Source organism: Acidobacteriota bacterium, assembly GCA_019347945.1.
Lineage (GTDB): Bacteria > Acidobacteriota > Thermoanaerobaculia > Gp7-AA8 > JAHWKK01 > JAHWKK01.
Map to the genome: position 1 here is coordinate 1 of JAHWKK010000018.1, position 57,671 is coordinate 57,671.

Consider the following 57,671-nt stretch of genomic DNA (forward strand, 5'->3'; position numbering starts at 1 on the left):
CTCCCCGCCGCGGACACCTTTCCCGCTCTGTTTTTCCCCCCCCCGCCCCCCCGACCCCCCGGGGGTGTTTTAGGGCGGGGGGGGGGTGACTAAACTTGAAATAACCCGCGGGGGGGGGGGGGGGCCCCCCCGCTTGGGGGCCTTTTTATGTACATGTTCACCCCCCGACCCCCGCAGGATTCAGGATTCAGGATTCAGGTTGGGTTTCGCGCGAGCAAACATTCGTCCATGATCGTCGCTTCGCGCCAACACAACACTCGTCATTCTGAGCCCGGCGCAGCGCGGGCGAAGAATCCGGGCGGGGGAACGAGAAGAGTGAAGAGTGAAAGAAGAGACGCTCGTCCTAAATGAACAGTGCGGTCGGCCTCACATCGCTGCATCCTGGATCCTGGATCCTGAATCCTGAATCCTGATCCCTAACCCCTAATCCCTAACCCCTTCCCCTATACAACACCGCCAGCTCCTGCGGGTCCGCACCGAGATGCCACGCAGTGATGATCCTCCAGTTGATGAACGCCGTACCGAGAACTCCCTTTTCGAGAAACCTCCGTCCTGAGGTGAGGACCCTCGCATCGAGGACCTTCGTTCTGCCCCGTTTCTTCATCCGGAGGGCGAGCTCGTAGTCCTCCATGATCGGGATTTCCCGGAATCGCCCGACCTCCTCGAACACGTCACGCCGAATGAACTGCGCCTGGTCTCCCCAGGGACACTTCGTGAGCGATGTCCGGAGGTTGATCATCGCCGCGGCGATCGAGAGGCGCGCCGAGCGTTCGACGAATCCGATGCGGAAGCCGCCGAACTCGACCCCCTCCTCCATCGCCTCGCCGATTGCAGCACCGGCGTCGCGAGGAAGCGTCGTGTCCGCGTGCACGAACGCGAGGACGTCCCCCTCGGCTCTGGCCGCTCCTTCGTTGAGCTGCCGGCCTCTCGGGCCCGGAACGCTGACGACGATCGCACCTCTCTCCCGGGCCACCGACACGGTCGCGTCGGAGCTCCCTCCATCGGAAACGATGACCTCCGACGCACCGGCCTCGATCGCGGAGCTGACGGCAACGCCGATTCGATTTTCCTCGTTCAGCGCGGGGATCACGATCGAGAGCCTGCCGGACATTTCGGGCGATGGTAACATCGGCGCGATGCGCTGCTACGTCCTCACAGGGGGCGAATCGAGAAGAATGGGGACGCCGAAACAGCACCTCATGCTCGACGGACGGTCGTTCCTCCGGCGCACGGTCGACGCGGCACGCGAAGCATTCGACGAGGTCGTCATCGTCAACCGGTCCGGCGATGAGGAAATCGCCGGGGTCCGCACGATCCGCGACGATCACGACGGAGCTGCCGCTGCGATCTTCGGCATCCGCGAAGCACTTCGCGACTCGGACGAGCTCCGCACCTGGATACTTGCGGTCGACTACCCTCTGATGTCCTCGGAAGTTCTCGAGGATCAGCGACGGCGGTTCGAATCATCCTTCGCCGAGCTTTGGGTTCCGGCGGTCGACGGCCGCCCGCACATGCTCTGCGCCGGATGGACCCGGACGCTCATCAGAAGTATCGATCAGGCGATCCGCTCAGAACAGTACACGCTTCGCGCATTTCTCGATCAGGGGCGGACCGAGATCTGCGAGATCACCGATCCACACTGGAGGAAAGCATTCATGAACGTCAACACACGGGACGATCTCGAGAACCTGTCCGACGAGCGCGGCGGCAATGGCGACGACGCGCCGAAGCTTTCGCATCTCGACGAATCCGGCAGCGTCCGAATGGTCGACGTCGGCGCGAAGGCCGTGACGCGACGCGAGGCGGAAGCCGAGGCCATCGTCCGCCTCGGAGAACGCGCGTTCGAAGCCGTTCGGACGAATGCTCTGCCGAAAGGCGACGCGATCGCCACCGCCCGCATCGCGGCCATCATGGCGGCGAAAAAAACTTCCGAGCTCATTCCGATGACGCATCCCCTCGCCATCGATGGTGTCGACATCTCGATCGAGCCGGACGAGGAATCGAGCTCGTTCGTCATCCGGGCGACCGTCCGATGCGAGGGGAAGACGGGGGTGGAGATGGAGGCTCTCACCGCGTGCGCCGTCGCAGCGCTGACCCTCGTCGACATGTGCAAGAGCGCCGACAAGGGAATCGAGATCGAACGGATCCGTCTGACCCGGAAGAGCGGCGGAAAGAGCGGCGAGTGGGTGAGAAGCAGGGATCAGGGGAACGAGAAGAGTGAAGAGTGAAGAGTGAAAGAAGAGACGCCGCGAAGGTAACTTCTCGATCCTCTCACCCTTTTCACAAGCCCCCGCCCAGATCCTTCGCCGTCCTTCGGCGGCTCAGGATGACGCATGTCTGAATGTGGCGAGAGCAAACATTCGTCCCATGATCGTCGCTTCGCGCAAACACCACTCGTCATTCTGAGCCCGGCGAAGCGCGGCGAAGAATCTGGGTGGGGGATCGTGAGTCACCGTTGCCGCTCACTCGTCAACTTCTTTCACTCTTCACTCTTCACTCTTCACTCTTCTCATTCCCCCTAATCCCTACTTCAACCGCAGACCGACTCGATCATGATCGCGCAGACTTCGTACGGATCCATGTTCGCGGCTGGCCGGCGATCTTCGAAATAGCCCTTCCCCGCCTTGTTGACGGCCTGGGGGATCCGGATCGACGCGCCACGATCGCTCACACCTGCACGGAACTCGTTGATGTTGCAGGTCTCGTGAAGTCCGGTGAGCCGTTCCTCGTTGTGCGCCCCGTAGACGGCGATGTGCTCCTTGTGCCGCTTTTCGAGCCTGCGCGCGGCTTCGTGGATCTTTTCGATTCCGCCGTCCTCGCGCATCGCGCGCGTCGAGAAGTTCGTGTGCGCGCCCGCGCCGTTCCAGTCGCCCTTGACCGGCTTCGGGTAGAGCGTTGCGCTGACGTCGAATTCTTCTCCGATCCGGTAGAGCAGCCAGCGGCCGAGCCAGATCTGATCGGCGACCTCGAGCGGAGGGAGCGGGCCGATCTGAAACTCCCACTGCGCCGGCATCACCTCCGAATTGATTCCGGCGATTGCGAGCCCGGCGTCGATGCACGCGTCCATGTGAGCTTCGACGACCTCGCGACCGTAGACTTCGTCGTTGCCGACACCGCAGTAGTAGCCACCCTGCGGAGCGGGAAAGCCCTTCTCCGGCCACCCGAGGGGCTGGTTGCCGTGAAAGAGCGTGTACTCCTGCTCGATGCCGAAAAGGGGCTCCTCGTCGGCGAACTTCTCCGCGACTTCACGCAGCCGTGCCCGTCGGTTGCTCTCGTGCGGAGTGCCGTCGGGATTGAAGACCTCGCATAGCGCGAGCACGTTGTCACCTCCGTGAATCGGGTCGCGGATCAGGGCGACCGGAGTCAGCGTGAGATCGCTGAGCCTCCCCTCTGCCTGATACGTGCTCGACCCGTCGTATCCCCACTCCGGAAGATCTTCGAGCTTGCTGATCTTTCCATCGAGAATCTTCGTCTTGGACCGCAGTTTCGCGGTCGGTTTCTGTCCATCGATCCATATGTATTCGGCTTTGATTTTTCCCAACTTCCTGAGCTCCTCCGGAGGGTGATTTCGAGCGTGGGTAGACGTCGGACCCGGGTTTGATGCGGGTCGCTCTACTCTAAGCCGGAACACCGTTTTTGTCGAGAGATTCGCGGTCCGGAGAGGCCGCTTCCCGGCGGGAAACCTAGGCGCGCCTCAGCCCTTCTCCGTCGTGGATCCAGGCCTGCGCCCTTCCGGCCTCCTTGGCGGCATACATCGCGCTGTCCGCCCGGCGGAGGAGGTCGTTCTTGATCGTGCCGATCTTCCCGTCCAGCCCGTTGTTCGGATCGATCGATGCGATCCCGATCGATGCCGACAGCGCATTTCGGAGATGCAACGCAGGTACACCGAAGCCGTGGTCTTCGGTGACGTACACGTGATCCTCGATCGCTTTCCGGATCGCACCCGCCATCTCCACTCCCTCTTCGAGGGTCGAGCCCGGAGCGATCAAAACGAACTCGTCGCCTCCGTACCGGGAGATGATCACGTCGCCGGAGTCGACCGCCCGGGTGAGGAGGAACGCGACTTCACGCAGCACCTGACTTCCCGCGAGATGCCCCCAGTTGTCGTTGATCTCCTTGAAACGGTCGAGGTCGATGAACAGCGCCGTCAGCTCGCTCTGGTTGTTCAGCGCCCACTCGAGCGAGGTCTCGAGCTTCTGATGAAGGTACCGGTCGTTGTAGAGACCGGTCAGGTCATCGCGGCGCGCCAGCTCGTGCGCGCGTCGTGCGTCGAGCGCATTCTGCAGCGTGAACGAGGTGTAGCCGGCGAAGATCTCGAGCAGTTCGCGATCCGACTCGTGAAAGCGCTGGTCCCCCTTCCGGTTGATCAGCTCGAGCACGCCGCAGACCTCCTTCCCGATGTAGACCGGGACGGCGACGATCGACTTCGCGATGAAACCCATCTCTTTGTCGATGTCGGCCTTGAAGAGCGCATCTTTCAGTACATCCTTCGAAAGGTAGGGCTCGCCCGTGAGGTAGACGTGTCCGGCGATGCCCTCCTGAGCCTCGATCACGCGATCGAGGAGTTTTTCGCTGCCGGGGCCGAACGTGGAGATGAACCGCAGCTCGTTCAGCGCGCGATCGCGCCGCTTGCGTCGAGGGTCGTCCAGAAGGATCGACCCGGCCTCGCTCGGTACGAACTCGCTCGCCTTTCGCAGAATCTCGACCAGGAGCGTGTCGAGTGGCGAAACCGTCCCGAGGTTCATCGCCACCCGGTAGCGTTCGAGAAAGGGACTCAGCTCCTCCGGTTGCAGAGAATGAAATGCGTGCATCGCTGCGCCGAGATTATATGAGCGGCTTGCCCCGTCGCGGCGGGTCGAGCGATCATGGAACCATGAGCAGCCACTCGCCGAGCTCGGCCTCGCCGGATCGCGGTTCATCGAAGCGCGTGCGGCTCGAGCGCCGCTCGCCGGCATCGACCGAGATTCGAAGCGATCTCGTCGCCGTGGAAGAGCCGCTCGAGATTCGGATCGGATGGCCGGGCGACGACGCGGGACATTCGATCGTCACGATGCGGACCCCGGGCGACGACGTCGATCTCTCCATCGGGTATCTCTATTCCGAGGGTCTGATCACCGGCGCCTCGGAGGTCGTGGGTGTCGAGCGTTGTCACGGCACCGCGAACGTCGTGAGGGTCGCGCTGCGGGAGCGCCCGGCAGGGCTCGACGAGGCGCGGCGCTCGGGGATCGCGACCTCCTCCTGCGGCGTCTGCGGCAAGAGCTCGCTCGCGGCCCTCGGAGTGGCGACGATCTGGCCGGTCCGGGAGTTCGCGCCATCGGTCGACGGTGCGGTGCTCGCGGCGCTTCCGGAAGCGCTGCGTGCGGCCCAGGAGGTGTTCGACCGTACGGGCGGACTCCACGCCGCCGCTCTCTTCACGCTCGACGGAGAGCTCGTTGGACTGCGCGAGGACGTCGGCCGGCACAACGCGCTCGACAAGCTGATCGGCTGGTGCGTCCGCCGGGAAGCGGTGCCGCTGGCCGGCAACATCGTCTGTCTGAGCGGCCGGATCAGCTACGAGCTCGTGCAGAAGGCGGCCCGCGCGGGCCTTCCGGTGATCGTCGCCATCTCCGCTCCGTCATCGCTTGCGGTCGAGCTCGCGCGCGAGACCGGCATCACGCTGGCGGGCTTCACGCGCAACGGCTCGTTCAATCTCTATCACGACGAGTCGCGCGTGAGATGAGGATGTAAGGATTTAAGGATTTGAGGATTCGAGCGTCAGTCGTCGCTCACCCACCTCCTCTCCTCGCATCCTCATATCCTTATCCTCATCATGGCTCTTCTCTCTTCAGGATCTCCCGTGCCTTGCGCTCCAGCGTGTCGATGCGTTTCACGATCGAGCTTGCGCGTGTCAGCCAGCACCGGGAGGGCGACGCGCCTGCCGAGCCGCACCGTATCGAGCTCGCGTGATGTCACCCAGCACCGGCGAGGGGCCGGCCTCCTGCCGAGGCGACGACCATTGGCGAATGTTGTCTGCGCGAAGCGACGGGCACGGACGAATGTTTGTTCTCGCGAAAACCCTCACCTCGTCATCCTGAGCGAGTGACCGGCGCCTTGCGACGGTGAATCGGAAATGACACCCGCTGAGTGCGGAAACAACCGAACTCGCGTACTCAAACCAACGTCATCCTGAGCGGGCGGTCGGCGGGCAGGCGAAGGACCTCGCAGGTTGGGACATCAGACCAAGCGAAGCGCTGCAGGAGGGCCGAAGTCCAACAATTTCGTGGTCGTTTCATTAGGAGCCGCCGAAGGACGGCGAAGGATCTGGGGGCGGATCGTGATTCGAAGTGGCGGGTTGATGCAAGGATGACTCACGAGCCCCCGCCAACCTAAAATCCTCATATCCTGTATCCCTTCTCTCTTCACTCTTCGGAAAGAGCCCTGCTGCCCGCTTCGCCTCGCGCGCCTCTTCCCACCGGCAATGCTCTTCATCGCCCCAATGCCCGATGAGGATCACATAGTCGTCCGGGTCTCTGAAGCACAGCTCGCCGCTCGGCATGTAGACGGGATGATTGATCGGACCGGGATCGACGCCGGCCGCCTGGAGTGGGTGCGGAGCGCGACGAGATCGGGGGTGTAGAGATACAGAAGGATCCGGTCGTTCGGTTTCTGCGCGGGTTCCTCGTCCTCGTCGGAGAGAAGAAACATGACCGCCCCTCCCTCGCAGTGGGCCCGCCCCAGACGATCGTGTCGCCATCGAGCTCGACGTCGATCGTCTCGAAACCGAGCAACGCGTAGAAGCGGAGCGAGCGCCAGACGTCGCCGACGTGCAGAAGCGGTGTGGACCATCCAGCCTTCACGGCCATGCCCGGGCGATCTTTACACTCGCCGCGATTACGCCAACCCCAATACCGCCAGCCGTTTGCCCGCCTCCGGGCCTTCTTTCTCCGACCAGCATTCAGAAAAAGCTTGCAATCTGATTTGGTGTTGTAGTTCACTACATCACTACGTCTGGCGGGGACACACTTCCTGCCCCCGCAAGAGCGACGGAACCGAGGATGGACAGCGATTGGAACGACAGCCAGCCGATTTACCGACAGATTCGCGGCCGTGTCGTCGCGCTCATCCTCGACGGCGTGCTCAACGAGGGGGACGCACTCCCCTCGGTGCGCAACGTCGCCGCCGAATACCGGGTCAATCCGCACACGGTGCTGAAGGGTTATCAGCAGCTGGCCGACGAGGGTTTGGTCGAGACGAAGCGAGGTCTCGGGATGTTCGTCAAGCCTGGCGCACGCACCGCTCTGCTCGAGGGGGAACGCCAGAAGTTCCTCGTCGAGGAATGGCCGAGGATCGCGGAAACGATCCGGCGGCTCGGGCTGACACCGGAAGAGCTGCTCGATGCCGCGCCCGAGCCGGTTTCGCCGAACGTCGCAGAGGAGGAAGACTGACGCCATGGCATGCATAGACGCACGCGGCCTCCGAAAGACCTATGGTGCGACCGTCGCGGTGGACGGAATCGATCTCCGCGTCGAGGAAGGCCGCATTCTCGGGCTGATCGGCCCGAACGGCGCGGGAAAGACCACCACGCTCAATGCGATTCTCGGCCTCACGCCTTTCGAGGGTGAGCTGACCGTACTCGGCCGTGATCCCTGGACTGAGCGCGATCAGCTCATGCGTGACGTCTCGTTCATCGCCGACGTCGCGGTGCTGCCGCGCTGGATCCGAGTTTCTCAGCTGCTCGATTACGCGGCCGGCGTCCATCCCCGCTTCGACCGGGCGAAGGCGGAAGCATTTCTCGCGAAGACGGACATCAGACGCACCAGCAAGGTCCGGGAGCTTTCCAAAGGGATGGTGGCGCAGCTTCACCTCGCTCTGGTGATGGCAATCGATGCGAAACTCCTCGTCCTCGACGAACCGACGCTCGGTCTCGACATCCTTTACTCCAGGGCTTTTTACGATTCGCTGCTCAACGATTATTTCGATCGGAGTCGCACCATTGTCGTGACGACTCATCAGGTCGCCGAGATCCAGGACATCCTGACCGACCTCGCATTCATCAGCCGCGGCCGCATCGTGCTCGAGTGCAGCATGGAGGACTTCGATTCACGCTACACCGAGGTGAGGGTGCATCCCGATAACGTCGACGCGGCACGGGCACTGGGGCCGATACACGAGCGCGAGGTGTTCGGCCGCAGCGTCCTTCTGTTCGATCGCGCCGACCGGGCTCAGCTCGCCGCGCTCGGGGAAGTTCGCACGCCGGGCATAGCCGATCTTTTCGTCGCGGTGGTTGGAAAACAGAACGGCGAGACGGAAGGAGCGACTCGATGAACGAGCAGTCGCACACCCCTGTCGAGACCATTCCCGTCGACGAGAGCGCCGCGGAGGGTTCCACCTTGACGCGACCGCTGTACTGGTCGATGCGGCGAGAATTGTGGGAGAACCGCTCCATCACCCTCGCTCCGCTGGCCGTGTCTGCTTTCGTCCTCCTCGGGTCGCTGATCAGCGTCGTCATGATGCGAGGGAAGATCGAGAGTCATCCCACGCAGGACCCGGCAGAGATGCTCGCGATGGTCGTTCGTCCGTTCAGCATGGCTCCTGCTCCGATCATGCTGGCCTCGTTCATCGTCGGCGTCTTCTACTGTCTCGACGCGCTCTACGGAGAACGTCGCGACCGGAGCATCCTCTTCTGGAAGTCGCTGCCGGTCTCGGACCGCACCACCGGAATCTCGAAGATTCTCGTTCCGCTCGTGGTCCTGCCGCTCATAGCCTTCGTCCTGAGCGTGATCACGCAGAGTGTCATGCTCGCCGTCAGCGTACCCGTTCTGCTGAACAGTGCGGTGAGCCCGTGGGCATTGTGGACCGAGCTTCGATTCTTTCAGGGACTGGTGATCATGTTGTACGGCCTGACCGTTCACGCGCTGTGGTTTGCGCCGATCTACGGCTGGTTGGTGCTGGTCTCCGCATGGGCGCGGCGCGCTCCGTTTCTATGGGCCGTCCTGCCGCTTTTCGCAATGTCCGCGGTCGAAAGGATCGCCTTCAGCAGCTCCTGGTTCTCGTCGATGCTGCGGTACCGGGTGCTGGGGGCGATGAAGACCGCTTTCACGTTCGAGCCCGGCTCCGAGGGTGACGTACACCGGCTCTCGCAACTGACGCCGGCGGAATTTCTGAGCTCCGCCGGACTGTGGGTCGGGCTCGCGTTCGCCGTGGCGTTTGTGGCCGCCGCAATCCGCCTGCGTCGGCATCGGGAGCCGATTTGATGATGAATTACCTACGACTCGAGGAGTTCGCCCAGGAGGGTTTTCGATGTCAGTTTCGACAATGCTGTTGATGATCCATATCTGCGGTGCAGTCGTCGGCCTGCTTTCCGGATTCCTGGCGATGGTTCTCCGCAAGGGCTCCGGCCTCCATCGCGTGGCTGGAACCTTCTTTTTCGTGTCGATGCTCGGCATGTCTGCGAGTGCGGCCTATCTCGCCGCGCTGGTAAGACCGAATATGCTCAACCTGACCGTCGGCCTTCTGACGTTCTATCTCGTCGCGACGGCGTGGTGGGCGGCCAGACGCAGAGAAGGCGGCACCGGACCCTTCGACCTCGGCGCCCTTCTGTTCGTATTGATGGTCGCCATGGCGGGGTTCTCTTTCGGGCTCGAGGCGGCAAACAGTCCAGGCGGCACAAAGAACGGAATGCCCGCTCCCATCTACTTCGTCTTCGGCAGCATCGCTTTCCTCTGTGCCATCTCGGACGTTCGCATGTTGATCCGTCGCGGTCTCGGAGGTGGACGACGAATCAGCCGACATCTGTGGCGGATGTGCCTCGCTTTGCTGATCGCCACCGTCTCGCTGTATCCCGGCCAGGGCCAGCTTTTCCCCGATTGGCTGCGTGAAACGAATCTCCTGTTCGTGCCTCACGTACTGCTAATCGGGTCGATGATTTTCTGGAGGTTGCGCGTGAGATCCGCCACACGCCTACGACACGATACAACACCCCCTTCCCCGCTCAATGCGGCGGCGCTCACAGAAGGAGCGCGCGCATGACGGAGACGAAACCCATTCATTGCAGGACCGAGTCACGAGAAACGTCACCCCTGTCCGTCATTCAAGAAAAGGATCAACTCGAATACCGGTAGCCACCTCTGACCACGACCCGCGTCCCATCTTGTCGTTGACACCAGTCAAGATCGTTCAAAAGGAGAATCAATGCGAACACTAGTACAAGCAATTCTGATCTGCTTTGTTGCACCGCCCCTCGTCGCATTTGCCCAGCAGCAGACTACTGTCGCCCCCGCGTCGCAGGTGAGCCCGCTGATCGAGGATAGTGCGGAGCGCTATGACGGAGTGAAAAAGATCCTGCGCCGCACCGCCGAGATCATGCCCGAGGAGAATTACGGCTTCAAGTCAGCCAACGACGTCCGCAGCTTCGGCCAGATCGTGGGACACGTCGCAGACGCACAATATGTGTTCTGTTCACGCGTTCTGGGAGAACAGAATCCATCCCCCGGAGTAGAAAAGAACATCACCTCGAAAGGCGAGTTGATCACAGCCCTCGACGCAGCGTTTGCCTACTGCGAGCGAGCTTATGACGGGATGACAGATGCGTCCGCGATCGAGACGGTCAGGTTCATGGGAGGCGACAACCCGAAGTTCGGCGTACTGTCGGTCAACCAGATTCACACGATCGAACACTATGGAAATCTCGTTACTTATCTGCGGATGAACGATCTCGTCCCGCCAACCAGTGACCCCGACTTCATGAAGCAGCTCCAGAAGAAGAAGTGAGGACGTGAGTACGGCATCCATGACCGAACTTTCCGGAGAGCGACCACTTCTCGAGGCGAGGCTCGCGGGTGTGTTCTACCTGACCACCATCGTCGCCGGCATCTTCGCGCTTTTCTTCGTCGGCGGTAGCCTGGTCGTACGAGGGGATGCTGCGGCAACGGCGAATAATGTTCTCGCAAACGAGTCATTGTTTCGGCTCGGTTTTGCTGCCGAGCTGATCTCGATCGCGGCCTATGTCGCCGTGGTGTCTTTTCTCTATCGGCTGCTCCGCCCCGTTAGCCGACATCTTTCGTTCACGGCGGCCCTTTTCGGGCTGATGGGCAACGCCGTTCTGGCCGTCAATTCTCTGAACCTGATCGTCCCGATGTTTCTCCTGCGTCGACCGGAGCACCTGAGCGGCTTCAGCACGGAACAGGTCCAGTCGCTGGCGCTCACGCTCATCCGGGTTCACGACAGCCTCGGATACAACATCAGCATTGTCTTTTTCGGATTTTATTGTTTGCTGATCGGCATCCTCATTTTCAGATCGACCTTCCTCCCCCGTTTCATTGGTCTGTTGATGCTGCTGGGAGGTCTCGGCTGGCTCATCCACAGCTTCGCAGGCTTTCTGAGCCCGGCGCTCTCGAGCGAGTTGTACCCGTACAGTCTGATTCCGGGCACTGTCGGAGAAGCCGCTCTGACTCTGTGGCTACTCGTGTTCGGTCTGAACCTCGATCGCTGGAGAGTGCAGTCCGGACTGGTGAATGACGCTTCGAATCGAGCGGGAGATAAAGAATGAAACCAGACAGGAGCAGCGCCGGCGCATTGCAGGACGTGAAGATTCACGTGAAGATTAAAATCTCGGCCCTCTGGGTAACCCTGATGCTCTGTTACATCTATGGAGATTACTTCGGTCTCTACAAGCCGAGAACGCTCGAAGCGATGCTCGAAGGAAGAATGGGACCGCTGGGGCCAGTGACGCAGGGGATGCTGCTGGGGACTTCCGTCATGATGGCAATCCCCGCTCTCATGGTTTTTCTGTCCCTGGTGCTGCCACCGGTCGTCAATCGATGGTCGAATATCGTGCTGGGCGTGATCTATACGATCATTATGTTGATCACCATGCCGGGTGCCTGGCTCTTCTATCTCTTTCTGGGAATCGTGGAGATCGTTCTTTCTCTACTCATCGTCTGGTACGCGTGGAACTGGCCCCGGCATGAAACGACGAGCGACGATAGCATCGAGGCGTAACTCGAGATTCTGATTGATATTGCACTCACAGGAACCAACGACATGAATGACGTCAGCACTCTTCGGCTTTATCTGCTGCGCGGAATGTACCTGCTCATTGCGGTCGGCCTTGCAGCAACCATCTGGCCGCACATCCTCTCACCCTCGAGCCTGGTGGCAGGCCCGAGCTCGGTCATACGAGCGCTGCTGGGAGCACTGGCCGTGATGTGCCTGCTCGGTCTTCGCTATCCCCTGCAGATGCTGCCGCTCCTTCTGTTCGAGCTCCTATGGAAGGTCATCTGGGTCACGGCATCGGCCATACCGATGTGGCTCGGGCCAGGCCTCGACGCATACGCTTCCGAGACGCTGTTTGCCTGTCTCATGGGTGTCGTCCTGGTCCCGATCGTCATTCCCTGGGGCTACGTGATCAGACGCTATGTGAGATCCCCGGGCGAGCCGTGGAGCAGCGCACCCGATCGCGCCCCGAGGAAGATGTGATCTAGCGCGCGATTGAAACAGGAAACCGCTGGCGAGCCGCGCTGCGTGCTTCACGCGCCATCATTAAGGTAGACATTACGCAAGCTCGTGGGCGCAGGGTGCGCCGCAGTCAATAAGAGCACCGCCACGCGATCCGCGAACCTCCAACCTCAAACCTCCAACGTTCCTCTTCTCTTTACACTCTTCACTCTTCACTCTTCACTCTTCACTCTTCACTCTTCAGAATCTCGCGTGCCTTGCGCTCCATCTCGGGCGTCAGTTCCGCTGAGCGCGGCGGCAGCTCCGTCGTTCCCCGCTCTCCGCTCTGCTCGATGTCCTCGATGAGGAGTTTCATCTCGGCGATCTCACGGACCTGCGCCTCGATGATCTTGTCCGCCAGTTCGCGAACCCGAGGATCGCTGATACTCGCCTTGCGCCCGTTGTTGATGGCGATCGAGTGGTGCGGGATCATCGACTCCATGAACCGGATGTCGTCGATCACGGCCTGTGACCGGTTCGCCCACAGCAGGATGACTGCGAGCACCCCGGCTACGACCACGACCGCGACCTTCGTCCCGATCCCTTTGTACATCGGCCACATGAACGCGAGCATCACGACGGCCATGATGCATCCCATGGCCAGCGACGCGATCAATCGATTCAGACTGAACGTCGCGTGATCGGCTGAATATACGAGCTGGTACATCAGAAAGAACATGATGACCGTCGAGGTGATGATCATCCCGGCGAATCGGCCCCAGCTCATTCCCGTCTTTTCATTCTTCTGATCCATGTCGGCTCCCTGATCTCTGGCGAATTGAATTTGAGAGGCACGGCAGCAAGAACATCGCCAGTGACGGGTCGCGGAGTCGTCCGAGACAGAATGTTCGTCGAGGGACATTCTGGTGGAATGCAACGGGGCGGCTCGGCAGGAGCCTCGCCCTCCCAGTGATAGTGGACATCGCGCAAGCGCGTGGCGGTGCGGCGCACGGATGCGGCGCTTTCACCCTGGTCACGTAAAGGCGGCGCAGGGGTGCGCCGCAGTCCATGGGGCCGTAACCTCAAACCTCCAACTTCCAACCTCCCACCCTCTTCTCTCACTCTTCACCCTTCCGTTCGCGACTCGGATCTACGTAAGACCCTCGAGGAGCTTCTGGAACCGCGGATCGTCCCGGAGCGGATCGAGATCGGAATCGTTGATCATCCACTCTTTCGAGACGAATCCCATGCTCGTCGCCTTTTCCAGGCACTGCATCGCTTCCTCGACCTTTCCGAGTCCCGCGTACGTGCACGCCGCGTTGTACTGGATCACCGGTTCATCGGAGTCGATTGCGAGAGCCCGGCCGATCCATTCTGCCGCCTTGTCCGGCTCTCCGAGGTCGGCGAGCGCGGCGGCGCCCATTGTCCAGGCTCGGGTTTCGTCCGGATGAGACGCGAGACGACGCTTGGCAGCTTCCACGGTCTCGAGCGTCGCCGTACGGACCTTGCCCGTCTCACCCAGTGAGCGATAACAGGACGCAAGGAAATACCAGGAATCGTAAGCCTCGGGTGAGATGTCACGTGCTTTTGCAAAGTGGCGCGCAGCATCCTCGTATCGCCCTTGCGCGAAGTACACCCTCGCTGCAATGTAGTGCGCCTCGAACAGCGAGGGGTTCAGCTCGATCGCCTTTTGAAGCTCTCGTTCCGCCTCTTCATATTCCTTCGTCAGCGACAGCGCGAATCCTCGAGACACCCGAGCCTCGGCGAGATCGGGGTCGAGCTCGAGAGCTTTCCGACTGGCGCTTTTCGCCTCCTCGACCGCCCCCTCACCCGCACCGAAGTAAAGCCGCAGGTAGGAGCTGCAGTCCGCGATCCCAGCGTATGCACGGGCGTACTCGGGGTCGATCTCGATCGCTCGCGAAAACATCTGGCGCGCGACCTCGAGAGGTTTTCGGCGCAACTGATGAAAGAGCTGTCGCCCCTGGAGATAGTAATCGTACGCCTCGACGTCCTTCGGTTTCGCCTTTTCGATCGGCGACTTCTCTTCGGTTCCGAGAGCAACTTCGAGTGCATGCGCAATGCTCTGTGCAATCTCGTCCTGGATCGCGAAGATATCCTTCATGTCGCGGTCGTACTGTTCGGCCCAGAGCCGGTATCCGTCAGAGACGTTCACGAGACGGGCGGTTACGCGAACGCGATCACCTGCTTTCCGGACACTCCCCTCGAGCACGGTTCCGACGTTCAGCTTTTCTCCGATGTCGCGCACGTCCATCGCTGTTCCCTTGAACTGGAACGCCGAGGTTCGTGAGGCGACATGCAACTCGCGGATCTGGCTCAGGGCACTCAGAAGCTCCTCCGCGATACCATCGCAGAAGTACTCCTGATCTTTCTGAGGACTCATGTCGACGAACGGCAGGACGGCGACGGAGCTTCGCTTCGGCTCTGCCGCTCGCTGAACCGTCACCTCACCTGAACCGACCCCGGAGCTCATCTCCTGAAGATCCGCGATGAGATCAGCCATCTTCTCGTAGCGACGCTTGGGATCTTTGGCGAGTGCCTTCTGAATGACGTTGTCGATCCTGGGCGGTAGCCCCGATCTGAGCGAGCTCGCGCGATACGGCTCCTCACTCAGAATCGAGTGAATCATCGACTCGGTGCGCTCCCCCTTGAACGGCAGCCGGCCAGTGAGCATCTCGAACAACACCACGCCCAGAGCCCAGATGTCGGTTCTGTGATCGACGTTGTCGCTTCGAATCTGCTCGGGAGACATGTAAGCTGGCGTACCCAGCGTCGAGTTCGGTCGCGTGAGACCGGAATGGCGCGCGAGCTTCGCAAGTCCGAAATCGAGAATCTTCACGGTGTCCTTCTCGGTCACCATGATGTTGCCCGGCTTGATGTCGCGGTGAATGATCAATTCGTCGTGTGCGGCGGCGAGCCCTCGGGCGACCTGCAGCGCAATCGTCATTGCCTTGTCTGCCGGGAGTGGTCCTTTCTGAATGATGCTGTTGAGAGTCTCCCCCGGATAAAACGCCATCGCGATGAACATTTCGCCATCGCCGGTCTCGTCGATCTCGAAGATCGTGCAGATATTCGGATGGTCGAGCGACGAGGCTGCTCGGGCTTCCTGCATGAAGCGCTGGCGGACCGACTCGTCATCTCCGAGAGCATCCGAGAGAAACTTCAGTGCAACGCGACGTCCCAGTCGCCGGTCGGTCGCCTGGTACACGACTCCCATACCCCCCACCCCGAGTTTCTCTCCGAGATCGTAATGCGAGATCTGTCTGGACATCTGGTCAGGAGACTATAAGGCGGGAGTTGCAACGACACAATGCTCACTCCAACATCCTCGAACGCCGCTTCGACGGATCGATCATATACTTTGGCGTCTCCTGATGTACGCTCCCGACCTCTCCGGGGCGAGCCTCTGGCGAGCCGCGAGCTGGCGGGACTGAACATCCCGGACCGGGAGGGCGAGGCTCCTGCCGAGCCGCACGGTCACGAGATGGCGCAATGTCCCCATCACCGCGACGGCGACCGCGGATCGCCACGTGCCGGTTGGAAACCGGCGGAACGGCCGGTTGAAAACCGGCGCTACAAAGGGCGATCTCTGGCGAGCCGGCGATCCTCCAACCTCCAACCTCCAACCTCCAACCCTCTTCTTCACTCTTCACTCTTCACTCTTCACTCTTCTCTTCTCCCGGCTATACTTCCGATCGACACTTCACGACGGAGGACAACCATGCGCCAGGTCATTTTCGGAGCTTTGCTGACGCTCACGAGCCTCATCGCAGGCGCGTGCGCGACCCACGACCCGATCCCCGCCGCGTCCACTCCAGCCCCGGCACCCGAACCGGTGCGCTACACCGCGGAACAATTCTTCGCAACGACCAGCTACGCGATGGCAGCGTCCGACGGGATCGCCTTTTCACGGGATGGAGAGAACATTCTCATCAGCAATGACGCGAGCGGAGTATTCAACGCCTACCTCCTGCCGGTGGACGGCGGCGAGCCGGTGCCTTTGACGCGATCGGACGACGACGCCACGTTCGGCGCCAGCTTCTTCCCCGCGGACGACCGGGTGCTCTTCACCGCCGACCAGGGTGGCAACGAGCTCCACCACGTCTATGTTCGTGAGGCAGACGGCTCCGTGCGCGATCTCACACCGGGTGAACGGCTGAAGGCGAGCTTCCTCGGGTGGAGCGCGGACGGCCGGACCTTCTGGGTTTCGACCAACGAGCGAAATCCCCAGATGTTCGATGTCTACGCGTACGACGCCGATGATTACGAGCGTCGGATGATCTTCGAAAATGAAGGCTACTCAATCGGCGACATCTCGAGCGACGGCCAGCAGATCGCTCTGGTCAAGCGACACAGCAGTGCCGACAGCGACATCTATCTCGCGCGGACGGGCGATGAGAGCGAGCCGCGACTGATCACCGAGCACGACGGGAACGTCGCCTACTCAGTGCACGGATTCACGCCGGACGGGCGGTCTCTGATCTACGCGACGAACGAGACCAGCGAGTTCTCGGAAGCCTGGGCCTACGATCTGGCGACGGGCGAGAAACGCCGCGCCATTGCGGCCGACTGGGACGTGATGTACGTCCTGCGCTCGTCGTCCGGCCGTTACCGGGTCCACGCGCTCAACGAAGACGCCTCGACCAGGCTCACCATCATCGATACGACGACGGGCCGGCCCGTGCAACTGCGGGGCGTCCCGGAGGGCAACCTCGGCACCGTCCGGTTCAACCGCGACGAATCCGCGATCGCCTTCACGGTCGCCTCCGACACCTCTCCGAGCGACATATTCGTCGCCGATCTCGCCAGCGGAGCGGCGCGGCGGCTGACCAACGCCCTGAACCCGGCGATCGACGAAGATCAGCTCGTCGAGGCCACAGTTGCCCGTTTCCGCAGCTACGACGGCCTCGAAATCCCCGGCATTCTCTACCGCCCGCGTAAAGCGAGCGCGGCGAATCCGGTACCGGGCATCGTCCTCGTTCACGGTGGACCGGGAGGGCAGAGCCGGCGCGGGTACTCGCCGATGATCCAGCACCTCGTCAACAACGGATACGCGGTGTATGCGATCAACAATCGCGGCTCGTCCGGATACGGCAAGACCTTCTATCATCTCGACGATCGCAGACATGGCGACGTCGATCTGAAGGATGTGGTCGCCTCGCGCGACTGGCTCGCCTCGAAGGACTGGATCTCCGACCGGATTGCCGTGATGGGCGGCTCCTACGGCGGGTACATGACCGCGGCGGCGCTGGCGTTCCACCCGGAAGTCTTCGACGCCGGCGTCAACATCTTCGGTGTCACCAACTGGGTGCGTACACTCGAGTCGATCCCGGCGTGGTGGGGTGCCAATCGCGACGCGCTGTTCGATGAGATGGGGGATCCCGCGGTCGACGCCGAGCGGCACCGGACGATCTCGCCGCTGTTCCACGCGACGAGAATCCGCCGGCCGATGCTGGTCGTCCAGGGAGCGAACGATCCGCGCGTGCTTCAGGTGGAGAGCGACGAGATCGTCGCGGCGGTGCGGGCGAACGACGTGCCGGTCGAGTACGTTCTGTTCCCGGACGAAGGGCACGGCTTCCAGAAAAAGCAGAACCGGATCGAGGCGTCCGAAGCGTACCTGAGATTCCTCGACCAGCACCTGCGACGCTGAAACGCGCCCGGATCGTACCGCAGGCTTCGCCGACGAACGCAGGCTTCCAGCCCGCGCATGTAGCGCCGGTGCTCGTCTCTCCGATCAGCCCGCGTCAGCGGGCGACAGATCTTAGCCCCGGCTTCAGCCGGGGGACAGGAGCTCGTTCCCAAAAATCAGTCTCGAGCCCGCGTCAGCGGGCGACAGAGCACCGTCACGAACTTGCGCAATTTTCCCTACCACCACGCCTCAAACCTCCAACCATCTTCCTTTCACTCTTCACTCTTCACTCTTCACTCTTCCCACTGAGCTCCGCGAGCTTGCGCAACCGAACCCCGGGGTTGCTCTCGAACGCGTATTGCAGCCATCCCAGATGCCCCGCACCGTAGATGACGAGCACGCGCTCGTTCGGAGAGTCGACGAGCTGCACGATATTGCTGTAGATACGCATGTTGCGTCTGAACCAGTCGGAAACCAGATCGGCGCCGGCCCAGTCCCATGGTTCCCCGAGCTCCGCGAGCCGGAAATACGGGCCCACGTCCTCGGCGACCCGCTCGTCTGAATTCATGTAGAGCAGGGTCTCGAGGACCGTATGGGAGGCGAGATACGCGCTGAATGCCTCGACTCTCCCGCCCGTCTCTTCCTGCAATGCGTCGAGCTCGTCTGTTCTGCCGGTCGCCTGTGCGAACTTGACGAGACGGGGGAATGGGAACTCGCCGTCGACATCCACCGGGTATATGGTCTCGTGCCCGAGCTCCTTCGCGAGGCGGAAACCGAGTTGCTCGACCTCGTTTCGCGTGAGCTCGCGCTCACCGGCAACGTAGTCGGCGTACGCCTCCTGGACGGTGCCCCGGCTGAAACGGGCCTCCACCGCGATCTTCGTCGGCCGGAACTTCTCGAGCACGTCAATGACCTCCCTGATCTCGGCCTGACGCCTGGGCGAAAGCACGTCATCGGCCTCGGTGTTGAAGACGTCGCGTCCGGGATTGTCCATGTGGTAGACACCGAGCACCAGCACCTCGGGTTTCTGTTCGGGTGCCGGTTGTGCGAAGAGAGAGAGTGAGACGAAAGCCGCCAGACCGATCGCGGCCATGGTGGCCGCAGGTCGCATTTCGAGGATTTTCTGCACCATGCACGCTCCTCCCTGGATCAGTATGGACAAAACTTTCATCCCTGCGCCGCATTCACCCCTTCACCTTCACTACGCCTGCCGCGCCGCCCAGTTACGACTTGCGCGCCTGCCGGGACGGCGAGCCTCTGGCGAGCCGCGGTCCTCGAACCTCAAACCTCCAACCTTTTACCATCACCGGGAGGGCGAGGCGCCTGCCGAGCCCGCGACCTCCAACCTCCAACCTCAAACCCTCTTCTTTCACTCTTCCCTCTTCACTCTTCACTCTTCTTTCGCCACCGTGCGCCCCTTCCCCTCCCGATCACCTCCAGCACTCCCTGGTCGCGAAGGCTCTGGAGCACGTTACGGATCGTCTCACGGCTGACGTCGGGGCACTCGGTCTCGATCTCGCTGATTCCGAACGGGATCATCTTTCGCTCGACTGCCTCACGGACCCGTTGCGACTTCGAGCCTTTGAATGATTCGACCGAGCCAACGCGCTCTTCGAAGATCGTGTACGCACGGTTCAGAACACCCCAGAAGTAATCATTCCACGGACGCCAGTCGTGTTTTCCCTCATGCCATGCCCGCGAGCTCATCTCCAGAGTCTCGTAGTACGACTCACGCGATTCCTCGAAAAGCCGCTCGAGGCTGACGTAGCGCCCCACGTCGTAGCCGGCGTGGTAGAGGAGAAGCAGCGTCAGAAGTCTGGCCACGCGACCGTTCCCGTCGCGGAACGGATGAATGCACAGAAAGTCGAGGACCGTCAGCGGAATCAGCACGAGAGGATCGTGAGCGCGAGCGAGCGCATCGCGATAGCGTCGAACCATCTCCTCCATCGTCTCGGGAGTCATCGCCGCGGCTACGGCTCGAAATCGAATCCGGGTAATCTCACCCCTCGGGTTCCGCTCGACGATCTCGTTGTCGACATTCTTCCATTTCCCCCCCTCCTCGGGAAGGTAGGAGTAAATCGTCTGGTGAAGCTGACGGATGATGTTCACGGAGAACGGCATGTCGCGCCGCGCCTGATGAATCAGCTCGAGCGCGTCGCGGTACCCCGCGATCTCCTGCTCGGAACGGTTGCGCGGCGTCGTGGAGTGCCCGACCAGCGCTTCGAGCCGCGCCTTCGGTGCCGTGATCCCCTCCAGGCGGTTGGATGAATCCGTCGACTCGACGATCGCAACAGTCCGCAGCGCCTCGAGCGTCTCCGGCCGCTGCTTCTCATACAGCTCCTGCTTTCCTCGGTATTCGCCGAGCGCACGAAGGGTCGACACCTGTGCCGGCGTGAAAGAGAGGTCCTGGAGATACCCGGGGCTGAGTGAGTGCATGGGGCTAAAAGTGGTATTTCTTTAGCCATAATACCACCTATCAGAAACGATTACCCTCTTTTCTGCTGCTGCGGCAAGTAGTTTCAGGAGAGAAAGTACCAACCTGTGAGGTCCCTTCGGTTTCCCCCACCCATCACCCCTCAGGGCAGGCTCCTCGCTTACCCGCCCGACCGCCCGCTCGGGATGACGTGGGAAAAGGAATAGCGAGTGTGAAAACTCTTCAGAGCACTCGAAACTCCATCCCGGCACTTGCATGAGCCGCCTGACCCGAAAGGTCCCGCAACCCGGGGTTGATCGATCGAACGAGAGCTTCCTTGCGTGAGCGCCGCCAGCCCTTGATTTGCTTTTCGCGTTCGATCGCCCGCCTGACGCTCGAATGGCACTCGAACCAGACGAGCTTCGAGACGCGATACCTTGCGGTGAACCCATCAGCCTCTCCGGCACGATGTTCAGCAAGCCGACGGCACAGATCGTTGGTGACGCCTGTATAGAGGGCCACCCCGCTTTCGCTCATCAGAATGTATACGATGAACATGCGTTGCATCCGACGACGATACCTCGGCGGTGTGTTGCTCTACAGTACGTAGAACGCACACTTCCGCCCTCGCATGCTCAAACCGACGTCATCCCGAGCGGGCGGGTGGTTGGGCAAGCGAGGGACGATACCGCGGCGGTGTGTTGCTCTACAGTACTCAGAACGCACACTTCCGCCCTCGCATACTCAAACCGACGTCATCCCGAGCGGGTGGGTGGTTGGGCAAGCGAGGAGCCTGCCCTGAGGGGTGATGGGTGGGGGAAACCGAAGGGACCTCGCAGGTTGGGACAGCCAGACCAGCGTAGCGCTGAGAAATTGCGACACTCGTCATCCTGCACGCCGGTTGAATGCAGAAATGACAACCGGAGCCCAGAACACTCCGGATCCGCATACTCAAACCGACGTCATCCCGAGCGGGTGGGTGGTTGGGCAAGCGAGGAGCCTGCCCTGAGGGGTGAGGGTGGGGGACACCGAAGGGACCTCGCAGGTTGGGACAGCCAGACCAGGCGTAGCCCTGAGAAATTGCGACAGTCGTCATCCTGCACGCCGGTTGAATGCAGAAAATGACAACCGGAGCCCAGAACACTCCAACCTCCAAGCTGCTAAAGTCTCGCAACGAACGCCATGTCCGACCCGAGAAACCCGGAAAAGCGCCCTCCTCGCGAAGAAGACCCTTACACCCCGGACGCGAAGGTCTCGCTCTCCCGGGTCGTCGGAGAGATGGGCGTGGTCAACGAACACATCACTCTCTATCTGAACCGCAGCACCGGCGAGACTTTCTTCGTCAGCGACGAAATCGACGTCGACGCGGAGGACTTCGATGACGACGAGCTTTCGTCACTGCCGGATTGGGAGCGGGAAACGATCGAGAAATCGAAAGAAGTTCTCGAAAGCGACGACTGGATCGAGCTCCCGAGTCAGTTCGATCTCGATGAGTATCGAGCGATGACGGAGTTCGCGCAAGGGCAGCACCCGGGCGTGAGCCGGACGCTCGGCGACGCCCTGCACGGCAGCGGCGCCTTCCGCCGTTTCAAGCGCGCGATCGACGAGTTCGGCGTGAGGGAGGAGTGGTTCGAGTTTCGGGAAGGATGGATCGCCGACGCGGTTCGCCGCGTTCTCGAGAGGCACCGAATCCCGTTCCGCCGCTAACGATGGTGAACCTCCGCTGCACAGCGAAGCTCGCGAAACGTCTGAAGCTCGGCAAGCTCGAAAAGGTTCCGTCGTCGGGCGAGCTCTTCGCCGAGTGGCACGCGAACGTGATCTGGGTGGATCGGAAGCCGCTCATTCTGGCGGTCGAGGATCGCACGAGGCTCCCGCTTCTCGTCAGGGCGCGCGATCTCGACCGGCTTCCTCAGCATCTGGCGGGCGCGCTGAGCGAGATCCTCGCAGAGATCGGAATCGAGCCTGAAGTCGCGGATGGCTATGCGTCGCAGCTGGCAAGCGGCGTCCGGTATAGCGCGTCGGTCGACAAGAGCGTGCTCGGGACGATCAATGACTGTGCGAACACGGTGAGCTATCACTACGCGGCTGGCAGCTCGCTGTTCGAGTGCATGAAACTTCTTTCCACCATGCCGATGGGCCCCCTCGGGTACAACTCCCCCGGCCCCGTCGTCCGAGCCGTGATCCGGTTCGATCCCACGGTGAACTGACAGGATCCCACCCAGGATCGCCACGCGCCGGCCGTAACGTGGGCTTCAGCCTGCCGTGTCACGGACGAAATGCGGGGCGCGGGACGCGGGACAAGCTTGCGCGATGAAACATTTCACCGGGAGGGCGAGGCTCCTGCCGAGCCGCACGGTCACGAGATGGCGCAATGTCTCCCATCACCGGGAGGGCGAGCCTCTGGCGAGCCGCGAGCTGGCGGAACCAAACATCCCCGACCGGGAGGGCGAAGCTCCTGCTGAGCCGCACCCTCGCCGGATGGCAGAAAGCTCGTTTTTAGTGCAAAGATCGAGAGTTTGACCGAAACAGAATGGTTTTAGGTGACATTCAGGTGGAACGCAACGGGGCGGCTCGGCAGGAGCCTCGCCCTCCCGGCAATCGCGGACATCGCGCAAGCTCGTGGCACTAGGCGGGCACGAGGCGGCCGTATCGCCGGCTTCCAGCCCGCACCAAACTTCACGCGCGACAGTGCGACCTCCCGGGTTCTCCACGCGACCCGGCCCGCCTTCGCCATCCCTTCACCCACGACCGGTTTAAACTTCCCTCATGCGCATCGCCTGGGCCACCGATGTCCATCTCGACTTTCTCGATCGCGATGGCCTGCGCCAGTTCGCGCATCGGCTGCTTGAGCCCGAGCCCGACGCGATCATCCTCTCGGGGGACATCAGCGTCGCACCTTCTCTCGTCGACCATCTCGAGATCGTTGCCGAAGCCATCAGACGCCCGGTCTACTTCGTTCTCGGCAATCACGACTTCTATCGCGATGGCATTTCAGAGGTCCGGAGCCGGATGCGCGAGCTCAGCGCTCGATCGAACTTACTCCGCTGGCTTCCCGCGGCTCAGGTCGTCCCCCTCGGGGATGGTGTCTGCCTGGCGGGAGTCGACGGCTGGGGGGATGGCCGGGCGGGACGTCCGTGGGACAGCGAGATCCTGCTGAATGATTTCTTTCTGATCCGGGAGTTGATTGGACTTTCGCGTGAAGATCTCGTCTCGCGGCTACGGGATCTCGGCGATCGCGAAGCCGGGCTCGCACGCGAGCTGCTGGGCGAGCTGCCCGGCGATGTCCGCGAAGTCGTGTTCGTGACGCACGTCCCTCCGTTCGTCGAAGCGTGCTGGCACGAGGGGGCGGTCAGCGGCGAGGATTGGCAGCCCTGGTTCACCTGTGTCGCGCTCGGCGGGGCACTGCTCGAGGTTTCCAGCCGCAACCCGGATCGCGAGTTCACGGTTTTGTGCGGCCACACGCACAGTTCCGGATTCGCACGGCTCGCGCCGAACCTTCGTGTCTACACCGGCGCCGCGGAATACGGCTCTCCGACGATTGCCGGGCTCATCGAAATTGAGCCGGACGGTGTAACGGTGACGACCCGAGCCTGAAGCCATACTGATTCGCAGGAAGCCTGCCGAGCATGTCGATGGAGCTGAGCAGCGGCTCGAGCTCATGCTCACGAAGGGCCGAGCTCAATAGCATCCGCATCGGGCGGCTGGAGATCTATCCCGGTTCTGAAATTACCCTTCCCTATCGCGCCGGTTGAAAATCCGATGCTTATCGTCATGCGGCCGCTTCAGAATATCCCATATCGGAGCATCAGTTCCTTCATCTTTCATCCTCTGAATTCGCCACGCTCCGAACGTACCGCAGGCTTCCAGCCTGCCGTGTCGCGGGCTTCCAGCCCCCGCTTCTCGACCACTCCCTGAAACCGGCACCCTTTCCAGACCGGCCGGGAGGGCGAGGCGCCTGCCGAGCCGCACCGTCACGAACCTTGCGCGATGTCCTCCGAGCGGCTTCGTGCTCTTTGGACTGCGGCGCACCCTGCGCCGCCTTCACCACGTCTCGAACTTGCGCGCCTGCCGTACCGCAGGCTTCCAGCCTGCCGTGTCGCGGGCTGCCAGCCCGCACAACCTCGGCCCTCCGCCGACATCCGTCGTCAGGCGGCGAAGGCGAGTTTCACCTGATCGACCTCGTGCTTCGCTCGGTCGGGCGAGACGATCGACTCGATGATGATCGGGGTGTCGGCGGGGATCAACTTTGCCACGCGCTCGAACGAGAGCCGCGTCAGATAGCCGATCGGCCTGTGCTCGCCAAACGTACCCACGTCGCTCACGTGCAACTGACGCAGTCTCGCCCCGAAGCGCCTCAACAACTCCAGACCGACGCCCATGGTGGGATCGATCTGGCGCGCATGCCCGGCGTCGAAGCAGAACCCGGCCTCGGGTAGCATCTCGAACAGACTCTCCATTTCGTCAGCCGTTCTGCCCGTGGTCTTGCGATATCCATGTTTTCCAGGCAGAGGCGCGAGCCGACCTCGACCCATCGCGATGGCTCTCGGATCAGGTCGGGATGGACCACGATCGGCCACTCGGCTGGGAACGAACGCAGCTTTTTGATCAGCCAGTCCTCGTCATGTTCGATCAGTTTGCTCGGTGCGTGGACCGATACGTACTGGTACCGTTCGATACGAAGCTGATCGAGGGCAGCGAGCAGCGGCTCGAGCTCGTGCTCTCGGAGAGCCGAAAGCTCCACGGCAGCGCAGGAGTCCGGCTGCAATTTGAGACCTTCACGGAAGTTCCCCTTCGCGAGGGCTCCCGTGGAAAATCCGATGTTTCTCGTCATGCGGCCGCCTCAGAATACCCCATATCGGAGCATCAGTTCCTTCAGCCTTTCATCTTCTGAATTCGCCACGCGCCCCCCGTACCTCCGGCTTCCAGTCTGCCGTGTCGCGGGCTTCCAGCCCGCCCGATCATTCACCCTGATCCCAACCCTCAGTGCTCCAGGCCCCACGGGCAGTCTTGCCGCTCGCGGCGGCGGCGAGTACCGGAGTCAGGAATGTCCTCAGCCGCGCGCCGACGGATTCAAAGTCCAATATCTCAACTGCACCGATCTTTTTCAGAAAGGCCACCCATTGCTGCCTCTTGCGAACATCCGAGAAGAATTCAGGCGACAGCCCGACTGGCTCGTCGAGAGGAAGATCGGTTCGTCGCCGCGCGAATGTTTTCTTTACCGCCTCCTGCAGGACGCCTAAGTCGAACTTCACGTCTGATGAGAGAGTGTAGAGATCGAAGAAATCCTTCATCCGGCTGTTCCCCATTCCCAGATGAACGATGGCGTGAAGCTTCTCCGCCACGATCGTCTCGGTCGGGTAGACCTGCAGCTGCGGAGATTCCATGTCCAGCAACGTCGGAAAACTCACTACCTCCGGCCCAGGCGTGATGACGTCGCCAACGCCGATGTCGACCTGGAGACGGATCAGCGCGCTGTCGAGATGCGCCGAGAAACGAGCCCTCACTCCCTTATATTCGTCCGCGCTGCGTATCACCTCTGCGCTGATCGAGCTCCTGTCGAATCGAAGGCCATCGTCTGGGACCTGAGCTTCACAGACCTCTCCGAGTATTCGGCTAACGTCCTCCGGTGCCAGTTCTCCATAGCCGAGAAAATCCAGATCGCGCGTCGTGCGATGGAGCTCCTCCACCCAGAGCGAGAGAACCATCGCACCCTTCAGTACAAGCCTCTCACGATAGGCCGATTTGCTCAGCCGAAACAGAAATCGCTCCCGCCCGTAGAGCGAGAGGACGTAGTCGTACGACTCATTTCGTTCGGCGGCGATCCTGGAAATGCGCTCACGTACCGAGGCTGCAACGTTCCGCAGAGGACGTTTCAATGAGTCAGTGCCTCCATGTAAGGCCGTATCACGGTTGCAACCCGGCAGATCCTGGCAAATCGCCAAATCTCATCCATGGTGAACCGCCGGTCGTTCCAGCCTTCCGACAGAGCGGCGATGGCTACGTCGAGCCCGACTCTGCTCCGAAATTTGAAGCAATCCGCGACCGTGCGGGCGGGAGAAGTGACCTGAATCGTCACACCCTCGTGCTCATGTCGCTCGACTCCGTCTCGAAGAAGATCAGGCGAAAGTCGAACGAGATTGATCGGCGGCTGACCCTGACGTGGAGCCCGATCCTTGAGACCGATCCCCAGCCACACTTCGTGCGGCATCTCCGTCGTGAGGCCGTGGTATGCCAGTGCGGAAAGGAGACAGATGACGCCTTGAGAAACCCGGCCTGACACAATCAGCAGATCGCGATGAGGGGACTTCGCCACTTCGTTGCTGATGTAAATCCCCCGGGCGACACGATGAAGCTTCTCCTGCCTTGCGAGCCGGTGAAGTGTCTCTCGAGCATATCCACGGTCCGTGAGCTCCTTGCTCGTGACGACGCCCCGCCGCGCGATGTACTGGCTCAGTTCAGGTTTTGACTTCATGTGACAATCCGTCGGACATTATCGCCAATGTCAGACGTTTTGTCACGTCCATCCCGGCCCTGTTCCTTAGACCGTTACCGAAAAGGAAGCTCCCTGGACTGCGGCGCACCCCTGCGCCGCTTTCGCATCAATAGACGTCCCGGCCAGTGAGCACATACTCCAGACGATCACACGACGTGGCGAGCGTCTCCACATACACCGACCACTCATCCTCCGTCAGCCCGGCTGCAGGGACGAAGGCTTCGCCGATGATTCTCCCGCGACGATCGACCGTGAACCCGATCAGCTCGCGAAACCGATTCGCCTCCCACAGACGCAGATCGAGGTCGTCAATCTCTCTCGCTACCCGAGGCGGCACCACGACAGACCAGATCCTCAGGTGGTCCTCTTCGCGCTCGACGTGAACGACCTGGTTCCGCTGATCACCTGTCTCGCACGAGATCTTCGATCCAGGCGGAAGACGAAATGGTGCATTACCGCTCAACGAACGCCTCCCTTCCGAGATCCTCGCGAAACGTCTCGAGCGTCTCGTCCCGATCGAGCAGAACATGCTCGAGCTCGTCCGCGGCACGGGCAACACTCGCGATCAGCCACCGCACCCTCTCCGCGTCACTCGCTGGATCCCCCAACAGCACGTCGCCCTCTGCCGTCAGATCGTACTTCCGGAATCTGTTGTCGAAGACCGCACCGATTCTCACGGGAGAGCGCGCAGCATGCTCCGTGATCGTGAGCGCCTCCTCCCGTCGATCCACCATTCCGATCGGACTGACGCAACGTACGTTCGGCCGGCCGTGAATCGAATGAAGGAGGAGCGTGAACGGCTGCTGCCTGTCGCCCAGCGGGAAGACACCCACCATCGCGTTCGTCCCTCCGCCCGGTTCCCACCGAATCTCCATGCCGCTCGAGGACTCCTGTAGCTTCGCAAATCGCTCCCGCAGCAGTCCGGCCATCCGCTCGTCCACAGCCGGCTTCTTTCTGGTTCCTCTCACGAAGTCGTCGCGTACGGGAAAGGCACTCTCCAGCGGCTCCGACTGCAGCCGTCTCGTCCTCGGTGCCCGATGAATCTCTCTCGCGATGTTGATTTGGCGCTCATCACGCTCCTCGTTCGATGCCAGGCTCTGATGCATCAGCTCGATGAAGCTCTCCATCCGCTCGAGCACCCGGTTCACTTGGAGCCGCTCGACCGAATCGAGCAGGTGAGGGAAGTAGACCTGAAGAAGCTCCTCCCCCTCCGGCTTCCTGTCGAGCACCGTCAGTCGCCTCTCCGTCTGAGAGCTCACCCGGTCGATGCGCCCGATCCGTTGTTCCATCGAAGACGGCATCCAGGAGATCCCATAGTGATAAACACTCGAGCAGAACGGATGCAGATCCTCTCCTTCCTGGAGCAGATCCGTCGATATCAGGACGAATGGGTAACCCGGTAATCTGAACTGCCGGACCATCGTCTGATTCACACTGCCGAACATCCCGCCAATCGGCTGCTGCTCTCTCAGGAGCCGGCCGAACTCCGTCCCCGCCTTCTGAAGCGCTGCCTCCCAGGCATCCGGAAGATTCACGTCCAGGATCAGATCGAAATTTGCGGCAGCTTCCGCGAGCTCCTGGTATGCCCTGAACCGCCCCTCACCCTTCTGCCGTTCGAGCAGGTCCAGAAACTCGACGATCAACGACTCTTCATCATCTTCGGAAGATGCTTCCCTCGTCCCCAGCTCGAGATTGCGCAATCGATTCGCGACGAGCACGTAGAGATCTATGAGCGGGTGTCCCAACCTCACCATCGACGCCAGCAGTTCCCGTCGCAGTTCCTCGCGTCGAAACGTCTTGACGAATGTGTCCCGCTTTTCTTCCGGCCAGAGATCCTGCCGAAGCGCCGTTCGTTCTCGCAGTTCGGTAAAGAAGGTTCTGGTCTCGAGCCACGAACCGAGCGAGGGCACCTCCTTCGTTCCTTCCAGGTCCCGCCCGGTCGAATACTGCTCGAGCAGAATTGTCGCGGCATCATCCCGCAGCTCATCGCTGTGAGCCAGAAGCTCGAGTGCAGCAGCCTGAAAGGCGTGGAACAGATTCGAGCGACTCTGCTTCTTCACGCTGGGGAGACGTCGCGCAGCAAATCGCCCGAGCGACGGCTCGAGATCCTCAGGATTGAGCCCCACCTCTCGGGTCAGCGCCTGCATCACATTTCCAGGACTGACCCCGAGCAGGCGGGCGACGTAGTTGTCCTCGAAGAAGGTCGAGTAGAAGCCGCCGGCCTGGCTCAGCCGTCGAGAGAGCGTGGCCCCGCTGAAAACCTCACCCGGTCCTCCTCCCCGGAAGAACCAGGCGAAGAAAGTGTCATGGCCTCCACGATCGACTTCCTTGCCCTCTGCAGGCGGAAGCTCATTCTCGAGCTCCAGTGGAATCTCTGCAGGACTGGTCAGTCGATCGTGCCTTCGCTGCTCGCGATAATTCTCAAACACGTGCCCAATGCGCTCCCGTAATTCCTTATCCAGCTCATCCATCAGCCGCTCGAAGAGCCACGAGTCGTAACGCTCTTCCAGCTTGCGCTCGAGCTCACTCACCGAAGCGGTTCGCCGGACGAAAACCAATGCTTTTCTTCCCGTGTCGAAGGAGCCTGCCAGCTCGTCCACGAGCGCATCCATCTTCGGATGCGGCAGCTCTTCTCCAAATTTTCTCCGGTAACTGGCAGCCATACGGTTCACGATGCCCACGTCGATCCCGGCACGCTCTTCCGGATTTTCAGTCTGTTCCGCATCATCGAACGTCGACTCGGCACCAGACTCGAGTGCGCGGCTGGCGGTCTGAAAGAAACTCTCGAACGATGCGAGCATCCCGATCTGAAAGGAGTTGTTGAATTTCTCGCTGCCGATCAGTTCGTTCACCTTCTTCTGCATCAGCGCGACGACCAGTCGCTGACGGTCGTCCGGGACTCCGAGTGGATCGTCGTGCGTCTCGACCCCACCCTGCTCCCACGAGCGCCGGTAGAGGTTCTTGGTGTATCGGTTGCCGCCGGTCTGGATACTCGTGACTCTCCGGACCAGAAACTCAGCGGTAGCACGCTTCTGCGCCTCGCTCGTCGCGTTCCTGTCGGCCAGTTCCGGCGCCAGACTTCCGAAGCCGAACAGATCGAGCTGATTCCACAGTTGGCGGTAGTCATCCTCGAGGGGAGTGGCGGAGAGAAACAGGACACGTCGAGCTCGTCTGCCATAGCCGGGGAAATCGCGCGGATCCGTTTCCTCATCGAGCCCCATCACCAGACGAAGCAATTCGTTTCGCTGCGACTTAGATGCTCGCCCATGCTTTAGGACGTGCGCCTCGTCGACGATTACCAGGTCGAATGGAGGAATCGCCCGGTTGATTGCACGGGCGTAATTTCTCCTGAAGGAATCATGACTCCGGAGATCGAGCAAATGCCGGTCGAGCGACGGCAGGAGCTTCAGGAGCTCGTCTCGTTTCCGCCGCCCGGTTTCCTCTCCGCCCCCGATTCCCATGCTGAAGCTGGTCATCCTCGTGAAAAAGTCGCGGTCGGGATCGAGCATCGTCTCGCGCGCCAGCTCGTAGAGATTTCTGCAGAAGACAGGCGGACGGGCAGGCGCGCCATGAATCGCCTTCACCCGAAGATCCGGATACGTCACGCGGCTCTTCACGAAGGTCTTCAACTCCCTGATCCACTTCTGCTGAATGTTCTCGCGCGGAGCGATGACGAGCATCCTGAACTCGGGATTGAAGTGGCGGAACAGGGCAAACGCCCCCAGGGCGACGTACGTCTTGCCCATCCCGACCTCGTCAGCGAGGTAAGCCACCCGCTGCTTCGCGAGCAGGTTGTGGATTGCGACGGCGCCACGCAACTGCTCCTCGGCGGCCGCGTCGCTGATACGCCCGCGGAAATCCAGCAACTGCCGCGCGCAATCGAGGCTGACGGTTGGGTCGCTCACGCGCCCACTCGGTCAAGAAACTGCCGCTCGAACCAGTCGATGAATGCTCTGCTCTCTGAAGCTTTACCGAGCGTGAGCGACGACCTCAACTTACGGACCCGCTTCAGGTCGTTCTCCAGTGCCACCACATTGCCGCGACGGCTTCGACAGAATTCGCGCTGCTCCTTTTTCAGCCGTTTGAGAAGCTGCATTGCGCAAAGCAGCATGACGTAGCGATTCACCGCGTCGCCCTCCTCCTCGGCGATCACCTTGCCCACGAGGTGAGCCAGCGAGTCGAATGAGCGGCCGAAAAGTCGTCCCACCGCTTCCTTCTCCCGCCCTTCCTCCAGAGCATCGAAGACCGCGCGCTCCAGATTGCCGAACGAGTGATAGATGCCCGCGAACTTGTCGAAGAACGTCTCGGTCTCCTGCGACTTCGTCTTCGAAGCGAGCCAGCGGATCGCTTCGGCGTCATCGACGTCGAACGCGCGTGCCTCCAGGAACTGCTTTCTCTGCTCGGAACTGAGGAGTGACCAGTACCGAAGGATCTCGGTGACCGTTAGCCTTGCCATCAGAGATGGCTTCTGCGTCATCTCCTCTTCCTCGACCAGAATCGTGGCCGGGCTTTCTCCCTCGATCTCGACTCGAAGAAAAGAGGTGCTCTGCAGTACAGCCTCCAGTTTCGCCGCCTGGTCGTCGTCCAGAGGACTCCACTCCCTTGACGGAAGCGGGGCAATGGTAAAGAGATCGACGCCGTTCGCCGATAGCTTCAGCTCGGGAGAACCGGAGGAAGCATCCCAGTAGACGGAGGCCGCACCGCGATTCCAGTCATAGCGAACCGACAGATTTCTCCCCCGCCCTACGTCCTCCTCATCGAGCTCGCTCTCGGGGAGGAAGACCTCCTCCTCCTGCTCGTCGGGTTGCAGCCACCAGTCCGGGCGCCTCTTCACCTCCGGCTCGAGCAGGAAGCCGGTCTCGAAATTACTTTCGCCTGTGAATGCCGCGTTCGTCAGATTTGCCGAACCGATGAACAACGCCTCGTAGCGTCCCCGGGGATCGAAAAACCGATAAACCTTCGCGTGCAGCCGTCGCGGAGGTGCTCCCGGAGATTGCTTCATCACCTCGTCCGGCAGGGAGCTCCAGACGAGCCCAAGCTCCCGGATCCGTTCGTAATAGACCGGCCCGCACAGTGCCTCACCGGCGATCCCGCGTGGCAGGGCGATCTTCGTCTCGACTGGATCGAATGCGTCGACGAGCTCCTCGACAGGCCCCGCGGACTCCTGCTCGTCGAAATACGGAGAGATGATCTCCAGGCGACAACCCTCGAGCTGCCGTCGGGTGTGAGCCTTCAGAAAATCGACGAGCCGTTCGCCGCCGCGATACAGCCTCGTCTGCAGAGGCTGACTCGGCCGTTGCCGCGCCTGCGAAAGACCGAGCACGAAACTTCGTATTGCGTCCAGTCCCTGGTGCTCCGTTTGCTGTCGCGCATCGCGCTTGACGCGGCGGATCAGGTCGAGGAGGTCATCTCTGAAACTGCATTCTTCTCGCTCGGCAACTTCCTCGAAATGTGCTACTTCGACGTTCTCCCACCAGCCGGCGCGGGTGAGATTCGCGGAGAGCGTGCCGAGGATCAGAGACCGTGCCGGAGCGGCAGCCCCTGATCCGTTCTTTGTGGTTCCCTCTCCGTCCTCCGTCTTCTCGACCAGCAGAAGAACATTCTTCGGATGGAAGAAGCCGGTCGATCGTGACACGGGGATGCGGCGGGTATCAAGCTGAGCAGACTGCGATCCCGCCTCCAGTCCCCGGCGATCGTAATAAATGGCGACATCATCAACAGTCCGGAGCGTATGCTCGAGATTCAGCAGACGGATCTTCGGTACATGGCTGAGAGATTCGTCGAAGAGAACCGGCAGGACTTCCTGCTCGAAGAAGCCGGGATCGAAGCGGAACGTGAGGAAGACGGCGGTCTGGACTTTTCTGGCACCGATCGCGTCACGCAGGGCGTCCGAGAGAACCTTTGTCTCGATCGTGCCGCCGTTCTTCCGGCGTTTGGCCATCAGTCCAGCTCCCTTACGATCTTGTTCAGTGCGTTGATGAAGTAGGTGCTTCGCCACGTATGCCGCAGCTCCGATCCTCGAGAGAGCTCTCCCGCCTCGTCTGGCTGCCGCACGCGCAGTCGTCCACTCGACAGCTCGACCCACGGAGCCGATTGGTTGCGGTTCTGCATCACGGCCGCGTTCAGCTCGATCAACTGATGGATCAGCTTCTCCCACGCTCCGTCGCGTAAAGAATCCGAGATGCCGAACCATCTGTCGGTCAGTCCCTCGTCACGCAGCGCCTCGACGAAGTCCCGGCGGAGGACACGCACGGAGTCGGGCTCGACGATACGTAATCCGCTTTTCCTCCAGTTGCTCTCGATCTTCCGCGCGACGTCGGCAACAGCCTGGTTGTTCTGGGTCTGGAGAAAAGAGAATGCGGAGGTCGCCGGAACAATCAGATGCTCGACCACCTCGATCTGGCCCAGACGTCGCGCCAGGTCATCGCATCCGCGCTTCTCCGCGCCACGACGCACTTGCTCGAATTGCTCGAAGTCGAACTCGGGAGCATCGAGCTCCCCGATCAGTGTGGCGAGTTGTTTCTGGAGTCCCCTCGTCGGATCCTCCGCACCTCCCCATGCGAGATGCTCCCGGTACACTCCCCTTTCTCCCGGGGAGAGCGTCGGCCCCAGCATGTTCGCAAGCCCCTTCGCCAGATCATGATCACGACCGTGAAGGTCGAACCGGAACTGCGGGCGGGAGAGCCGGCTCACGAGTTGAGCACGCAACGCCGGGGTCATCCGCGGGAGCGTGTCCTTTTCCAGCAGATCGATCCCTTCCGCCGAAGGCCTCGGAGCATTCGGATCGAGCAGTCCGCTCGACCGGGAGGTTCTCGTGTAGAGTCCCCACAGCCCGTACACCTTCATGTTCGACAGAATCTGATCTTCGGAGCGGACCGAGATCATCAGTGGCTTCCGCCCGCTCGTCCTTGTCGCGACCCTCCGGTAGCCCCGAATCGCACGGTCGTCGTTGATGGCGTAGCGGGTGTAACCGGCCATCTCTTCGAACTTCAGAAAGATCTCGAGCTCGGTCTCCCCATTGTCTCGAGACCGCTCCATGATCTGGTCAGCGAAGTAGTACCCGAGAAGCGTCGTCGTGAAGCTGCGAACGTTGTCGGTGACCGTGGTGAGATTACCGACGACGTTGCGCCCGAACCGCGACCAGAGCGGCACCACACCGAGGGGATCTCTCGATCCCTTTACTCTCGCCCGCTCGTCCAGCTCCGTCAGAAACATGTAAACGTGAATCTAGCAGAACGACAGACGCAGAAGTTCATGCGCGAACCGACCAAAACAGGAACCTTGCCCTGAGAGTCATGGTCTTTGGACTGCGGCGCACCCTTGCGCCGCTTTGAAGACTGCCGTGCATCCCTGCGCCGCTCTCACCCATCACCCTGATTCGCCATGCGCCGCCCGTACCGCAGGCTTCCAGCCTGCCGTAGCGCAGGCTTCCAGCCTGCCGTGTCGCGGGCGTCCCGCCCGCGCATGTAGCGCCGGTTTCATTAGCCTGCCCTGAGCGAGCGCAGCGAGCCGAAGGGGCACGTTGCGATCCGCCATCCTTGGACTGCGGCGCACCCTTGCGCCGCCTTGGACTGCGGCGCACCCCTGCGCCGCTTTCACATAGGGCTTTTCTCGTAAGGATCGAATCGAAGATGACCAGGTCGCCCTGCCCGACTCCCCTAAGCCCTGATCACCAGACAAGACCTGGCGAGAAGCTCCGGATCCTTAGACCAGCCCGTCCGCAGCATCGCCGCACCGACGAGCGAGACGACGTCGACCTCCCGGATCGCGTTCGCTGCGTCCGGATGGGGCAGCGCTCGAATGAATGCGTCTACCGCGATTGCCGCGTCGCCCTCGTGGGTGTCCGCCTTCGCGTCCCGTGACACGAAGGCTTCCCAGAGGAACAGCCCGGTCTCGCTCTCCCGAAACTCCGTCCACGACAGGAACGCATCGACCCTGGGGCCGATCCGCTGCCGGATCGCGCGTAGTGCCCAGCTGACCTGGACGATGCCGGTGGCCAGCGCGCCCGAACCCGCGCCCGCGCACCATGCCCGGTTGCCCTCGCCGTTCCGGGCCCGGTTGAGCATCATCGGATCGTCACGCAATGGAATGAACAGCGGACATTCGAAACCGAGCGCAACCTTACGCTCTCGATCGAGCGCCTCCGCCACCGCGCCGGCCATCGCGCCGATCGATCCGTGCTCGACCTCACGCACGGAATCGCTCTCGATGTCGCGGATGGCCCATCCGAAATTGCCGGCCTTAACCGACCCGACGTCCGCACAGACGACCGTGAGCTTCATCCTGAAGATTGTCTCATTCTCGTCAGCGCCAGCAGGGGAGTACCGCGTCGAAGGCGTGGAAAACTGTCACAACGTTTCATGTCCCCAGGACGGATCTTCCTTCCGGCCCGCGAAAGCGGAAGCCTGCGGTGCGTAGCCCGAAGGGCGAGGGGCGGGCGCGACGGTTGCCCGGAGCAGTCGAACGCGCTCGTGATCCCGTAATCACCGTGGCCGGGAGGACGTCGCGATGGTCCTAAACGCTATGCCGCCCCTTGCCCAACCCCTCGACGGTTTTCTTTGTCATCCCCGAAACGCGGCCGAGTTTCGTGCTATCATCAGCCCACAATTTAGATGTGAATTCAGGAGGTTGCCCTTGCGGCTCTCGCGTGTTACTGCATATCGCTCCCGTTGGCCGTGCTCTGCGCTCAGCCCTCCGTCGCGAAGGACCAGTCTGCATTCGGCTCTGCCAAGCTCACACATGGACCCGGGCATGGAGATCCCTTCGATTTCGAGCCGGCTGTATCACCGAGCCACTTCCTTGCGACATCCCGTTTTTCTGCCGGCCCAAGCTCCCCACACGGCCCGCGATCCAGGCCTGGTGGGACGATGGAGACGCGTGCAATAAAGAGGACGATCGCGAGAAGTTCATGCGGTCGGCTGATGCTAGTTCAACATGGAGGTTAACAAATGCGATACATATTACCAGCGCTGATGATTCTCCTGTTGCTTGTAGGATGCGACGTTGAGCAAACCGGAGAGGACTCATACGAAGTGGAAGCAGAACAGGAGGAAGTACCTCCCGATCCAGGCGAGGATCCTCCAGAGGAATTACCGAATCCTGATCCCCCAAAGAATCCGCCTGAAGAATCGACTCCCCCACCTCAATAGGTGGTATCCATGGAAGGCCATCCCACACTGAAATCCGGTCTAGCGTCTACTCTTGTTGCAGTGCTAATCACAGGTGGACTCGGCGGCTGGATCACACAGTGCTACCAGGATAGGGCGGCAAAAGCCGAATTCGAACGCCAAATCCTGGGGCAGGAACACGAGCTGAACAAAATCTGGCTGCAGAAGCGAGGTGACGAGGCGCTAGACTCCAGAAAGAAGTACCTGGACGCTCGACAACTGTTCGTGGAGCAGATCTTCGAAGAAATAGCGTCGACCGTACTCGCCACAGATCAAATCATCGATGTAACCACGGAACGCTGGAAGTTGGCGGGGCTCACGGGGCACGTGCTGGAGGAGAAACGAACGAGACGTAAAGCGTTAGTCGACGAGTTCAACAACGCAGAAACAACATGGCGCATGAATCTCGGAAAGAATGGAATCAAGGTCATCTACTTTTCTACAGGGGCTCCCGGCATTTCCGACCGGTGGTCCGACCTCTCCGGGTCACTCGACGTCTTGCTGGAGTGCGCGAACACTACCTACACTCAATGGAATACCGCTGTGGTTCAGAGAGCATCCTACAAGTACACTGCTGACGCCTGCAGGAGCGAAAAACTCGCGGTGACTGCAGCATCCGACGAGCTGGCACATGTCATGATGTCGGATGTCAACTATGGGTGGGTCGGATGGGAGAGTCCGCAGAGAATGAGGCAAGAGCTGGGAATCGCTGTTTCCTCCGAGTAGACGTAAGGAGGTCAGGAGTTCCCACAGTCGGCTGACGGATCGCGCGTAGTGCCCAGCTGACCTGGACGAGGCCGGTGGCCAGCGCGCCCGAACCTCCACCCTGCCCGGTTGCCCTCGCCGTTCCGGGCCCGGTTGAGCATCATCGGATCGTCCCGCAACGGAATGAATAGCGGACATTCGAAACCGAGCGCGACCTTATTCTGGCCCCCCTTCTCGTGAAGCTCACCCGATTGCACATCGAGTGCGACGTCGCCACGCCTCCTCAACCTCAGCGCTCCCTTAACTCTCAGTCTCCTCTCGTACGGCCGCTTCTTTACTACGGGTTCCCCTGTCCCATACAGCCACCAAACCATACGCGACCATCGCGAACATCCCCAAAAAGAATCCAACCACCTGAAGACAAGCCATTACTCGAGCATTATCAAGAATGCCGGTTGGCGGCGTTTCTCCAGCCAACGCGCCAGTTAGTGCCATCAAATGTAACACACCGCCGCCGATTGAGAAAAGAAGGAAAATCCACACGCTTACAAGCAAAGCGTTACGAGCCGGTGATGAGGTTACGAATTCTTTAGTGAATGTAACACTGAGCGCTATGATACCGGTGGATAGCGTCAACAGTTGTTTCGTAAGTTCTTGAGCAAACTGGTACGCTGCGAGCACCGATGAATCCATGACGACTCCTTCATCTGCATATGGGGTAGAGTGGGCACAGCTTGAGAGCTGCTTTCACATTTTCCTCGGTAACATGTTCGGACCTAAGGTCTTGCTGAGCTTCGTTCGAAATCGCCTCAGCGAAACTCCTTATATTTTGTAACGCCTCCCGTCGCCGTTGACGTGGAACAGGATCGATATCCAGCCTTTCAATCTCGTTCTTCGCATCGGCAGAGAGACGGAGGCCAAAATCCTCCTCTAGGCTGTGAATTATGTCCTGCTTCACCTGACTTGCCGATAAGCCGGCTTCCATCACTGCAGCGTCTACATGTCCAATCGGCTGACTATTACTAGCGCAACTAAGCACGGTGCAGAAAGCTAAGAACCAAACAGAAATGGCACGGGACATCCAAGACCTCCAAACAGATAGCTGCCGCTCTCTCATAATGGGCTCCTTTAAAATCCATTCTTGTCCAAATTAGGTTCTGAGTCCCGGACGCGACGGGTTCAGAACTACAAACCCCCGATCAGGCTCAGAAACCCTCCTCCGCTACTGAGTGCAGCGCGGCGAACGGCTCGTCGCGGCCGGCGCCGAACAGCAGGGCGCGGAGCGGGTCGGCGGCGGCATCCTGCACAAACGTGGTCGTACTCGCCTCGCGCTCGGCGTTGCCGATGCTCTTGCTGATTCGATATTTGATCTCAGGGATCGTCAGGTCGATGATGAGAGTCGAGCCGCCGCGAAAGCGCGGCAGCCGCGTTTCGTCGCCGTCCACCGCACCGATTTTCCTCGACTGGGTCAGCATCATGACCACCTGAGGCACGTGCTTCCCTTCGGAGGTCAGCCGCATCGACGAACGGAGCGCGTGCACCTCGAAACGGTCTGCGACTGGATCGAAGTCGAGCCCAAGCTCACTCGCAAAAGCCGGGATCTTTCTGAAAGTTTCCTGAAGCGCCCCGTGAAGCCTTCCTCGCTCGGTGTATGTGTACTCGAACAACTCCTGACGGTCACGGATGTAGAGCGCACGATCGGCGTACTTCTTGAGCGACTTGACCAAATTGCGAATCTCGCTCAGTTCCTTCTTGCTGAACTTCGACCGATCGATCCCTCCCTTCCACCGTAGCGTGTCAACCGAGAGCGTGCGCGGCGCGTCGCCATCGGCGCGCGCGGCGTTGTGCGGGTAAATGCCGCGGCGACGGAACGCCTCGACGAACGCGACACGATATTCGTGCCCGTTACCGACTAGGTCCGCGTCGGCGGTGATCAGCGCGCGGAGGTACTCGAAGAACGTGACGTCCATCGGTGGCAGATAGTCGAGCGCGCGGATGCACATCTCGAGGACGTGGCTCGCTGCTTTCGTCGCCTCGCTCGTGAGCCGACGAACGAGATCGGGATGGATCGCGCCTGTGGGCAGCACGCCGGTTCCGCCGGTGTAGATGCGGAAGAGATCGGCAGTACGAAGTTTGTAGATCGCGAGGAAGGCGTCGAAGACCGCGGCGACGAGGATTGCGCCGCGCGCGTGTGGCGAGCGGACTTTCTGCAGCTCGGCAGGATCGGCGATGTTACGTTTCCAGACGCCGTCCTCGATGCGGCCGATCGCGCTCCGAAGCGCGCCGCGGCCGCCCATCGCCTGCCCGAACTGCACGGCGAGCATGCCGAGCATCGACTCCGACTCAATGTCGCCGCGCGTTCTCGCGATCTCGCTTTCGAGCACTTCCTCGATCATGAAGTGCTGGAGCAGCGCGACCATGTCTGCGAACGCTTCGTGAAACGCTAGAACGTCGGGGTTCGTCGCCTCAGTGAAGCGGCGGTGCATGCCGTCGAGGATGGCGTGCGTCGTCTCGTGCGCGATGATGTCGTGCGAGAGGCAGGTGTAGACACGGCTTCCCGGCATGTGCTCGCCGGGATGGTCGGCCTGCGCCTCGAAGTAGCCGAACTTCAGCGACACCTCGGTCGGGCTGTAGAACGCGTTAGCCTGCCGCAGCGCATGCGGACGGATCGTGAGTCGCGGGATGGGCTGGCTGTCGTCGTACTCGTCCTGGGGGTTCGGCTTCGGACGCCAGAGCACCGGTCGGCCGAGTGCCTTTTCGAAGTGGGTGATGGTCTTCATCGAGACGGCGTAGACCATCTGCTGATGAAACTGGGCGTTGCCTTCCGCCGGCGCCCAGCCGTCCTGCGCGAGGAGCGCTGGAGCGTTCAGATCGACCGGATCGTACCGCTGCCCCTTGGGATCGACGTCGTCGAATTCCAGATACTCGCCGCGGCCATTCTCGAACGTCTCCCACGGCACACGGAGCGTGACTTCGTTGATCGAGGCGGTCGCGAGGCGGGTAGAAAGGCTCGGATCGACGGCATAGACGCGGAGGCGGCGCTGTAAGGGCACCCGCGGCTGGGCCTGCTGGTCGCACGCGCGCAGCACGGGCGGCAGTACGTCGTTCGGCGGCGCTGGCGCGCCGCCCGCGCCCGCGGGATACCGCGAAGCGATCTGCATCCGGAGCGCTCGCGACGCTTCTTTGTCCTCGATGATGATCTCCATCACCTTGCGCAGCTTCTCGCCTTCGAGGCGCGACAAATTCTCCGGATCGGGGACGACGTCCTGAAGATCTTCGTTCATCAGCCAGCGCTGCGCGAGCTCGAGATTGAACATCTCCTCGCGTCGAGTCGGCTCGACGATTCCAAGGCCGGTGAGGAGGCGGAGGAATGCGAACGAATTCGTCGACTTCTTACTTATCTTCAATGCGGCGAAGTCGGGCGTGGCCGTGAGCGCGTCGAGAGCGCGGACGACGCCGTTGCCGAAATGCTCAGCGTCGGTATTCGCCGCGGTCGAGAAGAGGGCTCTCCGCACCGCCTCGACCCGGCGCCAGTCGCGGGGTAACATCTTCTTGTACTTTTCGATCCAGAGAGCTGCAGCGGCGGCGACCTGCGGCGTCGCGGACGACGTCCCCTCACCGTTGAGCCGCACGATGTCGTCGCAGCCGAATCGTGCCCACGGGATGTTCGGTGTGTATGCGGCAAGGGCTGTCTTCATTGCCGAGGCGGGACCGAACGATCCCTCGAGCGCATTTTTAAGGTTCTTGTACGGCCTCCCATCGGACATCGCGCCGACCACGGCGATCACGCGCGGATAACGCGCCGGATAAACGAGCACCCGCGGCGGTGCCGGCCGCGTACGGTTTCCGCCCGCGGCGCAGAATACGATTCCAGCGTCGTAGACTCGATCGACCGCCTCTGCCCACGCCTGCATCGGAAGCCCGCCCATGCTCATCGTGATGACATCGCACTGCACGGTGACGGCGTAATTAAGCGCGCGGACGAGAGCACTCGTCCGGAGCAGAACCACGCTGTCGGCGACGCGCAGCGGAACGACCTCCGCGTCGGGCGCGCCCCCAAGAATTACGTCGAACGGCTTGAACGCACCGCCGGCGAGGATACTCAGCGTGCCGGTACCGTGGCCGGAGTTGTCGAGCAGCCATCGCTCTTTGTTCGGATCGATCGCACTGCTCTGGTCCTCTCCCTCGACGAACGTCCGCTCGAGATTCTTTTCCACGTTCGCCGGCGTCGTCACATGCGAGGGGTAGTAGCCTGTGTCGATGTGTGCGATGCGCGTGCGGGGATCGCTGAACTGCACGGCTTCGCGGGCGCTCGCGAGCTGCGTGAACTCGTCGCGTAGGTGCCAGATCTCGTCCCCTCCGACTGCTTTGCCGCGCGTGCCGTCCTGCTGATCCTGGACGCATTCGATTTTCGTCGCGCCCAAGCCCTCCGGCGTCCGCTCTTCGTTGGTGTCCTCGTAGATGCCATGAATAAGGTCGGGCTCGGCGAAGACGACGTCCGATTCTGCGACGCCGAGCTGGTCGGCGACGCGCGCGTGTGCGAGATCCCACGGCGATGCCGCCCCCTCTGCCATTTCCGCGATGAACCACCTTGGCGTCGTGTCGAGCGCGAACGCGCCTGGCGCCATATCGTCCAGCGGCCGGAGGCTCGCGCGCGATTCCGCGGAGCGCAGGGCGGCCGATGGACGGAGTTTGAGGAGCAGCCGGTTATTTTCGGTCGCCATACCATTCTCTTTTCGTTTGTGACGGTAACTCTAACATGTATGATAGCGACGCCACACATTGCAGTCGTCCAAGCTCCTACTCGCTCACTGGAACGCTTTGAGGGAATCGGACGAGACCCGCAAACTCTGCTAAACCCCTCCCCGCCGTGACCTCTGCGCCCTGATAGCGTCGGAAACGCCAATTCTAGCCGATATCGTCGATCCGTGTCGTCGAGGAGCTGGCGTCAACTTCTTCGGCTTAGCCTTATCCTGCGATCGCGAACCTCCGCTGCCGAGTCTGCTCACCTATACCGACCCTCCAGTGCCTGCCCAATTATTCGCGATCCGTGTCGTCAGGTAGGAGGCTCGGGTGGTGGACGCTCCCAGCGCCGATTCCCCAGATCCTCCAGAAACTCGCTTCCCGCTCCCACCCCTGTCACCAGGAGATGCTCCCTCGCACGCGTACACGCCACGTAGAGCAGGTGGCGCTCGGTCTGGTAGACGTCTTCCAGGTCCGACTCATCCGATACGGACTCGATTCGCTCCTGTAGGGGGAGCACTTCGTCGTCGCAGGCGATGACGGCGACGGCTCGGTATTCGAGGCCTTTGGCGAGGTGCATCGTGGTGATGGAGATGTGGTCGTCGCGGGTACGCATCTTCTCGTCGAGGATGATGTGCGGAGCATCGGCGGCCTTTGCCGCCGCCTCGGCTCGCGGTAGCTGAGCGTCGGAGCGAACGAAGACGGCGATCTCCTCGGCCGGGACGCCTTCGTCCAGGCGCGCGCGGATCCACTCGCCCACTGCCTCGCTCTCCTCTTCCTCGCTGTCGAAGAGCCGCACTGCGGGAGGCGGGCCGTTGAAGACGCTGATCGTTCCTCGGCGGTCTTCGACGACGCCGTCGACGTCGGCGATCTCGGGGTCGAGGAGGCGGTCGGCGTGGTGGCGGATCTGGTGCGAGGTGCGGTAGTTGATGCGGAGGCCGTGGGAACGGCCGCGGATCTCGACTCCGAGGCTGCTCCAGGAGAAGGGCTGCTGAAAGATGCGCTGCCCGAGGTCGCCGGTGAAGAAGAGACCGTTGGCGCGGCCGCCAGCGAGGGCGGCGAGGAAGCGGAGCTGGGGGACGCTCATGTCCTGTGCTTCGTCGATCACGGCGAAATCGAAGGGAGAACGGCCGCTCTCATGGAGCTTCTCCGCGAGACGTGAGAAGAGCGTTGCTTCGGTGATGAAATTCTCCCGATCGAGCTCCTCCCTCACTTTTTCGAAGATGGACCAGAGGATTTCGCGCCGGGCCTCGGGGAGCCGCGTGCGCCTGCCGAGGCGTTTGACGTCGCGGTACTCCTCCCACGTCCCGAGCTGCCACGCATCGACGACGCTCGCCCATTCGGTCCAGAGAAAGTGCGGGGTGAAACGCTCCTCCCCGATCTCAGACGCCGCCTCCGCAATCAACCGGCGGATCTCCTGATCGTCAGCGAGCTTCGCCGGACCGATCTGGGCGGCATAAAGTCGCCGCCCGATCGTCCCCATCGCAGACACCTCGAGCCGCTCCATGACCCGAGGCTCGTTGCCGATGAGCTGCTGCAGACGATGACGCAGCGCGTTCGCCAGGGTCTCGGAGAACGTCGTCAGAAGGATGCGCGTGTCGGGATGCGTCCGCGCGAGATGGACGGCGCGATGGAGCGCGACGATGGTCTTGCCGGTCCCGGCCGAGCCGGAGATGCGCGCGGGGCCGGCGTACTCCCGCTCGACGAGCTCCCGCTGCGACGGATGGAGGAACACCATCCACCGCTCCCACGGGTAGTCGAGAGCCCGCTCGAGCTCCTCGACGTTCGTGATGACGCGGAAGCGCCGCTGCGCGTCGGGGTGCTCGAACGGATCGGCGTGCTCCTCGATCTCCTCCGCCACCCGCGGCGACGACCCCACTGCCAGGTCGAGCAGCGCCTCGGCCGCTTCGTTCGGCAGGTGCTCGGCGAGATCGAACAGCGTGTCCTCGGTGGCCCCCCGCACCTCCTTCACCCACTCCGGCGGCACACCGTAGCTCAGCAGCTCCTCCTCGGGGACGTCCGGAAACAACAACGGTTTCGGCGGCTCCTCGGGGGCGACGTACTGCGGGATCTCGATCTCGCGGACGGTCTCGCGGATCTCGACGAGCTGCGCCGCCCCGGTCTTCGGATGCCGCTCGATCTTCCGCCGCTCTGCCCACCGGTACGCATCGTCGTGATGCCCTGTGTAGCAGAGCAGCAGGCTCGACGAGGTCCGATGCACGATGATCCGGACGCCGCGGTTGACCCGCACCGACCAGAAGTTTTCGTCCTTCACCCGATCGAGCCGATGAAACTGCATCCCCGGATTCGATGGATCCATCTGCAGATCGAACGCAGTCGTCTTCACCGCCTTCTGCTCCTCGGCGGTCAGAGCCGTAAGGCTGTCAGTGAACGTGTCTGCGATCCGGAAATCCATGAGAGATTTCCGAAACTCTAGCAATCTTTCGCGAGCGACGGTAGTTCTACCGTACGGCTCGCTCATGCTTGATTCAACGCTCCTAATCGGGCATCCCGCCCCTTCGTCTCCATCACTTTCGGCTTCATTATTCGAGGCGAACCGCACCACCACACTTATTATGAGGTATACTTGAGCACCCAAGACGGGTCATTAGATAGACAAGACGATTCAAAGGAGCCGAGAAATGCTACAGCTACAGCACTTACAGGATCATCACGGCGCGAGGGTCCGTGGTTTCATGACAGAAGAGGTCCTGCTTGATCAGCAGGAGAACCGCCTCTATTTGAGTCCCCGGCTGTCCAGCAAGGGAAGGGGTGAATACATATCGCTGCTCACCGGAGCCATTAGTCGTGGAGACGACAGCGAACTGGCTTATGTTCTTCGCAACGGTGGATGCATCGCTGAAACCGAGGTCTCTCATCGGAAGGGCAAGCAATACACCAAAAAGGTCCCCGTGAATGCGCACGAGACATTGGCAGAAGGTGAGTTCAACCGGTTTTACCTGCGCGCCCTGTGTCGCATCGCGATTGAAGAGGGAATGAGTATCGAGGTGTGCAGAGCCAGAGTGTCGACGAATCCTCGTCCGGAGTCAGAGGAACTGATCGGACGAGAGTTTGATCCTCAACAGCTCCTCCAAGACCTCCGGAGCAACATTGGTATTGACACAGTTCTCGGTCTTCCACCGGGACCAAACTCGGGGCTGAGCGGTCGGCTCAAGATACGAAGCTAGTCTCGATCAGTTATGCAGTTCTGCCGATCACGGCCTTCGCGATGCCTCGACTGTCTCAGGCACATTCGAATCGAACGTGAGTGCCGAACCCCCGGACCTATTGGCTTCGGCTTCCGATGACCCGCCGACACCTACGAGATGGCATTTGACGGCTGTTCGCTACGACTCTTGCGACGACTCGATAGCTCGGATCCTCATGCTCGATAGTGTTGGTCGGCCCTCGATCAAATTCGGCCCCCTCCGATATGGAACCTGCATTCGAGCAGTCATCTGATCGGCCACGCTCCGTCTCGCTTCCTCAGGAAGAGCCTCCCACCATTCTGGGGCGAAGAATATGTTGTCCACATAGTCCAGCACGAAACGAAAAATCAGCTGTGGCAACATCGGCTCCGGCACCGCTGTGATTGACTGGCATAATTGCGTTGCCGCTCGATTCTCGCCAATCCACGAAAAGACGACTTGCTGACCATCAGAAGTAGCGATGGAATGCAGACACAAATGTTCGGGGACAAAGACAGGAGGAAGCGGTCTCTCGAGCAGATCAAACTCCGGAGTGAGTAGATCTGAAGCGACGAACTCGGCCGGACCCTCGAACTGGACGATCAAGTAGTTCATGGGCGCTGAACTCTTCTGAAGAACGTACTCATCGTACATCGACTTGAGGCGCTCAAGATTTGTGCGCGCCTCTTCTGCCCTTCTTCTCTCGATATATCCGGCAACGAAAATCATTCGCTGCTGATCTTTCGACGCTCCTCGATCCATGTCCGCCCAGCGCCGGCCTGCCCGGAGATGCGCCGCGTTACGGTGATATCGCTTCGCGATGATCCTGAAATTAGATAGAAAGAGCTGCTGCGGTTCGAATACAACTGCGGTATCGAGCGGCTTGAACAGTGAGTCATCGTGAGTGGCGCAGAAACCTGCGAACACAGACGAGTCGACCACTCCCACCAGTTCAGGAACCACCCGCCGATCACGTTTCAAAAAGAACATCGGATGCGACTTAAAGCCATAGATCTTTCCGTCACGCGCGATCGAGGCCAGACCGGTACCTCTCCGTTGCACGGAATGAGCGCGCGCGATCTTCTTCGAGCAACCGCTCGGTGCCGCGGGGTGAAGACAAATGCGGAGGTCCGGCTCAGACCACTTTCCGGCCCGCTCCGTGTCCGACAACGGTTCGGCCAAGTGTCGGTTGAGATGACAGGACTCGAACTTCTTTTCAGATTCGCACCAGCATGGATCAGATGGTTCAGGGTCCGGTGGGTACAGAAATCGTCCATTCGAGTCGAAGATCCACTCGACACCATTAATTACAATCATCCGTGGCGATGACAAGATCGGCTCCTCACAGACATTTGTTGATTTCTTCCTTGATACTACGACTTTCAGATGGCAACTCTCGACCGAAACCCGAACCCCGACAGATCCCTGGGTGGGAGATCGGGCCAGCAGTGCCCCTCAAGAAGTGACTGACTTCTGAAGCTTCGCCAGCCGACGTTTCACGCCGCAGTTCGAATCAATCGCGAGAGCTGATTTGTAGCGACTGATCGCTCCGGCGATATCACCCGCATCTTCGAGTACCTCACCGGCCAGTCGCTCGACTGAGGCAGAGTCGTGCTGGTCGTATCTGTCCAGCGCAATGTCCAAAAGTTCCAGAAGAGCTGTCACGGTCGCGTCATCCAGCGGTCGAGGGGCTGAGCTGAAACGGCTCCTCGCGATCTCTAAGACCTCGTAGCCCGCCCCCTTTTCGATCTGAGCTCGCTCCCACCTCTCATGGTCGAGGAATTCGCCGCTCATCGAATAGGCAAACTCGCCTCTATCACGGTAACCGAGATAGAGGAGATCTCGGGAGCCATCGAACCGGTAGCTATCCGCCCAACCGGTGTCCGGGTGAATCTGCCACTTCAGCTGACGGCCGGGAACGTCGAACAGGGCCAGTGTTCCGCCGTCATCTGAGTCGCTATTGCAGAGCTGGCAAATCGCGTGGCGCCCATCATCAGAAATACCAACATTGAAGAGATTTGCCTCAAAGCGATGCTGTATCAACGATCGGCCCTCCCGGGAGAAGACATGCACCTCGCTCTTCACACCTTCCCCTAACAACCAGTCGGCGAGAACAAAGGTGCCGTCGTTGGCCACATGACCGTCGTTCGGCCGCTCCAGCGATCCGGTTGCGATGTAACTTCCTTCTATCAGCGCGAATCGACCACGGCCCGAGCTTCTAAAACCTCCACGAGAGCCGGACGGATCTGCATCCGACCAGACGAGGACGAAGCGCTGATCTGGTGACTTTGCGAAAGGACCCACCATATTCAGAGAAGGCACGGTGGCAATATCTCCCGTAATGAACCTCACAACGCCACCGGAATAAACATCATCTGTGCGCTTTGCTCGGCCGAATGGCCACATCGATTTCTTCCCCTCTCATCGGGCATTCTTTCCCGCAGTTCCCTAAATGCTTTGATCGCTACTTTTTCCGAAGATTCAGCCGAAATTCTCCACATACACATCGAAGATCCTCTGCATTTACGCGTGAGGACAAGTGAACCCAGGAATCGCAACGACTACATCGGAACTGCTGCAGTAGCCTTCGAAACACCGACACGACTGGACGGAAATCTTCTCTCGAAAGGTCGGCCCATTCATTGTAATGAAGGGCCTTGTTAATCACCCAGTCCTCGCCGTTCACCTCTGTCAGTATTTCAGATCGCTCCTGTTGAAGGTCATTAACCCTCTTCACTTCAGCCTCATTTTTCCACGATTTGGCGGCCTTTTCGGCCTTGCCCAACAATTCTCCCTGTCGGCGCACGACCGCACTTAGCAGTTCCCCTTTGTCATAGCCCCCATCAGCTCGAAAGTGAACCTTTGCTCCGAGCTCGTTGGCAAGATCCGTGGCAACAAACTCCAGGTGTCGTCGCAACCGCGCTGCTGCGGCCGGTACCTCATTCTTGGCAAGGTCCTCGTCTATTCGCTCCCATACCTCCTTGACCTCGTCGATGACTGGTCCTGAATCAACACTCCAGCCCTGGAAGGCCACGGTTGTTTTCGCCGTCACCAATCCCTCGCTTCGCATCTGGTGCGACCAGACCTGGTCGTGAGTGGTAATTACGAACTGCGTAGAAGGGAACTCGGACTTCAGGAGGCGGCAGAACTGCTTTCGGTGCTGGGAGTCGACCGACATAACTACGTCATCCAGCACAGCGACGCAAAGGTCGGATCCAAACACCCGTTTCATAAGCGCCAAGTACAAACAGACGCCCATACCATCCTGGTGACCTTCGCTGTGATAGGCGGCAGGTGGGAACATTCCGCGTTCGTAGAAATCGACCGATAGCCCGAGCTTTCCCTGTGCCGGTTCGAACTTCGCTTTGAACTTCGTTTCATCTCCCGAGTTCAGTAGCCGGTAGTACCGTGCGAAGTCACTCTCGACCGAATCGTACAGGGTCGTCAGTGCTTCTTCTGACACTTCGCAGTAGGTCTTATAGGCAAGCCTTGCCCGTTTCGCCGCAACCCCACTCTCTGCCGTGGTCCGGCGAGCTCGGTTCAACATTGTCCATCGCTCCTCCGCAAGCACCAGGAAGTCCCGCGCAGCACCCGCGATGTTTTCGTCGGGTCTGGATGCCACAGCATTTCGAACTTCCCCCAACCTCTGAGCGACGCCGGGATTCAAACGGGCCCAGCGGGAAAGGAGCCTGTCCTTCGAGCCGACTACACCTTCTACTGTACTAACGGAATCTGCGAAGGATGAAAGTTCGCCATACCATGTTGATATCTCTGAGACTAGCTCTCGTGATACTTCGGGAAGCCTCAATGCGGGCACGATCGCCGCATTCAATGAACGAACGGCGACACCGACTGCGACACCGGCCGATTCCAGCAGCTCCCGAGCTTCCTGTGCTTCTCGCGAGGCCTTGAGCTTCTTTTCTAGGTGCTCACGCAGCTCAGCAATGCTCCACTCACGGTTACACAATGGGCATTCCGGACTGTCAACGAATGTGAGCCCGGTCTCGATGAAGGGGCGTTTCCTTATGATTTCGAAGAACGTGGGCTCTTGTTCCAGTTTAGTGAGTGCAGCGGAAGCGGCACGGATCTCATCCTCGACACCCTTCTCAATACCTCGATTCATCACCTCCAAAAGAGCATCGAGATCCTTGAGGGCCGAATCTTTCCCTTGAGTGGAGATCTTCGCCTGTAGCTGCAGGCCTTCTGAAAGTGAAGTGGTTGCCTCGATGTGCTCAATTGCTGTCAGGCCCAAAACTTCACGGTTCTCATTCACCACCTCTAGTACATCTCCATCTCGAAGCTCCGGTAGGTCGAGATGGCGTTTCAGGCTTTGCTCGGCTGCCTCCTCCTGCGACTTGGACGCAGACAAAGCTGCGAGCAATTTCGTTTCCGTCGTCTTCAGAGCAGACCTCAGTTGATCTATCTCGTTTAGCTTCAGGAGAGACTGCACTTCGCGTGAGCGATTTGTTGGTTCAGCAAGTATGAACTTGATAATTTCTCGCCGAGAGAGCGTGAGTTCGGGATGACTTGCGATCTCATCCAGCACCGCCCTCACGTCTGGCTCGTCGGGCTCGATAACAGGCTTACCCGGGTTCTTGATCGTACGGGTGATCCTCGCCGACGTCCCGAGGCTCGGAATCAACACGCGCAGTGAAACCACAGCAGCCGCTGGATCATCACGTTTGTCGACATGAGGCCCGTGATCCTTCAGCTTCAGCTCTCCGCTGCCTGCGCCCGTCAACCGACCTATTTCGCCCGTAAGTGCAAACTGAATCGCATCCACGACGCCACTTTTCCCTGAGCCATTTGGACCGCAGATAACAAAGGTGGAGCTATTCATCTCGAGAGTCAAGTCTCTGATGCCACGGAGTTCCTGGATCTCCAGAGATTCAACTTTAATCATCCGACTTCTCCTTCGGCTTGGCCGAGATAATGTCGATGATTCTCTCCGCCTTTGGTTTCTCGCCAGTCGCAAGCAGCGATCGCAATTCCTCCACATCTTTCGATGAGAAAATCTCCGATTCCCTCAGCTTCTCAAGGAACGTATCGGTGATCTCCTGTTGGATGCCAGCCATGCCCGCTCCTTCCTAAGGAATCGTCTACTCGACCCTGAACACCTTCATGACCTCGTCGCCGAGGTGGTTGATGACCTTGACGGCGATACGGCCGGATCTGGGTTTGTCGAAGGGGCGGGAGGTGTCGCTGTGGAGGGTTTCCCAGGCCTCTTTGTTGATCTCGGCTTTGAGGGTGCTCTTCAGAGATTTGTACGGATCGTTCGCGCCGAGGAAGTAGGCGTGACGGACGAAAAAGCTCTCCTCGTTGTATTCGGTGTCGATGAACCAGCAGGCGATGCCGTCGACGTCGTCGCTCCGGACTTCGCCGGTGCGGGGATCGAAGACATCGACGCCGTTGATCTTCACCTGGATCTGACCGTCCTCGGCGTCCAGGATGTCGATGTCCGGCTCGCCGAAGATGACGAAGAGGTTCCCCTTGCCGGTGCTCTTGAGGTCTTCGGCCATATGGAGGTCGGCATTCATCCGCGCCTTGAGGATCGAGATCCGCCCTAGCTGGGAGATCTCGGAGGCCTGCGCGGCGTAGCTGAACGCGCAAGCGATCACGACGTCGAAGCCTGCCTCCCCCGCTTCCTTCGCTGCCTTGACGAGGTCAGGTCGTGAGACGGTTCCGAATTCCGGTCCGATCATGATCCCGGCGCGCTTCTCGGTTCCATCGCCATCGACGTATCGTCCCTCGGCGGCGATCATGTCCCCCGGCCACGGCGTGAGGGAGGTGAACTCGATCTTGTCTTCCTTGTGCGCCTGCTGGACGCCGGACATCTTCAGGTTCTCGAGAATCATCGACGGGAAGTCCTGCGCGGGCCGATAGCCGATCTTACCGTCGGCGATGCTGTCGATCAGCTCGTCGTCCTCGTCGACGCCAGGGACGCGGTGGGGAGAAAGGCTCTCGACGGTGAAGGGGCCGGCGACGCGAACTTTGCCGCTCTCGATGTATGGCGAGTCGTAAAGATACTCCGCTTCCGTTTTCGCAGCGATCGACGCATCAATCTCCTCTTGTCTTCGTCGTCTCAGCCCTGACCACTCCTCGTGTATGCTCTTTGCTGTTGACGGCCAATCTTTGTCTGCTTCAAGTGGAACACACCATTCATCCCACTGTTGTCCCAGTATGGAGTTGAGCTCTCTCAGTAATGGAGCTGATCTGGCACCGAACTTCTCCCAGATCACATCGATCTCCGCATCGTTGGCGATAGATTTCAGGGTGACGTGGGGCGCCCGCTCATAGACAAACCCGTGTCGGATATCGCCGCGAGTAGGGGAATCCGAGAAACCGGAACGGGTGATTTCTGCTAGCTTCCTCTGACCCTCCCTGCTATCCGACAGCAGGTAGTAGCTATATCGTGAGCCCATAATTCGCGCTCTTGTCAGCGCCAGCGCCACCCGAGATGTATCGATCGTAATCCAGCGGCGCCCCCATTTTTCAGCAACGAACGCGGTCGTCCCTGATCCGCAAGTGGGATCCAAGACCAGATCGCCAGGATCTGTAGTCATGAGGACGCAGCGCTGAATTACTCGGTTCGATGTCTGCACTACGTATTGCTTTTGGGAGGGTGCAGAGGTGTCCTGCCAAACGTTAGACAACGGGGTCACTGGATAGTCCGAATGTTTCAGTACGTATCGCAGCGTACTTCCGCCTGCATATGGCTGAAGCCGATTAGCCATCGCCAGTCGATTCATTCCTTCTCGTGGACTCTTCCACGATTTGCCAGGAGGGAGTTTGAACGTGGTTCCGTTGAATTCAAATTCGTAAATGCCAGTCGCGAAGGCGCCAGCAGGGTAAAGACCGATTAACTGATAGACTTCCGCGCCTTCCGGCAAGAGCCTGTGACTCGCGATCTCGTCAGAGCTCATTTTTCGACGATGCCCTGACGGCAACTCCACATAATTCCAGTGCGTATCTCCTTCAACGACGCTGAACTGGTAAAGAGGCCTGTACTTTGCCTGCTCCCTGTCCTTTGCGTACCACAGCAGATAGTCGCAATTCCCCTCGAGAAGTTGCCCGCCGAGGGGCATCGTCTTCTTCCGGAAAGAAATCAACTCGATTTTGTTGTGGGCGCCGAACACCTCGTCCAGCACTGCTGCGACGAATTCGATGTTTTCAGTACCGATTTGGACAAAAAGTGAACCCGATTCTGTGAGTAGATCTCTGGCAACGCTCAATCGATCCCGTATGTAGCTCAGATAGGAATGGATTCCATCGCGCCACGTGTCACGGAAAGCTCTTACCTGCTCGGGTTCGCGCGTGATGTGGTCGACAGCACCATCCTTAACGTCTTTTGTCGTCGTCGACCACTGAAAGTTGGAATTGAATCTAATCCCGTAAGGTGGGTCGAAATAGATGCACTGAACTTTGCCGCGGAGCCCTTCGCGTTCCGCGAGTGACGCCATGACCTGGAGGCTGTCGCCTAGGATCATGCGGTTGGTCCAGTTCGCGTCGTGCTGGTAGAACTCGGTCTTCTTCGCCTCCTCCGAGATGCCGTTGAAGTCGGCGAAGAGGTCGAACTGGCCCTCGTCGTCCGCTCCACCGCTGCTCTCCTTCGTGCGGCGCATCAGGTCGTCGATCAGGACCTTCGGGTGAACCTTCTCCTGGATGAAGAGCGGCGGCGCCTGCACGACGAGATCGGACCAGTCCTGCTGGTCCTTCCCTCGCCACACGAGCTGCGGGTCGACGTCGCGGTTCCGCCGCTCGTAGGCGACCTGGACGGGTGAGAGATCGTCCGAGTCCATGATGGACTGGTATTCCGCCGTAGGGAGGTTGCGGCGCTTCGCCTCGTCGTGGGTGAGCGCTTCGACCTGCTTGGGTAATTTCTTCTTTGATCTACGGGTTGACATCAGTTTTCTTTAGGCTCCGCAACCTGTTCAGCAGTGCTGAGTACTGATACACGGCCTTCAAAATCTCCTTCGCGAATTCGATTCCGACCTCGACTTCATCTTTGCCAATCTTATTGAACTCCTGGGATTCAATGTGCGCCGCATCGTTTCCGAGAAGTCGAAGATCATCCAAGCCTTCTAGAAGCTCCGTCGGCAGGACAATCTTAGTTCCAAGGTCCTTGATCCGCTCCTTGAGATTCTTTCCATTAGCACCACGATCACGGCAAAGTTCTTCAAGGGTTTTACGGACCATGATCGCAGCGGCTGTATAACATTGAATTGCGTGGCACTTTACCGCTTCTTCGATAGCATCTCTTACATTGTTCGGTATGTTTGTTAAGTCGAGATCTATGCTCTCAGGTGGATACGTGGTCAGTAGCTTCCCCTCGGGGTTGGAGAAGAAAAATACCACTGCCCAACATTGCGGGTTTGGGCACCTTCTGATCCCAGCGATCACATACGGAGTTTCTGACGTAATTACCAGATCACTCGACTTTGGTATCGCCCAGAATACTCCCTGCTGAAGACAGCCCGGACACCGGAGACTGATCGAAAGAATCGGGTTATTAACTGCAACTTCTGATGCTTTGATAATCACCCCGGCCTCCTATGTGCTAATAATCGCGTGCCTAGGGGATGTCCCGAAGCGGGTGGACTATTGGTCGCAATCATTCCGCCTCCGCCATCTCTGGCTCGGCTGCCTGGTCGATGATCTGGGTGAGCTGTTGCTGGATCTTTTCCTCGAAGCCGGACTCGATCTCCCAGATGTCGGTGAGCTCGGAGAAGGCCCAGCGGCCGAAGGTCTGGAGATGGTTCACGCCGGGGATCCAGTAAGTGTCCATCGTGGACTTTTTCTCCTTCGCGTCTTCGCCGCGGTATCCCTTGATCTCGATGACGAGATGGAGCAGATCCTCTATGCCTCGGCCGTCGTCGATGAGGACGATGAAGTCGGGGCGGTAGCGGCGGGCTTCGGAGCCGTGGCGGTACGGGACCTCGAACCCGAGGTTGTGATTCTTGACGTAGGCGTGGACGCGGGGGTGGGACTCGACGACGCGGCAAAGCTCGGCTTCCCAGCCGCTGTCGAGAATGCACCAGTTGATGTGGCACTTCCGCGGATCGGTCTGCCATCGGTCGGTCTTCGAGGTGTTGAAGTTCACGTGGATCGTCGAGCCGGTCGGGTTGTAGGGGTCGAGGATCGCGCGAATCGGCGTCTCCTCCGAGTGATGTGCGACGATCGCGTTCGTGATGCGCTCGCACGCTTCGTCACCGAGCTGGCGGTAGATGAGCTGAGCGGGATACGTCCCGCCCTTGCACTCGAGGTAGTTGTCGAGCCATTCGCGGGTGATGCTCTTCAGCTGGTTGAAGAGGTGGTACTTCGGCTCCTGCCCCTGCTCGCGCCACTTGGTCGTAAGGAGCCGCTCGGTGAGATGGTAGAGGAGCGTCGTGTAGCGGACCTTGTCGAGGTGCTTGAGGTCGAGGTCGACTCCCTCCCCCACGACCGCTTCGTTGCGTGTCGACGACGGCCCGACGATCTCCGGCGTCAGCACATATCGCGAGTCCTCGGTGAACTTCGCCTGCAGCCGTTCCGCCGGAAGCTCGACACGATAGCCGGCAACACGGGGGAAGCGGATCTCGAGATGATCGCGCTGCGGTGAAACCGCCTTCACTTGGATCGTCTCGCGCGGTGGCTGCGGCGGGGCCACGACCGGTTTTGCGGTGAAGTCGAACGGAATCCCGAGGATGTCGGCGTACTCGACGTTGAAGAGGCCGGCGTCGTTGAGGTCGTAGGACTGGCGGCGGAGTGCGCGGCCGATGACCTGCTCGCAGAGTAGCTGCGTACCGAACGCACGCACTCCGAGGATGTGCGTGACGTTGTTCGCGTCCCACCCCTCGGTGAGCATCGAAACGGAGACGACACAGCGAATCGACTCGCCGAGCTGGTCCTTCTTGCCGACGGTGTTCATGACTTCGCGTAGGAGGTCCTGATCGCTGATGTTCTCGACGCGCTGGCGGTCGCCGGTGCGCTCGAGCTCCTCGCGCTTGAAGCGCTCGATCTCGTCGGCCGCGGCGTCTCGGAAGTTTTTGTCGAGAGCGTCCCCCGACTCGAGCTGTTCGCTGTCGATCAGCAGCGTACGGGGGCGGGGAATCGCATTGCCGTGCTCATCGAAGTTCTGGAACAGAGTGTGACGTCCGGGAACAACTTTGCTCGTGCCATCCTCGTTCTCCTGGATGAAGCCGGAGACGAAATCGTAGACGAGCTTCGAGGTCGACGTGTTGTTGCAAACGATGATGAAGCAGGGAGGAACATCGATCCCCTCCTCCTCCCACAGCTCGAAAGTTTCCTCGTAGTGGCCGTAGAGTGCTTCGAGCGCGGTCTGGAGTGTTGCCGGAAGATCGCGAGGATCGAGATTCTTCGCCTTGCCCCGACCCTTTTTCGGCATTTCGCTCCGGATGTTCTCCCACAGGTGGCGGAAGATCGGGCCCGTGCCTTCGTGAACGTTGTCGGAGACCGGGACGCGCGGGAGCTTGACGATGCCGCACTCTATCGCGTCCATCAGGCCGAAGTCGCTCATCGTCCAGGGAAAGAGCGTCCCCTCAGCGTAGCCTGAGCCGCGCAGGAAGAAGGGCGTCGCGGAGAGATCAAGGATCTGGTTGAGGCCGAGCTTGCGGTTGACCGCTTCGATTCCGTTGATCCAGAGGCGTGCGGCTTCCTTGTTCTTCTCCGCTTCCTTCCGATCGTCCCCCTTCAGAACCTCTTCCTCGTCTTCGCCCGGCTTCTCGCGGTAGCAGTGATGCGCCTCGTCGTTGAGGACCATCACGTTCTTCATTCCCATCAGCTCCGGCATCACCCGCTGGAGCATCTGCCCCTCGGTCTCGAGCGTCTGGAGGTCTTCGCCGACGCGTCCCTTGAGGAGTGCACGGGTACCACTGGCGAGCTGCATCGTCTCGCGCAGCTTGAAGGAGTGGTAGTTGGTGATGACGATCTTCGCGCGCCCGAGGTCGCGGAGCATGTCGGATGGGACGAGCTCACGGGACTGGTAGTAGCTGTCGGGGTCGTTCGGCTGGAGGACGCGGAGCCGGTCCTTGATCGTGATGCCGGGGGTTACTATGAGGAAGCCGCGGGTGAATCGCTTCGCGTTCGGGTGGCGGACGGCGTTGATCGTCTGCCAGGCGATCGTCATCGCCATGACGGTTGTCTTGCCGGCGCCGGTCGCGAGCTTGAGCGCGAGACGCGGGAGGCCGGGGTTGGCCTGGTCGTTCGCCTGCTCGAGGTGCTCGAGGAACTTCTTGCCTTCTTTAGTCTTCGGCGCGACCTCGGTGAGCCAGATCAGCGTCTCGACAGCTTCGACCTGACAGAAGAACGGGCGGAACGTGCTGAACTCGTGGTGGCGCCAGTGCTCGAGTAGCCGTGCGGTTTCGGGTGTGACGTTCCATTCGTTCGGATTCGGAAGCGCCCGCCAGCGGTCGACCTGATCGCGCAGCACGTTGATCATGCTGGCCGTCGCATCGTACTGCTGCCGCTCGTCGGAGATGCCGGCGCCTTCGTCGAAGACGAGGTCCTTCTGTTCCTTCTTTCGTCGCTTCGGCTTCGGGATGGGCGTGATGAACTCGGCCTTTCGCCGCCGTTCCATGACGTTGCCGGTCGGCTGTCCGTTCTCGTCGAGCTGCCAGTGCCTAGCCGGGTACTTGTACGGCGAGTTGAGGATCGGTCGTTCGAAGAAGGATTCAGTGACGGAAGTCGTGCCTTCAGCCATCAAAGGTGCTCCAGCGGCTGAAACGGCTCGATCTCAACTTCGTTACCTCCCTCGCGGATTTTCGGGTCGGGAGCATTCTACATGGAGAGATGGAGGGACGTCAGATTCTTCCCATGAGCGGACCAGCGCGATATCTCAGGCCTTCGGGCTGTTCCCCGAACTCCGGAGAAGATCCCGGATCTCTTCCATCACCTCGAGCTTCGTCAGATCGCGCGCCGCCGATCCCGAGCTCGCTCTGACTAGTTCTTCGATTCGAGTCAATAACTCGACCTGTTCCTTCGCGTAGAGCCAGATCCGGCCGAGTGCAACTAGCGCAAAGATCGCCAGCAACGAACCAATGGTTACCGCGAGACATCCCGCAGATGCGACGCTTTCTTCCATTAAACATCCTCCTTAATCGCACGAGCGCTCCCTGACCGATGGAAAGAACTACTTCCGCTTCTGGTTGGTGTCTTATTGTAAGAAACGCCGCGGCGAATCATGCCGACGAGCTCATGGACGGTGGCTTCCTGTCTACCCAACCCAGAATCTCTCCTGGATCAATGATCGCGGCTGGGTTCCAGACAGCGGGCCGCTGAATTTCGGGAATCGTGATCGAGTTGGAGTGTACCCGAAACGGTGCGTTCGGCTCCGTTAGACAACGTAGCCCTGTCATTCCGGAGAGTTCCCTTCCGGGATGCCGTCATGACTCGTCTGGTGGAATCGGCTCGACCTCAACTGAACTCCCCGCTCGTTGATGAACATCGCCGATTCTACACTGACTTTAGAAGGATTCAGGGAGACCGCCTTACTCGCGCTGGAACCAAATCGGGCCAATATGGGCGAATCACTCGCCTTCAGACCTATTCGTTCCTCCCATGTTCTCCTTGATCTTCGCGAAGCTCAACCCGACGAAGAAGTAGTCGCGATCCTCTGTAACGTTAAGATTCAGGCCGTAGCCGATCTGTACCTGATTACGAAACAAACCTAGGATGGCGGCGACGCCGAGCTCAATTTCCTTGACATTCGAAAAGTCGAGGTATGACAGGTTGACGCCAAGGGAGGGGTCCAGCGACCGCAGAAGCCACGCCTTGTGAGGCCTCGCATCCTTACTGAAGAAGAGCGATACCCCACCTGCGCCCTTGAAGTTCGACGACGAACGATCCTCATCGTCTGAATCAGAGTCGTTAATCCTCTTGATAAGGAGAAAACTGTCGGTAATGT

47 protein-coding genes (1 of these 47 running past the window's edge) are annotated in these 57,671 nt (G+C 60.4%); 16 read left to right on the forward strand and 31 right to left on the reverse strand.

Annotation, left to right across the window (positions count from 1 at the left end):
* Positions 1 to 430 precede the first annotated feature (430 nt).
* The gene (locus KY459_11765) at positions 431 to 1,111 is read right to left on the reverse strand and encodes a TIGR04283 family arsenosugar biosynthesis glycosyltransferase (GenBank protein ID MBW3565393.1); all 681 of its coding nucleotides are present in this window, start codon (positions 1,109 to 1,111) and stop codon (positions 431 to 433) included.
* A gap of 64 nt (positions 1,112 to 1,175) precedes the next feature.
* On the opposite strand from KY459_11765, the gene moaC reads away from it, so the two are divergent.
* A complete protein-coding gene (moaC, locus tag KY459_11770; protein MBW3565394.1) occupies positions 1,176 to 2,228 on the forward strand; it encodes a cyclic pyranopterin monophosphate synthase MoaC in 1,053 nt (350 codons plus the stop codon).
* A 302-nt stretch (positions 2,229 to 2,530) separates the two neighbouring features.
* On the opposite strand, the gene KY459_11775 is transcribed toward moaC, so the two are convergent.
* Positions 2,531 to 3,541 (reverse strand): glutamine synthetase beta-grasp domain-containing protein, encoded by a 1,011-nt coding sequence (locus KY459_11775; protein ID MBW3565395.1) that lies wholly within the window; start codon positions 3,539 to 3,541, stop codon positions 2,531 to 2,533.
* 142 nt (positions 3,542 to 3,683) lie between these two features.
* Positions 3,684 to 4,811, reverse strand: coding sequence for a sensor domain-containing diguanylate cyclase (locus KY459_11780; GenBank protein ID MBW3565396.1), 1,128 nt, complete (start codon positions 4,809 to 4,811; stop codon positions 3,684 to 3,686).
* 62 nt (positions 4,812 to 4,873) lie between these two features.
* Here KY459_11780 and fdhD point away from each other — a divergent pair, with 62 nt between their 5' ends.
* Entirely contained in the window at positions 4,874 to 5,719 is an 846-nt protein-coding gene (gene fdhD / locus KY459_11785; protein MBW3565397.1) for a formate dehydrogenase accessory sulfurtransferase FdhD, read from the forward strand.
* A gap of 770 nt (positions 5,720 to 6,489) precedes the next feature.
* Here the strand turns inward: fdhD and KY459_11790 are convergent.
* Positions 6,490 to 6,684, reverse strand: a complete 195-nt coding sequence (locus KY459_11790) for a hypothetical protein (protein MBW3565398.1) — start codon at positions 6,682 to 6,684, stop codon at positions 6,490 to 6,492.
* A 350-nt stretch (positions 6,685 to 7,034) separates the two neighbouring features.
* Between KY459_11790 and KY459_11795 the strand changes: the two genes are divergently transcribed.
* The 8 genes from KY459_11795 (at position 7,035) to KY459_11830 (ending at position 12,456) form a co-directional block, all read left to right on the forward strand.
* A complete protein-coding gene (locus tag KY459_11795) occupies positions 7,035 to 7,424 on the forward strand; it encodes a GntR family transcriptional regulator (protein ID MBW3565399.1) in 390 nt (129 codons plus the stop codon).
* A 4-nt stretch (positions 7,425 to 7,428) separates the two neighbouring features.
* On the forward strand, positions 7,429 to 8,304 hold the full coding sequence (locus KY459_11800) for an ABC transporter ATP-binding protein (protein MBW3565400.1): 876 nt from the start codon (positions 7,429 to 7,431) through the stop codon (positions 8,302 to 8,304).
* Positions 8,301 to 9,233 carry an ABC transporter permease gene (locus tag KY459_11805; GenBank protein ID MBW3565401.1) on the forward strand — a complete coding sequence of 311 codons (933 nt, stop codon included), beginning with the start codon at positions 8,301 to 8,303 and terminating at the stop codon, positions 9,231 to 9,233. Before KY459_11800 ends, KY459_11805 begins: the two co-directional genes overlap by 4 nt.
* A 46-nt stretch (positions 9,234 to 9,279) precedes the next feature.
* On the forward strand, positions 9,280 to 10,008 hold the full coding sequence (locus tag KY459_11810) for a hypothetical protein (GenBank protein ID MBW3565402.1): 729 nt from the start codon (positions 9,280 to 9,282) through the stop codon (positions 10,006 to 10,008).
* Positions 10,009 to 10,170: 162 nt separating this feature from the next.
* Entirely contained in the window at positions 10,171 to 10,749 is a 579-nt protein-coding gene (locus tag KY459_11815) for a DinB family protein (protein MBW3565403.1), read from the forward strand.
* A 4-nt stretch (positions 10,750 to 10,753) separates the two neighbouring features.
* Positions 10,754 to 11,527: a DUF4386 domain-containing protein gene (locus KY459_11820; GenBank protein MBW3565404.1), complete on the forward strand. Its 774-nt coding sequence runs from the start codon at positions 10,754 to 10,756 to the stop codon at positions 11,525 to 11,527.
* Positions 11,524 to 11,979 (forward strand): hypothetical protein, encoded by a 456-nt coding sequence (locus tag KY459_11825; protein MBW3565405.1) that lies wholly within the window; start codon positions 11,524 to 11,526, stop codon positions 11,977 to 11,979. The genes KY459_11820 and KY459_11825 overlap by 4 nt, the downstream gene beginning before the upstream one ends.
* Positions 11,980 to 12,021: 42 nt before the next feature.
* A complete protein-coding gene (locus KY459_11830; GenBank protein ID MBW3565406.1) occupies positions 12,022 to 12,456 on the forward strand; it encodes a hypothetical protein in 435 nt (144 codons plus the stop codon).
* 205 nt (positions 12,457 to 12,661) lie between these two features.
* Here the strand turns inward: KY459_11830 and KY459_11835 are convergent, their stop codons facing one another.
* Both KY459_11835 and KY459_11840 read right to left on the reverse strand, forming a co-directional pair.
* Complete coding sequence (locus tag KY459_11835; GenBank protein MBW3565407.1) at positions 12,662 to 13,228, reverse strand: DUF305 domain-containing protein; 567 nt, start codon at positions 13,226 to 13,228, stop codon at positions 12,662 to 12,664.
* Between the two features lie 336 nt (positions 13,229 to 13,564).
* Complete coding sequence (locus KY459_11840; protein MBW3565408.1) at positions 13,565 to 15,703, reverse strand: protein kinase; 2,139 nt, start codon at positions 15,701 to 15,703, stop codon at positions 13,565 to 13,567.
* Between the two features lie 450 nt (positions 15,704 to 16,153).
* On the opposite strand from KY459_11840, the gene KY459_11845 reads away from it, so the two are divergent.
* On the forward strand, positions 16,154 to 18,082 hold the full coding sequence (locus KY459_11845) for a S9 family peptidase (GenBank protein ID MBW3565409.1): 1,929 nt from the start codon (positions 16,154 to 16,156) through the stop codon (positions 18,080 to 18,082).
* A 265-nt stretch (positions 18,083 to 18,347) separates the two neighbouring features.
* On the opposite strand, the gene KY459_11850 is transcribed toward KY459_11845, so the two are convergent.
* The 3 genes from KY459_11850 to KY459_11860 all read right to left on the reverse strand — a co-directional run bounded on the left by KY459_11850 (position 18,348) and on the right by KY459_11860 (position 21,041).
* Positions 18,348 to 19,232 carry a hypothetical protein gene (locus KY459_11850; GenBank protein MBW3565410.1) on the reverse strand — a complete coding sequence of 295 codons (885 nt, stop codon included), beginning with the start codon at positions 19,230 to 19,232 and terminating at the stop codon, positions 18,348 to 18,350.
* A 212-nt stretch (positions 19,233 to 19,444) separates the two neighbouring features.
* Positions 19,445 to 20,497: a Fic family protein gene (locus KY459_11855; protein MBW3565411.1), complete on the reverse strand. Its 1,053-nt coding sequence runs from the start codon at positions 20,495 to 20,497 to the stop codon at positions 19,445 to 19,447.
* Positions 20,498 to 20,717: 220 nt separating this feature from the next.
* The gene (locus KY459_11860; GenBank protein MBW3565412.1) at positions 20,718 to 21,041 is read right to left on the reverse strand and encodes a GIY-YIG nuclease family protein; all 324 of its coding nucleotides are present in this window, start codon (positions 21,039 to 21,041) and stop codon (positions 20,718 to 20,720) included.
* A 615-nt stretch (positions 21,042 to 21,656) separates the two neighbouring features.
* Between KY459_11860 and KY459_11865 the strand changes: the two genes are divergently transcribed.
* The 3 genes from KY459_11865 to KY459_11875 all read left to right on the forward strand — a co-directional run bounded on the left by KY459_11865 (position 21,657) and on the right by KY459_11875 (position 24,068).
* The gene (locus KY459_11865; protein MBW3565413.1) at positions 21,657 to 22,181 is read left to right on the forward strand and encodes a hypothetical protein; all 525 of its coding nucleotides are present in this window, start codon (positions 21,657 to 21,659) and stop codon (positions 22,179 to 22,181) included.
* A 5-nt stretch (positions 22,182 to 22,186) separates the two neighbouring features.
* Entirely contained in the window at positions 22,187 to 22,681 is a 495-nt protein-coding gene (locus tag KY459_11870; GenBank protein ID MBW3565414.1) for a hypothetical protein, read from the forward strand.
* 559 nt (positions 22,682 to 23,240) lie between these two features.
* A complete protein-coding gene (locus tag KY459_11875) occupies positions 23,241 to 24,068 on the forward strand; it encodes a metallophosphoesterase family protein (GenBank protein ID MBW3565415.1) in 828 nt (275 codons plus the stop codon).
* A gap of 551 nt (positions 24,069 to 24,619) precedes the next feature.
* Here the strand turns inward: KY459_11875 and KY459_11880 are convergent.
* From KY459_11880 to KY459_11920, 9 genes are all read right to left on the reverse strand, one after another.
* Positions 24,620 to 24,796, reverse strand: a complete 177-nt coding sequence (locus KY459_11880; GenBank protein MBW3565416.1) for a hypothetical protein — start codon at positions 24,794 to 24,796, stop codon at positions 24,620 to 24,622.
* Between the two features lie 32 nt (positions 24,797 to 24,828).
* Positions 24,829 to 25,305: a hypothetical protein gene (locus tag KY459_11885; GenBank protein MBW3565417.1), complete on the reverse strand. Its 477-nt coding sequence runs from the start codon at positions 25,303 to 25,305 to the stop codon at positions 24,829 to 24,831.
* A gap of 127 nt (positions 25,306 to 25,432) precedes the next feature.
* Positions 25,433 to 26,350, reverse strand: coding sequence for a nucleotidyl transferase AbiEii/AbiGii toxin family protein (locus KY459_11890; GenBank protein MBW3565418.1), 918 nt, complete (start codon positions 26,348 to 26,350; stop codon positions 25,433 to 25,435).
* Positions 26,347 to 26,946, reverse strand: a complete 600-nt coding sequence (locus KY459_11895) for a type IV toxin-antitoxin system AbiEi family antitoxin domain-containing protein (GenBank protein ID MBW3565419.1) — start codon at positions 26,944 to 26,946, stop codon at positions 26,347 to 26,349. Before KY459_11895 ends, KY459_11890 begins: the two co-directional genes overlap by 4 nt.
* A 127-nt stretch (positions 26,947 to 27,073) precedes the next feature.
* Positions 27,074 to 27,430 (reverse strand): hypothetical protein, encoded by a 357-nt coding sequence (locus tag KY459_11900; GenBank protein ID MBW3565420.1) that lies wholly within the window; start codon positions 27,428 to 27,430, stop codon positions 27,074 to 27,076.
* Positions 27,420 to 30,872, reverse strand: a complete 3,453-nt coding sequence (locus tag KY459_11905; GenBank protein ID MBW3565421.1) for a DEAD/DEAH box helicase family protein — start codon at positions 30,870 to 30,872, stop codon at positions 27,420 to 27,422. The genes KY459_11900 and KY459_11905 overlap by 11 nt, the downstream gene beginning before the upstream one ends.
* Positions 30,869 to 32,908, reverse strand: coding sequence for a hypothetical protein (locus tag KY459_11910; protein ID MBW3565422.1), 2,040 nt, complete (start codon positions 32,906 to 32,908; stop codon positions 30,869 to 30,871). Before KY459_11910 ends, KY459_11905 begins: the two co-directional genes overlap by 4 nt.
* Entirely contained in the window at positions 32,908 to 34,182 is a 1,275-nt protein-coding gene (locus tag KY459_11915) for a hypothetical protein (GenBank protein ID MBW3565423.1), read from the reverse strand. The genes KY459_11910 and KY459_11915 overlap by 1 nt, the downstream gene beginning before the upstream one ends.
* A gap of 443 nt (positions 34,183 to 34,625) precedes the next feature.
* Positions 34,626 to 35,249 carry a hypothetical protein gene (locus KY459_11920; GenBank protein ID MBW3565424.1) on the reverse strand — a complete coding sequence of 208 codons (624 nt, stop codon included), beginning with the start codon at positions 35,247 to 35,249 and terminating at the stop codon, positions 34,626 to 34,628.
* Positions 35,250 to 36,125: 876 nt separating this feature from the next.
* Here KY459_11920 and KY459_11925 point away from each other — a divergent pair.
* Positions 36,126 to 36,860 carry a hypothetical protein gene (locus KY459_11925; protein ID MBW3565425.1) on the forward strand — a complete coding sequence of 245 codons (735 nt, stop codon included), beginning with the start codon at positions 36,126 to 36,128 and terminating at the stop codon, positions 36,858 to 36,860.
* Positions 36,861 to 37,139: 279 nt separating this feature from the next.
* Here KY459_11925 and KY459_11930 read toward each other — a convergent pair whose 3' ends face one another.
* The 4 genes from KY459_11930 to KY459_11945 form a co-directional block, all read right to left on the reverse strand.
* On the reverse strand, positions 37,140 to 37,532 hold the full coding sequence (locus KY459_11930; GenBank protein ID MBW3565426.1) for a hypothetical protein: 393 nt from the start codon (positions 37,530 to 37,532) through the stop codon (positions 37,140 to 37,142).
* Between the two features lie 10 nt (positions 37,533 to 37,542).
* Entirely contained in the window at positions 37,543 to 37,824 is a 282-nt protein-coding gene (locus tag KY459_11935; GenBank protein ID MBW3565427.1) for a hypothetical protein, read from the reverse strand.
* A 220-nt stretch (positions 37,825 to 38,044) separates the two neighbouring features.
* Complete coding sequence (locus tag KY459_11940; GenBank protein ID MBW3565428.1) at positions 38,045 to 41,563, reverse strand: S8 family serine peptidase; 3,519 nt, start codon at positions 41,561 to 41,563, stop codon at positions 38,045 to 38,047.
* A gap of 332 nt (positions 41,564 to 41,895) precedes the next feature.
* The gene (locus tag KY459_11945; GenBank protein ID MBW3565429.1) at positions 41,896 to 43,998 is read right to left on the reverse strand and encodes a UvrD-helicase domain-containing protein; all 2,103 of its coding nucleotides are present in this window, start codon (positions 43,996 to 43,998) and stop codon (positions 41,896 to 41,898) included.
* A 226-nt stretch (positions 43,999 to 44,224) separates the two neighbouring features.
* On the opposite strand from KY459_11945, the gene KY459_11950 reads away from it, so the two are divergent.
* Positions 44,225 to 44,770: a hypothetical protein gene (locus KY459_11950; GenBank protein ID MBW3565430.1), complete on the forward strand. Its 546-nt coding sequence runs from the start codon at positions 44,225 to 44,227 to the stop codon at positions 44,768 to 44,770.
* A gap of 159 nt (positions 44,771 to 44,929) precedes the next feature.
* Here KY459_11950 and KY459_11955 read toward each other — a convergent pair whose 3' ends face one another.
* The 9 genes from KY459_11955 to KY459_11995 form a co-directional block, all read right to left on the reverse strand.
* Positions 44,930 to 46,102 carry an SEC-C domain-containing protein gene (locus tag KY459_11955; GenBank protein MBW3565431.1) on the reverse strand — a complete coding sequence of 391 codons (1,173 nt, stop codon included), beginning with the start codon at positions 46,100 to 46,102 and terminating at the stop codon, positions 44,930 to 44,932.
* A gap of 123 nt (positions 46,103 to 46,225) precedes the next feature.
* Complete coding sequence (locus tag KY459_11960; protein ID MBW3565432.1) at positions 46,226 to 47,176, reverse strand: hypothetical protein; 951 nt, start codon at positions 47,174 to 47,176, stop codon at positions 46,226 to 46,228.
* A 58-nt stretch (positions 47,177 to 47,234) separates the two neighbouring features.
* On the reverse strand, positions 47,235 to 49,673 hold the full coding sequence (locus KY459_11965; GenBank protein MBW3565433.1) for an ATP-binding protein: 2,439 nt from the start codon (positions 49,671 to 49,673) through the stop codon (positions 47,235 to 47,237).
* Positions 49,666 to 49,845 carry a hypothetical protein gene (locus KY459_11970; GenBank protein MBW3565434.1) on the reverse strand — a complete coding sequence of 60 codons (180 nt, stop codon included), beginning with the start codon at positions 49,843 to 49,845 and terminating at the stop codon, positions 49,666 to 49,668. The genes KY459_11965 and KY459_11970 overlap by 8 nt, the downstream gene beginning before the upstream one ends.
* Positions 49,846 to 49,869: 24 nt before the next feature.
* On the reverse strand, positions 49,870 to 52,674 hold the full coding sequence (locus KY459_11975) for a site-specific DNA-methyltransferase (GenBank protein MBW3565435.1): 2,805 nt from the start codon (positions 52,672 to 52,674) through the stop codon (positions 49,870 to 49,872).
* Positions 52,661 to 53,311, reverse strand: a complete 651-nt coding sequence (locus tag KY459_11980) for a DUF4145 domain-containing protein (GenBank protein ID MBW3565436.1) — start codon at positions 53,309 to 53,311, stop codon at positions 52,661 to 52,663. The genes KY459_11975 and KY459_11980 overlap by 14 nt, the downstream gene beginning before the upstream one ends.
* A gap of 70 nt (positions 53,312 to 53,381) precedes the next feature.
* On the reverse strand, positions 53,382 to 56,468 hold the full coding sequence (locus tag KY459_11985) for a DEAD/DEAH box helicase family protein (GenBank protein MBW3565437.1): 3,087 nt from the start codon (positions 56,466 to 56,468) through the stop codon (positions 53,382 to 53,384).
* A 135-nt stretch (positions 56,469 to 56,603) separates the two neighbouring features.
* A complete protein-coding gene (locus tag KY459_11990) occupies positions 56,604 to 56,849 on the reverse strand; it encodes a hypothetical protein (protein ID MBW3565438.1) in 246 nt (81 codons plus the stop codon).
* A 445-nt stretch (positions 56,850 to 57,294) separates the two neighbouring features.
* Positions 57,295 to 57,671, reverse strand: partial view of a hypothetical protein gene (locus tag KY459_11995; GenBank protein ID MBW3565439.1) — the 3' portion only. 1,027 nt of this gene lie beyond the right edge of the window; the window shows 377 of its 1,404 coding nt (coding positions 1,028-1,404); its start codon lies beyond the right edge, outside the window; the stop codon is at positions 57,295 to 57,297.

Excerpts from the sequence above, each read along its gene's own strand:
- KY459_11875 (MBW3565415.1), top strand. The coding sequence starts at position 23,241 with ATGCGCATCGCCTGGGCCACCGATGTCCATCTCGACTTTCTCGATCGC.
- KY459_11975 (MBW3565435.1), bottom strand. The coding sequence starts at position 52,674 with ATGTCAACCCGTAGATCAAAGAAGAAATTACCCAAGCAGGTCGAAGCG.
- fdhD (MBW3565397.1), top strand. The coding sequence starts at position 4,874 with ATGAGCAGCCACTCGCCGAGCTCGGCCTCGCCGGATCGCGGTTCATCG.
- KY459_11800 (MBW3565400.1), top strand. The coding sequence starts at position 7,429 with ATGGCATGCATAGACGCACGCGGCCTCCGAAAGACCTATGGTGCGACC.
- moaC (MBW3565394.1), top strand. The coding sequence starts at position 1,176 with ATGGGGACGCCGAAACAGCACCTCATGCTCGACGGACGGTCGTTCCTC.
- KY459_11765 (MBW3565393.1), bottom strand. The coding sequence starts at position 1,111 with ATGTCCGGCAGGCTCTCGATCGTGATCCCCGCGCTGAACGAGGAAAAT.
- KY459_11845 (MBW3565409.1), top strand. The coding sequence starts at position 16,154 with ATGCGCCAGGTCATTTTCGGAGCTTTGCTGACGCTCACGAGCCTCATC.
- KY459_11780 (MBW3565396.1), bottom strand. The coding sequence starts at position 4,811 with ATGCACGCATTTCATTCTCTGCAACCGGAGGAGCTGAGTCCCTTTCTC.
- KY459_11920 (MBW3565424.1), bottom strand. The coding sequence starts at position 35,249 with ATGAAGCTCACGGTCGTCTGTGCGGACGTCGGGTCGGTTAAGGCCGGC.
- KY459_11985 (MBW3565437.1), bottom strand. The coding sequence starts at position 56,468 with ATGGCTGAAGGCACGACTTCCGTCACTGAATCCTTCTTCGAACGACCG.
- KY459_11910 (MBW3565422.1), bottom strand. The coding sequence starts at position 32,908 with ATGGCCAAACGCCGGAAGAACGGCGGCACGATCGAGACAAAGGTTCTC.
- KY459_11860 (MBW3565412.1), bottom strand. The coding sequence starts at position 21,041 with ATGCAACGCATGTTCATCGTATACATTCTGATGAGCGAAAGCGGGGTG.
- KY459_11830 (MBW3565406.1), top strand. The coding sequence starts at position 12,022 with ATGAATGACGTCAGCACTCTTCGGCTTTATCTGCTGCGCGGAATGTAC.
- KY459_11915 (MBW3565423.1), bottom strand. The coding sequence starts at position 34,182 with ATGTTTCTGACGGAGCTGGACGAGCGGGCGAGAGTAAAGGGATCGAGA.
- KY459_11950 (MBW3565430.1), top strand. The coding sequence starts at position 44,225 with ATGCTACAGCTACAGCACTTACAGGATCATCACGGCGCGAGGGTCCGT.
- KY459_11805 (MBW3565401.1), top strand. The coding sequence starts at position 8,301 with ATGAACGAGCAGTCGCACACCCCTGTCGAGACCATTCCCGTCGACGAG.
- KY459_11865 (MBW3565413.1), top strand. The coding sequence starts at position 21,657 with ATGTCCGACCCGAGAAACCCGGAAAAGCGCCCTCCTCGCGAAGAAGAC.
- KY459_11930 (MBW3565426.1), bottom strand. The coding sequence starts at position 37,532 with ATGGATTCATCGGTGCTCGCAGCGTACCAGTTTGCTCAAGAACTTACG.
- KY459_11940 (MBW3565428.1), bottom strand. The coding sequence starts at position 41,563 with ATGGCGACCGAAAATAACCGGCTGCTCCTCAAACTCCGTCCATCGGCC.
- KY459_11960 (MBW3565432.1), bottom strand. The coding sequence starts at position 47,176 with ATGTGGCCATTCGGCCGAGCAAAGCGCACAGATGATGTTTATTCCGGT.
- KY459_11835 (MBW3565407.1), bottom strand. The coding sequence starts at position 13,228 with ATGGATCAGAAGAATGAAAAGACGGGAATGAGCTGGGGCCGATTCGCC.
- KY459_11990 (MBW3565438.1), bottom strand. The coding sequence starts at position 56,849 with ATGGAAGAAAGCGTCGCATCTGCGGGATGTCTCGCGGTAACCATTGGT.
- KY459_11825 (MBW3565405.1), top strand. The coding sequence starts at position 11,524 with ATGAAACCAGACAGGAGCAGCGCCGGCGCATTGCAGGACGTGAAGATT.
- KY459_11810 (MBW3565402.1), top strand. The coding sequence starts at position 9,280 with ATGTCAGTTTCGACAATGCTGTTGATGATCCATATCTGCGGTGCAGTC.
- KY459_11970 (MBW3565434.1), bottom strand. The coding sequence starts at position 49,845 with ATGGCTGGCATCCAACAGGAGATCACCGATACGTTCCTTGAGAAGCTG.
- KY459_11895 (MBW3565419.1), bottom strand. The coding sequence starts at position 26,946 with ATGAAGTCAAAACCTGAACTGAGCCAGTACATCGCGCGGCGGGGCGTC.
- KY459_11935 (MBW3565427.1), bottom strand. The coding sequence starts at position 37,824 with ATGGAAGCCGGCTTATCGGCAAGTCAGGTGAAGCAGGACATAATTCAC.
- KY459_11815 (MBW3565403.1), top strand. The coding sequence starts at position 10,171 with ATGCGAACACTAGTACAAGCAATTCTGATCTGCTTTGTTGCACCGCCC.
- KY459_11925 (MBW3565425.1), top strand. The coding sequence starts at position 36,126 with ATGGAAGGCCATCCCACACTGAAATCCGGTCTAGCGTCTACTCTTGTT.
- KY459_11945 (MBW3565429.1), bottom strand. The coding sequence starts at position 43,998 with ATGGATTTCCGGATCGCAGACACGTTCACTGACAGCCTTACGGCTCTG.
- KY459_11965 (MBW3565433.1), bottom strand. The coding sequence starts at position 49,673 with ATGATTAAAGTTGAATCTCTGGAGATCCAGGAACTCCGTGGCATCAGA.
- KY459_11840 (MBW3565408.1), bottom strand. The coding sequence starts at position 15,703 with ATGTCCAGACAGATCTCGCATTACGATCTCGGAGAGAAACTCGGGGTG.
- KY459_11855 (MBW3565411.1), bottom strand. The coding sequence starts at position 20,497 with ATGCACTCACTCAGCCCCGGGTATCTCCAGGACCTCTCTTTCACGCCG.
- KY459_11790 (MBW3565398.1), bottom strand. The coding sequence starts at position 6,684 with ATGTTTCTTCTCTCCGACGAGGACGAGGAACCCGCGCAGAAACCGAAC.
- KY459_11885 (MBW3565417.1), bottom strand. The coding sequence starts at position 25,305 with ATGACGAGAAACATCGGATTTTCCACGGGAGCCCTCGCGAAGGGGAAC.
- KY459_11795 (MBW3565399.1), top strand. The coding sequence starts at position 7,035 with ATGGACAGCGATTGGAACGACAGCCAGCCGATTTACCGACAGATTCGC.
- KY459_11850 (MBW3565410.1), bottom strand. The coding sequence starts at position 19,232 with ATGAAAGTTTTGTCCATACTGATCCAGGGAGGAGCGTGCATGGTGCAG.